The 57,671-nt window shown below is 40.8% G+C and carries 53 protein-coding genes and 1 tRNA gene (2 of these 54 running past the window's edge); 36 read left to right on the top strand and 18 right to left on the bottom strand.

The genetic code is table 11. From position 1 onward, the window contains the following. Nucleotides 1-1,017, top strand: the 3' portion of a protein-coding gene (locus EDD70_RS08400; RefSeq protein WP_092751107.1) for a cache domain-containing sensor histidine kinase. It extends 702 nt beyond the left edge of the window; only the last 1,017 of its 1,719 coding nucleotides appear in the window; its start codon lies off the left edge, out of view; the stop codon is at nt 1,015-1,017. Next, complete coding sequence (locus EDD70_RS08395; protein WP_092751109.1) at nt 1,011-1,775, top strand: response regulator transcription factor; 765 nt, start codon at nt 1,011-1,013, stop codon at nt 1,773-1,775. Before EDD70_RS08400 ends, EDD70_RS08395 begins: the two co-directional genes overlap by 7 nt. 85 nt (nt 1,776-1,860) lie before the next feature. On the opposite strand, the gene EDD70_RS08390 is transcribed toward EDD70_RS08395, so the two are convergent. Together EDD70_RS08390 and EDD70_RS08385 are read right to left on the bottom strand one after the other, a co-directional pair. Next, on the bottom strand, nt 1,861-2,208 hold the full coding sequence (locus tag EDD70_RS08390) for a hypothetical protein (RefSeq protein WP_092751111.1): 348 nt from the start codon (nt 2,206-2,208) through the stop codon (nt 1,861-1,863). Between the two features lie 23 nt (nt 2,209-2,231). Then, on the bottom strand, nt 2,232-3,458 hold the full coding sequence (locus EDD70_RS08385) for a cation:proton antiporter (RefSeq protein ID WP_092751113.1): 1,227 nt from the start codon (nt 3,456-3,458) through the stop codon (nt 2,232-2,234). Nucleotides 3,459-3,777: 319 nt separating this feature from the next. Here EDD70_RS08385 and EDD70_RS08380 point away from each other — a divergent pair, with 319 nt between their 5' ends. Beyond that, nucleotides 3,778-4,296 carry a hypothetical protein gene (locus EDD70_RS08380; RefSeq protein WP_092751115.1) on the top strand — a complete coding sequence of 173 codons (519 nt, stop codon included), beginning with the start codon at nt 3,778-3,780 and terminating at the stop codon, nt 4,294-4,296. A gap of 257 nt (nt 4,297-4,553) precedes the next feature. On the opposite strand, the gene EDD70_RS08375 is transcribed toward EDD70_RS08380, so the two are convergent. Beyond that, nucleotides 4,554-5,051, bottom strand: a complete 498-nt coding sequence (locus tag EDD70_RS08375; RefSeq protein WP_092751117.1) for a cupin domain-containing protein — start codon at nt 5,049-5,051, stop codon at nt 4,554-4,556. Nucleotides 5,052-5,219: 168 nt separating this feature from the next. Between EDD70_RS08375 and EDD70_RS08370 the strand changes: the two genes are divergently transcribed. The 4 genes from EDD70_RS08370 to EDD70_RS15345 all read left to right on the top strand — a co-directional run bounded on the left by EDD70_RS08370 (nt 5,220) and on the right by EDD70_RS15345 (nt 7,265). Next, a complete protein-coding gene (locus EDD70_RS08370) occupies nt 5,220-5,687 on the top strand; it encodes a VOC family protein (RefSeq protein WP_092751118.1) in 468 nt (155 codons plus the stop codon). 218 nt (nt 5,688-5,905) lie between these two features. Further along, nucleotides 5,906-6,391, top strand: a complete 486-nt coding sequence (locus EDD70_RS08365; protein ID WP_092751120.1) for an RNA polymerase sigma factor — start codon at nt 5,906-5,908, stop codon at nt 6,389-6,391. A 2-nt stretch (nt 6,392-6,393) separates the two neighbouring features. Continuing rightward, nucleotides 6,394-6,909 (top strand): zf-HC2 domain-containing protein, encoded by a 516-nt coding sequence (locus tag EDD70_RS08360; protein WP_242943065.1) that lies wholly within the window; start codon nt 6,394-6,396, stop codon nt 6,907-6,909. 113 nt (nt 6,910-7,022) lie between these two features. Continuing rightward, nucleotides 7,023-7,265 carry a DUF6514 family protein gene (locus EDD70_RS15345; RefSeq protein ID WP_423230111.1) on the top strand — a complete coding sequence of 81 codons (243 nt, stop codon included), beginning with the start codon at nt 7,023-7,025 and terminating at the stop codon, nt 7,263-7,265. A 91-nt stretch (nt 7,266-7,356) separates the two neighbouring features. Here the strand turns inward: EDD70_RS15345 and EDD70_RS08355 are convergent, their stop codons facing one another. Next, complete coding sequence (locus EDD70_RS08355) at nt 7,357-7,500, bottom strand: molecular chaperone GroEL (RefSeq protein ID WP_092751124.1); 144 nt, start codon at nt 7,498-7,500, stop codon at nt 7,357-7,359. 78 nt (nt 7,501-7,578) lie between these two features. After that, nucleotides 7,579-8,256, bottom strand: a complete 678-nt coding sequence (locus tag EDD70_RS08350) for a lipase family protein (RefSeq protein ID WP_092751125.1) — start codon at nt 8,254-8,256, stop codon at nt 7,579-7,581. A gap of 379 nt (nt 8,257-8,635) precedes the next feature. Here EDD70_RS08350 and EDD70_RS08345 point away from each other — a divergent pair, with 379 nt between their 5' ends. From EDD70_RS08345 to EDD70_RS08325, 5 genes are all read left to right on the top strand, one after another. Next, nucleotides 8,636-10,345 carry a sensor histidine kinase gene (locus EDD70_RS08345; RefSeq protein WP_092754419.1) on the top strand — a complete coding sequence of 570 codons (1,710 nt, stop codon included), beginning with the start codon at nt 8,636-8,638 and terminating at the stop codon, nt 10,343-10,345. Then, entirely contained in the window at nt 10,338-11,117 is a 780-nt protein-coding gene (locus EDD70_RS08340; RefSeq protein WP_092751127.1) for a response regulator transcription factor, read from the top strand. The genes EDD70_RS08345 and EDD70_RS08340 overlap by 8 nt, the downstream gene beginning before the upstream one ends. 137 nt (nt 11,118-11,254) lie before the next feature. Next, a complete protein-coding gene (locus EDD70_RS08335) occupies nt 11,255-12,325 on the top strand; it encodes an ABC transporter substrate-binding protein (RefSeq protein WP_092751129.1) in 1,071 nt (356 codons plus the stop codon). A 25-nt stretch (nt 12,326-12,350) separates the two neighbouring features. Next, nucleotides 12,351-13,439, top strand: coding sequence for an ABC transporter ATP-binding protein (locus EDD70_RS08330; RefSeq protein WP_092751131.1), 1,089 nt, complete (start codon nt 12,351-12,353; stop codon nt 13,437-13,439). Further along, nucleotides 13,426-15,081: an ABC transporter permease gene (locus tag EDD70_RS08325; RefSeq protein ID WP_092751133.1), complete on the top strand. Its 1,656-nt coding sequence runs from the start codon at nt 13,426-13,428 to the stop codon at nt 15,079-15,081. Before EDD70_RS08330 ends, EDD70_RS08325 begins: the two co-directional genes overlap by 14 nt. Nucleotides 15,082-15,204: 123 nt before the next feature. Here EDD70_RS08325 and EDD70_RS08320 read toward each other — a convergent pair whose 3' ends face one another. The 4 genes from EDD70_RS08320 to EDD70_RS08305 form a co-directional block, all read right to left on the bottom strand. After that, nucleotides 15,205-17,589 (bottom strand): glycoside hydrolase family 95 protein, encoded by a 2,385-nt coding sequence (locus EDD70_RS08320; RefSeq protein WP_092751135.1) that lies wholly within the window; start codon nt 17,587-17,589, stop codon nt 15,205-15,207. Between the two features lie 4 nt (nt 17,590-17,593). After that, on the bottom strand, nt 17,594-18,439 hold the full coding sequence (locus EDD70_RS08315) for a carbohydrate ABC transporter permease (RefSeq protein WP_092751138.1): 846 nt from the start codon (nt 18,437-18,439) through the stop codon (nt 17,594-17,596). Nucleotides 18,440-18,456: 17 nt separating this feature from the next. After that, nucleotides 18,457-19,380, bottom strand: a complete 924-nt coding sequence (locus EDD70_RS08310) for a carbohydrate ABC transporter permease (protein WP_092751140.1) — start codon at nt 19,378-19,380, stop codon at nt 18,457-18,459. A gap of 77 nt (nt 19,381-19,457) precedes the next feature. Then, nucleotides 19,458-20,783, bottom strand: a complete 1,326-nt coding sequence (locus EDD70_RS08305) for an ABC transporter substrate-binding protein (protein ID WP_092751142.1) — start codon at nt 20,781-20,783, stop codon at nt 19,458-19,460. Nucleotides 20,784-21,051: 268 nt separating this feature from the next. Between EDD70_RS08305 and EDD70_RS08300 the strand changes: the two genes are divergently transcribed. The 4 genes from EDD70_RS08300 to feoB all read left to right on the top strand — a co-directional run bounded on the left by EDD70_RS08300 (nt 21,052) and on the right by feoB (nt 25,400). Continuing rightward, nucleotides 21,052-22,062 (top strand): LacI family DNA-binding transcriptional regulator, encoded by a 1,011-nt coding sequence (locus EDD70_RS08300; protein WP_092751144.1) that lies wholly within the window; start codon nt 21,052-21,054, stop codon nt 22,060-22,062. A 343-nt stretch (nt 22,063-22,405) separates the two neighbouring features. Further along, entirely contained in the window at nt 22,406-22,627 is a 222-nt protein-coding gene (locus EDD70_RS08295) for a FeoA family protein (RefSeq protein WP_092751146.1), read from the top strand. A gap of 24 nt (nt 22,628-22,651) precedes the next feature. Next, nucleotides 22,652-22,879 (top strand): FeoA family protein, encoded by a 228-nt coding sequence (locus EDD70_RS08290; RefSeq protein ID WP_092751148.1) that lies wholly within the window; start codon nt 22,652-22,654, stop codon nt 22,877-22,879. Nucleotides 22,880-22,988: 109 nt separating this feature from the next. Next, a complete protein-coding gene (gene feoB, locus EDD70_RS08285; protein ID WP_092751150.1) occupies nt 22,989-25,400 on the top strand; it encodes a ferrous iron transport protein B in 2,412 nt (803 codons plus the stop codon). 65 nt (nt 25,401-25,465) lie between these two features. On the opposite strand, the gene EDD70_RS08280 is transcribed toward feoB, so the two are convergent. Beyond that, nucleotides 25,466-26,464: a mechanosensitive ion channel family protein gene (locus EDD70_RS08280; RefSeq protein WP_162840762.1), complete on the bottom strand. Its 999-nt coding sequence runs from the start codon at nt 26,462-26,464 to the stop codon at nt 25,466-25,468. A 22-nt stretch (nt 26,465-26,486) separates the two neighbouring features. Beyond that, complete coding sequence (locus EDD70_RS08275) at nt 26,487-27,020, bottom strand: hypothetical protein (protein WP_092751154.1); 534 nt, start codon at nt 27,018-27,020, stop codon at nt 26,487-26,489. A gap of 190 nt (nt 27,021-27,210) precedes the next feature. Here EDD70_RS08275 and EDD70_RS08270 point away from each other — a divergent pair, with 190 nt between their 5' ends. Further along, nucleotides 27,211-27,828 (top strand): GntR family transcriptional regulator, encoded by a 618-nt coding sequence (locus EDD70_RS08270; protein WP_162840763.1) that lies wholly within the window; start codon nt 27,211-27,213, stop codon nt 27,826-27,828. Nucleotides 27,829-27,918: 90 nt separating this feature from the next. Further along, nucleotides 27,919-28,110 (top strand): hypothetical protein, encoded by a 192-nt coding sequence (locus EDD70_RS08265; protein ID WP_092751158.1) that lies wholly within the window; start codon nt 27,919-27,921, stop codon nt 28,108-28,110. A gap of 47 nt (nt 28,111-28,157) precedes the next feature. On the opposite strand, the gene EDD70_RS08260 is transcribed toward EDD70_RS08265, so the two are convergent. The 3 genes from EDD70_RS08260 to EDD70_RS08250 all read right to left on the bottom strand — a co-directional run bounded on the left by EDD70_RS08260 (nt 28,158) and on the right by EDD70_RS08250 (nt 29,794). After that, complete coding sequence (locus tag EDD70_RS08260; protein ID WP_092751160.1) at nt 28,158-28,376, bottom strand: hypothetical protein; 219 nt, start codon at nt 28,374-28,376, stop codon at nt 28,158-28,160. A 219-nt stretch (nt 28,377-28,595) separates the two neighbouring features. After that, nucleotides 28,596-29,117 carry a GNAT family N-acetyltransferase gene (locus tag EDD70_RS08255; protein ID WP_092751162.1) on the bottom strand — a complete coding sequence of 174 codons (522 nt, stop codon included), beginning with the start codon at nt 29,115-29,117 and terminating at the stop codon, nt 28,596-28,598. A gap of 125 nt (nt 29,118-29,242) precedes the next feature. Beyond that, nucleotides 29,243-29,794, bottom strand: a complete 552-nt coding sequence (locus EDD70_RS08250) for a TIGR01440 family protein (RefSeq protein WP_092751164.1) — start codon at nt 29,792-29,794, stop codon at nt 29,243-29,245. 152 nt (nt 29,795-29,946) lie between these two features. Between EDD70_RS08250 and EDD70_RS08245 the strand changes: the two genes are divergently transcribed. The 4 genes from EDD70_RS08245 (at nt 29,947) to EDD70_RS08230 (ending at nt 33,590) form a co-directional block, all read left to right on the top strand. Continuing rightward, nucleotides 29,947-30,141, top strand: coding sequence for a hypothetical protein (locus tag EDD70_RS08245; RefSeq protein WP_092751166.1), 195 nt, complete (start codon nt 29,947-29,949; stop codon nt 30,139-30,141). Nucleotides 30,142-30,612: 471 nt separating this feature from the next. After that, on the top strand, nt 30,613-31,812 hold the full coding sequence (locus EDD70_RS08240; RefSeq protein ID WP_092751168.1) for an ROK family protein: 1,200 nt from the start codon (nt 30,613-30,615) through the stop codon (nt 31,810-31,812). Between the two features lie 111 nt (nt 31,813-31,923). Further along, entirely contained in the window at nt 31,924-32,313 is a 390-nt protein-coding gene (locus EDD70_RS08235; RefSeq protein WP_423230112.1) for a hypothetical protein, read from the top strand. Nucleotides 32,314-32,324: 11 nt separating this feature from the next. Further along, complete coding sequence (locus EDD70_RS08230) at nt 32,325-33,590, top strand: glucose-6-phosphate isomerase (RefSeq protein WP_092751170.1); 1,266 nt, start codon at nt 32,325-32,327, stop codon at nt 33,588-33,590. A 551-nt stretch (nt 33,591-34,141) separates the two neighbouring features. On the opposite strand, the gene EDD70_RS08225 is transcribed toward EDD70_RS08230, so the two are convergent. Then, nucleotides 34,142-34,747 carry a hypothetical protein gene (locus EDD70_RS08225; RefSeq protein ID WP_162840764.1) on the bottom strand — a complete coding sequence of 202 codons (606 nt, stop codon included), beginning with the start codon at nt 34,745-34,747 and terminating at the stop codon, nt 34,142-34,144. A gap of 107 nt (nt 34,748-34,854) precedes the next feature. Then, a tRNA-Pro gene (locus tag EDD70_RS08220) sits at nt 34,855-34,931 on the bottom strand. A gap of 566 nt (nt 34,932-35,497) precedes the next feature. Here EDD70_RS08220 and potA point away from each other — a divergent pair. From potA to EDD70_RS08195, 5 genes are all read left to right on the top strand, one after another. Beyond that, on the top strand, nt 35,498-36,547 hold the full coding sequence (potA, locus tag EDD70_RS08215) for a spermidine/putrescine ABC transporter ATP-binding protein (RefSeq protein ID WP_092751172.1): 1,050 nt from the start codon (nt 35,498-35,500) through the stop codon (nt 36,545-36,547). Continuing rightward, entirely contained in the window at nt 36,548-37,357 is an 810-nt protein-coding gene (locus EDD70_RS08210) for an ABC transporter permease (protein ID WP_092751174.1), read from the top strand. Continuing rightward, complete coding sequence (locus EDD70_RS08205) at nt 37,354-38,172, top strand: ABC transporter permease (RefSeq protein WP_092751176.1); 819 nt, start codon at nt 37,354-37,356, stop codon at nt 38,170-38,172. The genes EDD70_RS08210 and EDD70_RS08205 overlap by 4 nt, the downstream gene beginning before the upstream one ends. Beyond that, nucleotides 38,169-39,380: an ABC transporter substrate-binding protein gene (locus EDD70_RS08200; RefSeq protein WP_092751178.1), complete on the top strand. Its 1,212-nt coding sequence runs from the start codon at nt 38,169-38,171 to the stop codon at nt 39,378-39,380. Before EDD70_RS08205 ends, EDD70_RS08200 begins: the two co-directional genes overlap by 4 nt. A 291-nt stretch (nt 39,381-39,671) precedes the next feature. Beyond that, on the top strand, nt 39,672-40,094 hold the full coding sequence (locus tag EDD70_RS08195; RefSeq protein WP_092751180.1) for a hypothetical protein: 423 nt from the start codon (nt 39,672-39,674) through the stop codon (nt 40,092-40,094). Between the two features lie 62 nt (nt 40,095-40,156). Here EDD70_RS08195 and EDD70_RS08190 read toward each other — a convergent pair whose 3' ends face one another. Together EDD70_RS08190 and EDD70_RS08185 are read right to left on the bottom strand one after the other, a co-directional pair. Further along, nucleotides 40,157-41,536 (bottom strand): NAD(P)/FAD-dependent oxidoreductase, encoded by a 1,380-nt coding sequence (locus tag EDD70_RS08190; protein WP_423230113.1) that lies wholly within the window; start codon nt 41,534-41,536, stop codon nt 40,157-40,159. A 120-nt stretch (nt 41,537-41,656) separates the two neighbouring features. Beyond that, on the bottom strand, nt 41,657-42,895 hold the full coding sequence (locus EDD70_RS08185; RefSeq protein WP_092751182.1) for a glycosyltransferase: 1,239 nt from the start codon (nt 42,893-42,895) through the stop codon (nt 41,657-41,659). Between the two features lie 265 nt (nt 42,896-43,160). On the opposite strand from EDD70_RS08185, the gene hprK reads away from it, so the two are divergent. From hprK to EDD70_RS08140, 9 genes are all read left to right on the top strand, one after another. Then, nucleotides 43,161-44,123, top strand: a complete 963-nt coding sequence (hprK, locus tag EDD70_RS08180) for an HPr(Ser) kinase/phosphatase (RefSeq protein ID WP_092751184.1) — start codon at nt 43,161-43,163, stop codon at nt 44,121-44,123. Nucleotides 44,124-44,165: 42 nt separating this feature from the next. Then, the gene (locus EDD70_RS08175; protein ID WP_092751187.1) at nt 44,166-45,119 is read left to right on the top strand and encodes an ROK family protein; all 954 of its coding nucleotides are present in this window, start codon (nt 44,166-44,168) and stop codon (nt 45,117-45,119) included. 96 nt (nt 45,120-45,215) lie between these two features. Continuing rightward, nucleotides 45,216-46,127, top strand: coding sequence for a UDP-N-acetylmuramate dehydrogenase (gene murB, locus EDD70_RS08170; RefSeq protein ID WP_092751189.1), 912 nt, complete (start codon nt 45,216-45,218; stop codon nt 46,125-46,127). 92 nt (nt 46,128-46,219) lie between these two features. Beyond that, entirely contained in the window at nt 46,220-47,086 is an 867-nt protein-coding gene (gene rapZ / locus EDD70_RS08165) for an RNase adapter RapZ (RefSeq protein ID WP_092751191.1), read from the top strand. Between the two features lie 19 nt (nt 47,087-47,105). After that, nucleotides 47,106-48,041 (top strand): DNA-binding protein WhiA, encoded by a 936-nt coding sequence (whiA, locus tag EDD70_RS08160; protein WP_092751193.1) that lies wholly within the window; start codon nt 47,106-47,108, stop codon nt 48,039-48,041. 2 nt (nt 48,042-48,043) lie between these two features. Continuing rightward, nucleotides 48,044-51,562 (top strand): DNA polymerase III subunit alpha, encoded by a 3,519-nt coding sequence (locus tag EDD70_RS08155; RefSeq protein WP_092751195.1) that lies wholly within the window; start codon nt 48,044-48,046, stop codon nt 51,560-51,562. A gap of 143 nt (nt 51,563-51,705) precedes the next feature. Next, nucleotides 51,706-52,680, top strand: coding sequence for a 6-phosphofructokinase (gene pfkA / locus EDD70_RS08150; RefSeq protein ID WP_092751197.1), 975 nt, complete (start codon nt 51,706-51,708; stop codon nt 52,678-52,680). A gap of 335 nt (nt 52,681-53,015) precedes the next feature. Then, nucleotides 53,016-54,515 (top strand): glycoside hydrolase family 10-like protein, encoded by a 1,500-nt coding sequence (locus EDD70_RS08145; RefSeq protein ID WP_092751199.1) that lies wholly within the window; start codon nt 53,016-53,018, stop codon nt 54,513-54,515. A gap of 27 nt (nt 54,516-54,542) precedes the next feature. Continuing rightward, nucleotides 54,543-57,671, top strand: the 5' portion of a protein-coding gene (locus EDD70_RS08140) for an Ig-like domain-containing protein (RefSeq protein WP_092751201.1). 828 nt of this gene lie beyond the right edge of the window; the window shows 3,129 of its 3,957 coding nt (coding positions 1-3,129); the start codon lies at nt 54,543-54,545; its stop codon lies off the right edge, out of view.

Raw genomic sequence — 57,671 nt, 5'->3', positions numbered from 1 at the left:
ATTATACACTTGAATGAATTTTCTGAAGTGAATTCCACTGTTTTCTATTCTTCTGTTCCATATGCTAAAGATTGGATACTCTGTACGATGATTGACAATAACAAGATTCTTGAACAAACAAATCAGCTGATTAATCTTCTTTTGATTGTGTGCCTGCTTTTGTTTATTGTTTCCATCTTGTTATCCGTTTTTATTTCCTGCTCCATTACACGCCCTGTAGAGCGCCTCAAGTATCACATGCTTCAAGCTGCTTCCGGTAATCTGGATACTGTTTTTGAAAGCAAAAGTCATGATGAAATATCTGTTTTAGGCAAGGTTTTCAATCAAATGATTATTGCAATCAAAAATTTGATCAGCCAAATTTACAGTATACAAACTCAAAAGCGCCGTGCAGAATTAAGAGCATTGCAGGCACAGATTAATCCGCATTTTTTATACAATACGTTAGATACCATACAGTGGAAAGCATTAAGCCGCAATGCATGTGATGTTGCCGATATGATACAGCTTCTTTCGCAATTTTTTCGCATTTCGCTCAGCGGGGGAAAAGAATACATAACGGTGGAAGAAGAAATTGCCCATGTTACTTGTTATTTAAAAATACAAGAAATACGTTACAACGACAAATTAAAGTACGAAATTGATGTTGACGAAAGTGTAAAACAATATTTGATACCAAAACTTATTATTCAGCCCTTGGTAGAAAACGCGATTAATCACGGCTTGAAACCAAAATCCAATCGAGGAACCATTTCGATTTCCGTCAAAGAAAAAAACAATTCTCTTTGCATCTCGGTTTCGGATGACGGAGTTGGATTTGACGAACAAAAGCTAAAACAAATACGCCATAATATGAGCGCCTTTTTGGAATCTGACCATTACGGACTCTATAATATCAACGAAAGGCTTTCCATAGCCTTTGACGAAAAGTACAGTATTACCGTTTGTAACAGACCCGATTTTGGGGCACAAGTGCAAATAGAAATACCACATATATGCGAGGGATTTGAATGTTAAGGATATTGATTGCAGATGACGAAGAAATTATCCGAAATGGCTTAAAAAACCTGATTGAAAGCAGCGGACTGGAGGTTACTGTTGCAGCCCTTGCCGAAAACGGAGAGCAAGCGTTGGAGGCTGTTGAAAAATACAGCCCTGAGATTATTTTGATGGATATTAATATGCCATTTTTAAGCGGACTTTCGGCGATTGAAAAAATACGCGAGATTGATAAAGAATGCAAAATTATTATTATTTCGGGGTATGGTGAATTTGAATATGCGCAAAAGGCTTTGGATTTAGGGGTGTTTTCTTATCTTCTAAAACCGATAGACTATCGTAATTTTAAAAATATTTTAGCAAATGCAATCGACTCCTACTGTAACCGTATTTGGGAGATGAACCAAATCAAAGACGATAGCAATGCAACAGAAAGTTGCAAAGACATTGCACTATCTGCGCTAAATTATGTAAGAGACCATTTTACCGACAGTACAATTTCTCTTAATAAGGTTGCAGAAACATTCCACATCAGCCAGTCGTACTTAACCAAAATTTTTAAACAAAAAACAGGCTATACTTTTACCGATTATCTCAACAATCTGCGTATTTTAACGGCAGCTAACTTAATAACACAAGAAGAAAAAAGCTATACAATGAGCCAAATTTCAGAGATGGTAGGCTATAGCAGCCCGCACTACTTTAGCCGCGCGTTTAAAAATTACATCGGTGTATCGCCCAACAAATATCGCACCACCAATTTGAATAAAAACTAAAAGCCGTTTGTTTCAAAAAAATACCGAGGTGTGCACAATGCTGCATACCTCGGTTGTTTGTATAGTGTGTTTGTTAACTTTGAAATTACAAAGGGGAGAGAGGGTACATACCGCCGATTGGCACAGAAAACATCATGCCCATTCCTGGTTTTGCATCATCACCCAAAGTTTGCCGTACCGCTGTAACTGCTTTATCTAAAAGGTCATCACTTTCCAAAACAGTGAAAATAGTTTTATTAAAAGGTCTTGCACTGGTCAAAAAAGTCCTGAAGATGTTAACCATAGAATGGCTTATTTTGTCATTGTCTATCATAAAACCGGCCATGCCTTGGCTTTCTAAAATCGTTGCGCCCGTAACACCGGCTTGCATCAGCCCTGTTAAAATATCATCGAGATAGTCTACTTCGTTCAATACGATAAAAAGAACATGCATGGTATTGTCTCCTTACATTTTATTTAAAGAGATACTGCTTCTTGAGGGCATTCATTTTGAGAGAGTTCAGTCTTTTTATTCAATCCGTCCACTTCACCGGCCTTTTGTATGGCAATCTTCGCAAAAATGGGGCCTGTGGTTTCGTATACTAATACGCTGAACATGATTATGGTGGCGATAGCTTCAGCCTGCCCCGGGAACATCTGGCGTACAATTACAGTAAGTCCGATGGATATCCCCCCTTGAGGCAACAGAGCCAAACCTAAATATTTGCGAATAACATCCGGCGAAGAGGCGATTTTTGCCCCTGCCCAAGCGCCTGCCATTTTTCCACAGATACGAGCCAAGATATAGCCAACTCCAAGAAAGCCTACCGATGCTAATATGCGAAGATCTAAGCTGGCTCCTGCCAAAGTAAAAAACAGAAGATATAACGGTGGAGTAAAGCCGTTGAGTGAAGAAAACACTCGATTGGGGTTATGTTTTAAGTTTACTACCATTGTTCCTATCATAATACAAGCAAGCAGAGGTGAAAACCCCAGCCAGTTGGCAATACCTGTGGTGATGCCTATAACAGCCAATATCAGTCCCAATAGGCTTTCATTATCCGGTGCGAACTTACAAGCATAGGTGAGGATTAATCCAAAAACACTCCCTAAGAGCAAAGAGCCGGCAATTTCAATAAAAGGTTTTACAATCATAATAGCCAAAGGTTGTTCTGAAACACCGGTAACTATTTTTGCAACGGATACTGCCAGCCCAAAGATGATGATACCGAATACGTCATCCAGTGCTACAACAGGCAGTATGGTTTGTGTCAAGGGACCGCGGGCACGAAATTGGCGTATAACCATCAAGGTAGCAGCAGGGGCCGTAGCAGCGGACATTGAGGCAATGATTATGCTGAACACAAAGTTTTGCTGAAATAGATAATAAACCACAGAAAATACAACAACTACTGCTCCGATTACTTCAGCAAGTGTAATTATAAAAATTGCCTTGCCTAATTTCTTCATTTCTTTTACAATGAACTCACTGCCAATGCTAAAGGCAATTACCGCAAGGGCAAGTTCGCTTATAATTTCCAAAGCGGAAATATCTTGTTCAGATACCAGCCCTAAAAATGAACCACCTAGAAAAAGGCCTGCAAGTAGGTATCCCGTTACGTCTGGGAGCTTAAAGAATCGGGCAACTTTTCCTCCGACCAATCCGGCCAAAATTACAAGCCCAAGTTTTAACAGTATGTTCAATAGTTTACCTCCGTAAAGATTTTTATTTATCAATTAAACTAAACCACATATAAAAAACGTATCACCAAAATGGCATACGTTTTAACAATTGGCCCTTTAAGGGGCATATGTAATTGTACGTGGATGACAGTAAAGTGCACTTTTTACTGTCGAAAATGTAGATATATCTAAAAACATGATAGCATACCATTCATAAAAAGTCAAAAATGTGTATATTTGTTGAAAATATCTTATAAATATTTACTTATATGTATGGATAGAGTATAGTTGAATTAAGTATTGAACGAAGTAAACATTTAACATATTGGCGAGGTGTAAAATGAAAAAGAACAACATCAAACTATATAATTTAATCTTTCCCATATGGCTTTTATGGTTGTTCCCGATTACTTGGTTAGTGGTTTTGCCGGCAAATTTTCTTATAGATTTGATGGTTGTAGCTGTTACTTTAAAATATCTGAAAATACAAGAGATAAGGCAGAATATGAAGGCGGTTATTTTTAGTGTTTGGATGTTTGGATTTGCGGCAGATTTTATTGGTACTGCAGCAATGCTTTTGTCAAATATTATTAGTTTTAATTATGAAACGCAGTTAGGAAAATGGTGGTATACAAACATTACAAACGCTGTTAGTTACAACCCGTTTGAAAGTATATATGCTGTATTGTGGGTTTCCGGCTGTGTGATATTAACTGCTTTTTTAATCTATTTATTTAATTATAAATATTGCCTAAATAAAACTAATCTTGATAATACCCAAAAGAAAAAACTTGCCCTCTCGCTAGCTGTATTCACGGCACCTTACTTGTTTTATATCCCTACCGTTTGGTTTTTCTAATAGTATTTATATTTTTCTCAAGCGAAATTGAAATATATTTGATTATAAAAGGCGTATTTGCGGTAATCTTTTACTAAATATATGCTATTTATTAGTTGACGGCATGCAAACAGCCTTTGTACTTATTAGATACAAAGGCTGCTTGATAAAACGATAATATTATGTTTATGGCTTATTATCTTGTGAAAGTCTCAAATGGCTATAAAAACCTGAATAAGTTTAACAATTCAAAAAGAGATTTTTAATATAAGCTACGCTCAATGGTGGTCATGCTCTTCTGCTTGAGCAATTTCTTTTGTTTCTTGTACTGTACCGTGTGGATGTTGAGGCGGAGCGTATATTGTGTACAGTTTAAGAGGTTTATTACCGGTGTTAATTATATTGTGCCATGTGCCCGCAGGGACTAAAATTGCATAATCGTCTTTAACTTTTTGCTGAAAACGTAAATTTTGTTCGCTGTCTCCCATTTTAACCAATCCCTCGCCATCTTCGATGCGAATGAATTGGTCTACTTTGGGGTGAACTTCCAACCCGATATCTCCGCCGGGTGGGATGCTCATTAATGTAAGTTGTAAATGGTTACCTGTCCATAATGCAGTTCGATAATTATTGTTTTGCTTCGTTGCTTTATCTATATTCACTACAATTGGGTCAGGTCCGTAATCTTTTAATTTAATCATCTGTTGAGAAGCCATAACATTTATCGCTGGAGTTCTATCATAGTTATTATAAGGGTTACGCCTGCAATATTGCATATTACTCACTCCTTTCTATATTCTTATAAAATATCATATTCATTGTGTTTATAAAATGTGCGGTATCGGTAACCGCAATTTTACTATTGACGCAGGCTTTTAATTAAGCTATGGTTTGTATATTAAAAAAGAATCTGTTATGTACTTTAAAATAAGGAGACAGACAAAATGAAATATATCTCTACCTTGATTGCGGTAAAAGATTTAGAAAAGTCAAAACAGTTTTACCATGATGTTTTGGGGCTGGATGTAATTGCTGACTTTGGAGCAAATGTTACTTTAACAGGGGGCATTGCTTTGCAGACTTTGGATACATGGAAAGATTTTATTCATAAAGCAGATGCAGATATTGTTTTTGGCAACCATGCAGCAGAGTTGTATTTTGAAGAATGTGATATGGATGCTTTCGTTGATAAAATAACGGCATTAAACTTTATAGAGTATGTTCACCCATTGTTTGAACACACTTGGGGGCAGCGGGTTGTCCGCTTTTATGATTACGATAAACACGTTATTGAAGTTGGCGAAAATATAAATGCAGTAGTAAAAAGGTTTATTGAGAGCGGGCTTTCTGTAGAAGAAACAGCTGTACGTATGGACGTCCCTGTAGATTATATTCAATCGTGTTTAGAATAATAGTGAGAACATTTTAAAAATCCTGTGATGATGCAAATTTTGATTAAAGAATACAAGAAAAGAAGTTTTCTTACAATATAAAAAACCGTATAATCAAGCTGCTTGCTTAGATTATACGGTTTTTGTTTGCAAACTTCGATATTACCAATTATTAATCGTTTTGCTTGTAACGTTTTGGCATTTCGGTTACTCTAATAAAGTAAAAGGGGGGAGACACCATGCGTAAGAAAGACGAAATAGAAACGATTTATTATAGCTATTCGGATGATATTTACAAATATCTGCTTTCAATGTGTCGTAATTCTGCTGTGGCAGAAGACCTTTTGCAATCCACTTTTTTAAATGTGATAAAAGGAATTGCAGGTTTTCGAAATTCCAGTACCATTAAAACCTGGATATTTACAATTGCACGCCACGAATATTTTCGTTGGCTAAAGAAGAATACTCCCTCTTTGCCGTTGAACGAAGAAATTCCTGCAAATTGCAATATAGAAAATGATTTTGAGCGTTGTGACCAAACAAAAAAGATTTTAGAGTATCTTAATGCATTGGAAGAACCGAACCGCTCACTCATGATTTTACGTTTGACAGGTGACCTAACTTTTAAAGAAATCGGTACCATGCTTGGCAAAACCGAAGGGTGGGCAAGAGTAACCTTTATGCGCACAAAATATAAGCTGATACAAGATTTGAAGGAGGACTAATCATGGAAAAAATGAGCTGCAATGTAGTTCGAGATTTATTGCCGCTTTACGCCGAGGGGTTAACTTCAGAAGAAACGAATACTGTTGTACGGTCACATCTTGATGAATGTAAAGTTTGTACAGAGTATTATGCATGTTGCAACACAGATTTAGATTTGAGGATAGATAAACCCACTAAGTCCGACCGTAAAATTATCCGTTGGATGCGGTTGAAATTTTTATGGTATTTGTTTTGGCCTTTGTTTTACGGGGTGTCTTGGCAGTTTGGCTGGCAGAATCAAACTCTGAGGCTCATGATTGAGGCTTTAATCGTTGTTTTTACCCTTCCGTTTTATTCGAGCTTTGAAATTAATTTTGATCCTGAAAAAAGAAAAGAATACTACAGCAGAGAAGAAAAAAACATCAATTCAGGCAAGAGCTCATTGTTTTCGCAGGCAGTTTTTATGTCACTGCCAATACTTATACCGGTATTATTTGGAGTTATTCCGCTTATTATAAAAGAACTTATAAAGTCATAACCTTAAAGTATCAAAGTTTAATTTTAGGTGTAGTTTGTATGACTTTGCATTATAGTTTACAAAAATGAAAGGATAAGTTTTAATTACAAACAATTTACTTAATTACCCAATTAATGTATGATAGTAGTATTAAATTTAGTGAGGTGCATTACAAGGTGTATTGGGTAATTAAAGATGTTTATATGAATGAAGACAACTGCAAGTACGTGAGCTATGGTATTGCTACGGACGACTATTCTATTGGAGACGTTTCTACTGTTCAAGAGTATGTAGAAGAACTTGTACACCTGTGTAATAAATATAATCTTAGTAAAGAGCATTTAGCAGATGTAGTTGAAGATTCGATAATTGAATAAGGGCTGTTTTTATATCAAAATTAACTTGTGGTTAACTAAATTCTAACAAATAAAAGCGCTTTTGGCTTAAAAGCGCTTTTATTTGTGTAAGTTACTCGTCTTCTGCAATTTCTTCAAGACAATGTATTAAGTCTTGCATAGTGTAAAGTTTAACATTTTTTTCTAGGATGGTATTTTTTAGTTCTATTGGTAATGATTCGAATTTATCTGCAAGTTTTGGGTCAACATAAGACATAAAATCACCTCTGTATTAGGTTTCCCGCTTGTTGAGTAATTATTTATAGCAGCATAGAATTTAGGATATACATTTAAATCAAGGTGCCAAGCGTTTAAAAAAATGAGAGTAATAAGATTGCAGGCGATGCTGCTCAAAAGATACTAGTCCCAATAATCTCGGCTTACCAATGTGTAATTTAATACCGACGTGGCGATACCCCAAAGTGGCAAACGGGATTTTTGTAACAATATCATTTCCGTTTTCAATCCGCAATGTTTTAAACACTCTTTTGTTGTACGATTTTTTAAATGCATTGTTTCCCACACGAGGGCATCCGTATAAAAACACCTCATAATCTTTGGAGGGAAAGTTGTATTGTAAATCAACAGCACAAAGCACGGCTAGTGCGGCGCCGTAAGAATGGCCGGTAACTCGTATGTAATGAATATCCGATGGTATTAGTTTATGGATTTCATTCCGTATACCTGTACTTTTATAAGCATTTATAAAGCCTGTGTGAACTTTAATTTTCGAGTTGGTATTTCCATAAGGGATAATTTTTTTCCAAAATGTGAAATCAGTTAACCAATCTTTCTTGGAGTCGGTGCCTCTGAAAGAAATGGTTAAATGAGGCTTTTTTATATAAACATAGCACTGAATATCGGTTGCATGGTCATCGATAACCACGGTTTGTTGATTGGGTAATTCGGTATGTTCGCTGTTGTATGCAAGGGCAGATAATTCCATCATATTAATTATGTCTTTTTTTGTCATATACCTCACCCCTGTAAAAGTTCAGGTAAACATATAACCAATAAACATGTAGATTGGTGTAAAAGGTGTACTGCTGCAATATTATATGTATGCCATTAATTCTACGATATTCTTTAGACAAAGTCTAAATGTAAAAAGTGAGGTGTTTGCTTTTTTGCTTAGAGAGCAACTGCCTTTAAAATATGTGCTCCCCACCAATTTGAAAGTGCTTTTGGAAAATTATTTCTCTTCAAAATGTTTTTATTCTGGAAGGATCAACGCGCTATACTTGTCATTTTAGACAAAATGTGATTTAATATATAAAAAGAACTGTGATTTTTTGGATGATTCTTTGCTGCTTACGCATAAAGGGAAGAAAACACCAAAGTGCGGTGATAGAATGATAAACTCAAAAATAGGAAAAACGAAAAGTATATTTCAAAAGCAGTTGGAAAAACAAGCGCTGAAAAAAATAATATTATTAGTTATTGTGGGATGCCTGCTATTTTGCATCCCTATTTTTGGGCTGAATTGTTTAAACTTACATTTTAATGTAAATGAACACCTCAATTTTTTAAACCGAACCTTTGATAAAGCATATAACAATACGGCAGAATTTTTAAAAAGCCCCGAAAATGAGAAAGCTTTTGTACGCTGCATTACCACCGCATCTGACGGCAGAGAGGTGCAATATTCCCTTAGCAAGCATAACGTTGTCGGCCCGGTGAGAATCAATTTAATTTTGATGAATCGGAACAGAAATATTGTATATACCAGCTTCAGCGAAGATAATATGAACCTCCACAGAATAGAATTTAACAAAATTGTAGCGGATAATGTCTTGAAAAACCCCACGTCGATTTACAATACTGTTTACTATTTTCCCGGTGAACATTCGGAATATGTTTTTTCAAAACCATTGTATGCAGATGGAAATTTGATTGGTTTTATAGCGGTTTATTTAAACGGCAATGACTGGAGCAAGCTTTTTTCTGATTACCAGTATGACAGTATCATTACAAATCTAAACGGCGATATAATCTATTGCTCTAAAAACGGTTTTTTACCCGAACGCAATACCAATAAATTTAAAGAGGAAATAAACCGGCATGTCATTACAATCAATGGTATTCGATATTTATCGTCTGCACGTATTTTACAAGATAAAAAGGCAGTGCTCTATTCCTTTATTTATTCATCCGAAAATTCCCTTTATATTGTCACCGGGGTAGTTACTATCATATTCTTGGGGAGCATTGGGTTGGTGATGTTCTTAAAACTGTCGCAGATGATGGCGGCAAAAAATGCGGAATCGGTAGGAGCTTTGGTAGATGAAATGCGCATTATTCGCCACGGTAACAACCAACATGTTATTCAAATTAACTCAGGCGACGAATTTGAAGAAATTGCATTGCAGATTAATAAAATGCTCAAAAGTATTAATGATTTGAACACAAAAAATACTGACCTTATTAAACTAAACAGCCTGATTGAAATGCGTAATTTGCAAACACAAATTAACCCACATTTTATTTACAATACGCTGGATAATATTAAATACTTAATTCTATTGGATGGGAAAAAGGCAGCTCATCTGATTGAAAAATTTACGCACATTCTGCGATACAGCATTAACAATACAAAGCAGGATGTGTTTCTTTGGGAAGATATTTTGTACATACAAGATTACCTATATATTCAAAGAACAAGGTTTGGTGACCGGTTTTTGTGCAGCATAGAAATAGACCCATGCTGTAACGAATACAAAGTACCAAAGCTTCTGTTGCAGCCCTTAATAGAAAACAGCATAAAATATGGGTTTAAAAAAAAGATGAACCTCTCGGTTAGTATCAAGGGCTGGTGTGACGGCAAATATTTATGGCTTTCTGTAAAAGATGATGGTCCCGGTGTTTCGAACGATACATTGGAGACATTGCAGAAATTGATTGTTTCGGAGGAGATTAAAACCGAGCACAACGGGCTGCAAAATTTGTGCAGACGAATTATATTGGAACACGGAACAACCTGCGGGCTTTTTATTGACAGCACAGAAGGAGAATCGTTTACGGTTACAGCAAAGCTTTTACGCAAGGGGGAGAGCAATGTATAGCGTTTTGTTGGTGGAAGATGAAGACATTATACGTAAAGGCATTAAGCATTCGGTGCCGTGGGAAGAACATAATTGCATTGTAATAGGCGAGGCTCGAAACGGTATTGAGGGAAAAGACCTTATCCAAAAACTAAACCCGAATATTGTTATTACGGATATTAACATGCCGGTGATGGATGGACTGCAAATGATTGCGGAAACAAAATGCCAAAACGACTATGTTGCCATCATTCTCACAGGATATTCGGATTTTGAATACGCTAAAGAAGCCATCAAAAATGGTGTGTCCGATTACATACTGAAACCGTTGAATATGGAAGAAATAGCAGAAACATTGGAACGAGCTGCGTTGGAGTGCAAAAATATCAGCGTTTTAAGAAAGCAGAACGAAAGCGTTGGGGAGTTAAAAAATATTTCTTTATTCTGCAATACGGAACTAAAAGAAGCAAGTGATGACCCTGTGGTGGAGCAAATATTAAAAATAATAGCAGAAAACTACTCTAAAAAAATCACACTTACCGATTTATCGGATATACTGCATTATTCCGACCGATATATTAATCAAAAATTTCAAAAAGCGTTGGGCACAACGGTAATTGAATACTTGAATCGGTACCGCATTCAAAAGGCGCTTTCTTTTTTGCAGGAAGATCAGATTCCAATATCCGACATCGGCTGGGAATGCGGAATCGGAGATTACAAGTATTTTAATCACGTTTTTAAAAAATACATCGGATGTTCGCCCAAGGAATACAAAATTAAAATTCGATAAAAAAGATACCGAACAACATAGTACTATTGTTCGGTATCTTTTCCATTTGTTCGTTAATTTGGGTATTAATTTTATGCAATATTGCTATAAAATAGAGGTAAGAGGTTAAGTAACCAAAATATGAAGGAGGATTTCTAATGAAAAAAGCAATCGCAATGGTATTATCCTTGATTATGGCCATTTCTGTGGCAGGCTGTTCTTCTACTCCAAAAGCAACATCCGAGAAAGACAGCACCGCAGCGTCCGACTCACAGTCTGAGGCAAAACAAGGCGGCGGTAAGCTGGTTATCTATTCACCAAACTCCGAGGGTTTAATGAATGCAACCATTCCTCTGTTTGAAGAAAAATATGGGGTTGATGTAGAAATTATTCAAGCCGGTACGGGTGAATTAGTAAAGAGAATCCAATCTGAAAAAGAAGACCCTTACGCCGATGTTTTGTTTGGCGGGTCATGGTCTTTGGCATACGATAACAAAGACCTTTGGGAGCCGTATGTATCCTCGAACGATGCCAGTGTATGGGATGCATACAAAAACACCTGCGGCTTTATTACCGGCAACGTTCTGGACGGCAGCTGCCTGATAGTAAATACCGATTTAATCGGAGACATCAAGGTTGAAGGTTATGCCGACCTGCTCAATCCACAGCTGAAAGGCAAAATTGCAACTGCAAATCCTGCAAACTCGTCTTCTGCATTTGCACAGCTTACAAATATACTGCTGGCAATGGGCGGTTATGAAAACGATGCCGCATGGAAGTATGTGAACGATTTGTTTGCCAATATCGACGGTAAAATCTGCGAGAGTTCCTCAAGCGTTTACAAAGGTGTTGCAGATGGCGAATATGTTGTAGGTTTATCTTACGAGGACCCGTGTGCACAGCTTGTAAGAGACGGTGCTCCTGTAAAAGTAATCTACCCTAAAGAGGGTGCAGTTTATCTTCCCGCATCTGCAACCATCATCAAAGGCGCCAAAAACATGGATAATGCAAAACTTTTCATTGATTTTATCATCAGCGAAGAAGTGCAAAACATTTGGGGTACCACATTAACCAACAGACCCGTTCTTAAAAATGCAAAAACAAGCGATTTCATGACGCCGGTGTCTGACATAAAAGTTATTGAAGAAGATATCCCTTATGTAAGTTCGCATAAACAAGAAATTGTAGATAAGTTTACCGATATTTTTACAAGTCTTCAGAGCAAATAGCAATCATTGACTGCGGAGGGACAAAATGAGTAAAATTTTAGTACAAAACGCTGTAAAAAAATATGGAAACAATACGGTTATTTCGGATCTGAATGTAGAGATTAAAGGCGGTGAACTCTTTACTCTTCTTGGTCCTTCAGGCTGTGGAAAAACCACGCTGCTGCGGATGATTGCCGGTTTTAATTCTATTGAGGGCGGCGACATTTACTTTAACGATACGCGCATCAATGATATGGACCCCAGTAAAAGGAATATTGGCATGGTGTTTCAAAACTATGCCATATTCCCCAATATGACCGTGCGCGATAACGTTGCTTTCGGTTTAAAAAACAGAAAGATGGAAAAAGAAAAGATAAGGGAAGAAACCGAAAAATACCTAAAGTTGATGCAGATTGAACAATATGCAGACAGAATGCCCAATCAGCTTTCGGGCGGACAGCAGCAGCGCATTGCTTTGGCTCGTGCACTGGTGATTTCACCGGATGTTCTGCTTATGGATGAACCCCTCTCCAACTTGGATGCAAAACTGCGGCTAGAGATGCGCAGTGTTATCCGCCATACACAAAAAAATGTGGGCATTACTACCGTATATGTAACGCACGACCAAGAAGAGGCAATGGCAATCAGCGATACCATTGCTGTTATGAAAGACGGTGTAATCCAGCATGTGGGAACCCCAAAAGAAATTTATCAAAGACCTCGAAATGTTTTTGTGGCAACTTTTATTGGCAGAACCAATATTATACCCGCTAAAACAGAACAGGGCGTCGTAGTTTTTCCCGGGGGATATCGTGTAGAACTGGAGTGCCTAAAACAGCAACAAAACGAAGATGTTCTTTGCTCGATTCGTCCCGAGGAGTTTATTATCAGTGCTGCCGGCGGTGATGGGATAAAAGGTGTGGTGAAAGAATACACCTACCTTGGCCTTAATACGCATTATGCTGTGGAAACCGAAAGTGGCGCAGTGGTAGAGATTGTGGAAGAATCTTCAATAGAGGATGAATTAAAGCCCGGGCAGAACGTGCTGCTTCAAGTGAAAAAGCATAAGATCAATGTGTTTGACAAAGAAGGCAACCAGAACCTTGTAAGGAGCGAAACTTATGAAGGACAATAATAAATTTCGTTTAGACATTTGGGGGCTGATTACTCTTTGTACGATTGCGGTTTATGCACTGTTTTTACTCTACCCTATGGCTCATTTAATTCAGCAATCGGTTATTGACAGGGAAACCGGACAGTTTACGATGGTAAATTTCGTAAAATTTTTCTCAAAAAGCTATTATTTTGATACGTTGCTGAACAGCTTTAAGGTTTCAATCGCTGCAACCGTTTTATCTATCTCAATCGGAACTCCGTTGGCGTATTTGTTTTCTGTTTATAAAATCAAGGGCAAATCGGTGCTTAATATTTTAATTGTTGTGGCATCCATGTCTGCGCCGTTTATTGGTGCATACTCTTGGATTTTGCTTTTGGGAAGAAGCGGCGCAATTACAACATTTTTTAAAAAGTTTGGTATTGCCATTCCTGATATCTACGGATTTGGAGGAATTGTATTGGTAATGTCGCTGCAGCTTTTTCCGTTGGTGTTTCTGTATGCAAGAGGAGCATTAAAAAATATCGACAACTCGTTGATTGAGGCAGCAAATAATTTAGGCTGTTCGGGCATAAAATGCTTTTTTAAAGTAGTAATACCCCTTATCATGCCCACACTGCTTGCCGCATCATTGTTGGTGTTTATGCGCTCTTTTGCAGATTTTGGTACGCCGATGTTGATAGGTGAGGGTTACCGTACATTCCCGGTGGTGCTTTATACCGAATTTATCAATGAAGTTGGCGGAAACGACGGCTTTGCAGCGGCAATCGCAGTTATAGCAATTATTGTAACCACGATTGTTTTTCTGGCACAGAAATATGTGTCCAATAAAAATGCATTTGCACTAAATGCATTGCATCCAATTGAAGAAAAATCACCTAAAAAATCACAAAAAGTTTGGGTGTATCTGTTCAGCTATTTTGTTGTGGGCGTTGCCATTTTACCGCAGGTTTATATCACTTATACATCCTTTAAAAAAACCACAGGTAAGATATTTGTACAGGGTTACTCTCTCAAAAGTTACATATCTGCATTTGGTAAGTTGGGCAAAAGCATACAAAACACCATCATTATTCCGTTAATGTCGTTGGTTGTTATTGTACTGCTGGCTATTCTGATTGCTTACCTTGTTGTAAGACGTAAAAACGCACTTACCAACGCGGTAGATATTATTTCTATGGTTCCTTATATCATACCGGGTACGGTATTGGGTATTGCCCTGCTAAACGGATTTAATCAGCGCCCTATGTTGCTGAGCGGGACAATGCTGATTATGGTAGTTGCGCTGGTTATTCGCAGGCTGCCCTATACCATTCGTTCTTCTGTTGCAATTTTGCAGCAAATACCAATGAGCATAGAAGAAGCTGCAATTTCGCTTGGCGCTTCTAAAATGAAAGCCTTTTTTGGCGTCACTGTCCCTATGATGACAGCGGGCATTGTATCCGGTGCAATATTAAGCTGGGTTACAATGATAAGCGAATTATCTACAGCGATTATACTTTATACCGGTAAAACAAAAACATTAACAGTTGCGGTTTATACCGAGGTTGTTCGCGGCAATTACGGCATAGCAGCAGCACTTTCTACCATTCTCACAGTGCTAACTGTAATATCGTTACTGATGTTTAACAAGGTAAACGGGGGAAAAGAATTCAGTTTATAAATAAAAATATTTTATATCGTAAACTAAAAACCGCCAGAGTGATAAACTCTGGCGGTTTTGTCTATTTGGTGATTATTCGACAGTTATTTTAAGCTGATTTGTTTTCTTATTTAACACTTAAAGTTATTCTTTATAATCAAGTTTAACTTCATAACAAAACCCTGACTTGGCCTCAAAAATGAAAATATCATTGTTTTGTTTTACATCAACGCGGCTTCCATCTAATAATATATGGATATTTTCGTGATATTTTATTTTAACTTCACTGTCCTGCATACATTTAATGTTAGCGTAGGTCAAACGGTGTTTTTTCCAATATATATCTACTTCACAGCCACCCCGTGCACGTAATCCTTTTACATATCCTGTTTCCCACTCCTGTGGAAGGGCAGGGAGCAATTCCAGCATACCAAGATGGCTTTGAAGCAGCATTTCTGCAATTCCTGCGCAAGCACCAAAGTTTCCGTCTATCTGAAAAACCACTTGCTCATTTTCACGTTCACCTAATGGTGGGTGAAGACCAAACAGATTAGGATATACCGATTTTTTCAAAAAACAATTTACATAATTAGAACAAATTTCTGCCTTGCCTAAACGCGCACATAAATTAATGGCCCAAGCACAGCTCCATCCGAAAGTTCCGCTGCCATGAGAGAGCCTTCGTTCCAACAGCCGTTCAAATGCAAAGGCTATTTGTGGTTTTTCATAACGGTTAATCAAATGTGCAGGGTGCAGTGCATATAGGGGCGAGAAGTGCCGATGCCCCAAATCTTCTTCCTTATAATCTTTACCCCATTCCAGAACTTGCCCCTGCTGTCCTATCGAAAAATTAGGCAGTAAGGGGGCTGCTAAGTTTATGTCATCAACAATTTCGTCGCTTATTTTAAGGATTTTGCAGGCTTCAATCGTGTTAGCAAATAATTCCAGAAGAAGCCCCAAATCCATAGCTGAAGAATAAGTTACACTGCTAATTTCACCTGATGATGTATAATAAGTATTTTCAGGTGAGGTTGACGGGCAGGTGTAGAGTTTCCCGTTTGAACCTTCACAAAGCCAGTCTAAACAAAATTTTACTGCTTGCTTCATAATGGGTAAAGCTATTTGATGAAGAAAATTAGTATCCTGCGTAAAACGATAATGCTCGTAAAGGTTTGAACACAGCCATACTCCGCCCATAGGCCAATACGAATATTTGGCAAGCCCTTTTACAGGCGCTGTATTGCGCCATAAATCAACGTTATGGTTTACAACCCAACCACGGCAGTGGTATCCTTCTTGTGCGGTTTTCTTCCCCGCTACGCTCAGTTCTTGCAGCATACGAACAAGCGGTTCATCACATTCTAAAAGGTTGCATACGCCGCTGTGCCAGTAATTCATTTGAGTATTGATATTGGTTGTCCAGTTACTGCTCCATGCAGGGCGCATTTCTTCATTCCAAATGCCTTGCAGATTTGCAGGTTGTGAGCCATTTCTAGAGCTTGCAATTAGAAGATATCTTCCGTATTGAAACAAAAGTTCTATCATTCCAAGGTCTGTTTTTCCTTGCCTTATTTGTTCCAGCCTTACATCTGTAGGGAATTCATCGTGTGAGTTTTTTTCTAAGCACAATTCCACGCGGTTAAATAACGCAGTATGATTATTGATATGTATGTTTTTAAGGTCTTTGTACGGCTTTTGTGTAGCATGTTGTAAAATAGAACGGCAAATTTCATCCAGTGCATCGGCACACTTCTCGGTCGGTTTGTCGTACCCTTTAAAACCATCTGCGGCACAGAGGATAATATGCAGTGTACTTGCGGCGGTTACTCTTAAAAATCCGTTTTCTACTGAGAGAATGCCATCTGTTTTAACACGAAGTCGCACTTGAAATGCCATTCCCGATTCAGAAGCATCAAATATAATTGGGTTTTCACATTCGATGTAATTGGGTATTACGTGCGATGGTGCATTCCCACACATCACCACTTCATCATTTTGGGTATATGTTTTGTGCTGCAAAAGGCTGTCAAGGTGCAAAGATATGTCCAAAAATTTTGGCTTATCTGCGGTAATGTGAACCGATAGTATTTTGTCTGGATTAGAGCAAAATACTTCACTGCAAATTTTATTGCCGTTTGTAATAAATTCAGTTTTAGCTGTCCCGGTTTTTAAATCCAGTTCTCTGCGGTAACTGCAAACATCACCAATATTGTTGTAGATGTACCTTAGGTTACCAAGCGGCTGATAAGATTCATTCCATGTATCGCCAAGCATTTTGTTTTCTATCAGTTTTTGCGCGCTTAATGTATCACCTAAAAAAACAAGTCTTTGAACTTCTTTAATAAGGGATGCCGGTACTTTATATTCCGATTGCTTTGGTCCGCCTGACCAAAGCGTATCAAGGTTGAGGCTGATTCGTTCCTCGGGTACCCCCCCGTATACTATACCGCCCAAACTGCCATTTCCAACCGGCAGTGCACTTGCAAACGTATCGGCGCATTGCCGATACCATAACTTTAGATTGTGCATGATTTTACTCCTTCACCGCGCCCGAAGCAACGCCGTTTACAATATATTTTTGTGCAAATATAAAAATTAAAATAGATGGAATAGAAATGAGAACCAATGCGGCATTGTAACGCCCTAAATTCTGCCCGGTGAGACCATAAGCTCCTTTGAATGAGTTGACAGCTACAGTGGTAGTGTAGAATTTATCTTTTGTCAGGAACATTAACGGAAACAGAAAATCCTGAAAAGACCACATTATCTGCAGTACCCCAAGGTTAATCACAGCTGGTTTTGCCAGAGGAAAATAAATTTTAAAAAACACCTGCCCCATATTTGCACCGTCTATATTTGCAGATTCCATAAGCTCTTGAGGCAAACTATCAAAGTAGTTTTTCATCATAAGCAATCCAAACGGCAAGGTGATAGTAGCCTCGGCAAAAATTACTGCAAGGGGAGTATTGTAAATATGCATTGTTTTAAGTATGTAAAAAAACGGTACAATTAATATTGGGCCGGAAACTGCAAGGCACATAATGCACAAATTGTAGATAGTTTTTTTACCCGCAAAAGAAATTTTAGAAAAACTAAAACCTGCAAGCGCGCTGACACTTACTACAAGAAAACTGCTGCCTATTGCATTGATGACTGAATTTATGAAGTAACGCGAGAAAGGAACATCATTGACACGGTTATTCATAACAAATGTATAATTTGCAAATCCATTTACTTTAAGAGAATTTTTTATTAAAGAAAACACCGGCAATGCCCATAGCAATGTGAGTAATATTAAAAAGAAGATCATCAGTTTACGTTGGTTTTCATTTATTTTGAACAAGTCAGTTTGTAATTCGGTATGTTTTTTGTGTTGCATAGTTTGTCTCCTCTCTGCTATTGTAGTGCTGATGTTCGATTTGCCAGTTTCATTTGAATAAATGAAATAGCAAATGCAATTAAAAGCACAATGATAGCTGCTGCCGAAACAATGCCAAGGTTGGAACCCGCAGACCGTGTAGCGCGGTAGATGTAGGTACCAATTATCTCGGTAGACCCGCCGGGGCCTCCGTCTGTCATTAAATAAACACGTTCCATTTCGCGAAAACCGCCAAGCAGCATGGAAATAATGATGGTTTTATGAGTATTTTTTAGCATAGGGTATAATACCAAAAACAAAACTTGATGAAATTTTGCTCCGTCTATGGTTGCAGCTTCCATTACACTTGGGCTTATGGTTGTTAAATCGGCTGTATAGTACATAATGGGGATACCGATTAAAAAAACAGAAACAGACATTACAGACCAAATTGCCAGATTAGGGTCAGATAACCAACGCTGAGTCAAGCCACCCATACCTAAAAAACGTAGCAGTTGGTTGAATGTTCCTTCTTTATATTCCAGCATAGAACTGAAAACAGCTGCCATTAAAGCAATAGGCAGCATGGATGGTACAAAAAACAGCGCATGAAAAAAACGCTTCAGACGAAGTTTAAAATTAAGAAAAACAGCTACCACATACCCAAGAGTCAAACCCGCGAAGATATTGGCAAAGGAAATTAAAAAAGTATTGAGCATAGAACGATAGAAGGCAGCATCCTGCAGTACGGTTTTATAATTGTTTAGCCCAACAAATCTAGGATGTTTAAATGAAATAGTTACAAAGTGAAAACTGTTTTTAAACAAAAAATAAAAGCTATATAGCAAAAAGCAGGCAAAAACAATCAGCAGAGGTGCAATAAATAAATATCCGGCTTTATTGTTGTTTTTATGTAAGGCGCGGTAAGTCTTTTTTGTTGCCTTGCTTTGTGTAAGTTTCATGTCGTCACCTCTCCGTTACAAGTATAAATTTTTTGCGGGCGCTTTCTTCATTACAGAGGAAACGCCCGCTGCATATGTTACTGATATTTTCCGCTGGTCCATTCTGTTTGAAGTGCCTTAACTTCTTCTTCAGCAGTTGAGGTGTTGCCCACTACTTTTTGTACCGACGCTCCTTCGATATCCGAATATCCGGATACATTGTTGCGGTCTGCGGTTGCAGTGTTCATTAATTCTATAAGTTTATTCCAACCTGCTTTCGCATTTTCACTGGTTAGCATAGTTTCATCCATTGCAAAATCTTTTTTGCCAGGTGTGCCCATAAACTGTTTTGCAAGAGTATCTACACCTTTGCCAACTGTGCAGTAAGCAACAAATTTAGCAGCTGCCTCTTGCTTTTCTGAGTAGTTTACAATACCGATACCCGCATCAAGGTAAGAGCGTACAGCAGCGTTTCCGCCTTGTTTTACAACAGGTAGTGCCATTGCGCCAACGTCACCCAGCTTAATGCCTTTTTGCTCGCGCAGTTTGGATGACAAAATAGGAGCTTCCCAAGAGCCCATGTACCATACCAAAGCATCACCAGCTGCAAAAATCTCTGCGGCACGTCCGCCGTCAAGGTCAAGCAAATCTTGTGTAAAAATATCTTCGTCAAAAAATTGTTTAAAACCTTTAAACGCAGTAATAAATTCTGGGCTGTCTACACTTGCTTTTTCGTATCTCCATTTGTTATAATAATCCCCTTGCTGCCCTAAAACGGTAAGCATCATTTCATCCATAATCCAAGATTCTTTACCGCCAAAAACTCCTGCATATTTGTCAGGATATTTTGCTTTTAAAGCTTCTGCCACTTTTTTATACTCTTCAATGGTAGCAGGAACCTGCATATTAAGTTCTTTTAAAAGGTCGGCATTGTAGTAGCCAATCATAGAACCACTGTTTACCATAGCAAGAAATTTTAAATTACCCCCGGTTAAATTTTTGGATTTTTCAATGCAGCTTTCTGAATATACAGCTGCCCAGTCATCTCCTGCCTCTTTTTTTAGCAGAGGGTCGAGGTCGCTTAAGTAATCGGAAATTTCTGTTGCAAAAGCTGTTGGCTGAACCCCAATGATATCGATATTTTCTTCGGAAGCAAGTGCCAAAGGTACCTTTTCTTGAAAGTTCTTACTTTCCATCACCGTTAAATTAATTTTAATATTGGGGTTTTCCTTTTCAAAGTTAGCAATAGTTTCTTTGAATTGATCCGAACTTGGAAACCATGTCCAGTATTCCAGAGTTACCGGAGAATCGGATCCATCAGCCGGCTGTGGAGATGATGTGCTTGGTTTGACCTTTGAGCTGCACCCGGTAAAGCTGGACACAATCACTACACCTGCAAGAATCATGCTGAGTAACTTCTTCATAACGAACCTCCTATTATTTTAAATAAATTTGATTAAAAATGAAACGGTTCATTTATGCTGATTAAAAAAACAGCAATGATTCGCTGAAAAAATGAAACGGTTCATTTATTGCTATAACAATAACATATCATAAAGTATAAGTCAACATTTTTTTCACTAAAATGTTTATTTTTCTGTTTAATTTATCTCTTTTTTGTTTATCTTTACAATTGCAGTTACTTGTTGTATGATACCTTTAAGTGCAAAAACGAAGTTAGGGGGCAGGTGAATGGCTGCAACAATCCGAGATGTAGCACGGGTTTCCGGTTTATCTATCGGTACCGTATCCAAATTTATAAACGGCGGTAAAGTAAAAGAAAACAACCGGATATTAATTGAAAATGCAATAAAAGAGCTTGATTTTAGGCCTAACAGCCTTGCAAAGGGGCTTAAAAGTGCAAAGTCTTATACTGTGGGTGTGATAGTACCCTCACTTTTGTCTACCTATACGGCGGTTGTTGTTTCTGCAATTGAAAAGTATCTGCAAGAACTGGGGTATAGCTCCGTGATTTGTGCTTGCCAACTTGATGAAGAAGTGGAATTAAACAAAGCACAGTTTTTAATTGATAAAATGGTAGACGGAATTATTCTGCAACCCCATTCTGGCAGCGGAAGACAAATTGATTATATCAAGAGCTGCGGTATTCCTCTTGTTTGCTTCGATGCTTTAGTGGCAGGGCATGAAACCGACGGTGTAGTTGTAGATAACATTGAAGCAGCCTATATTCCTACCAAACGTTTAATTGAAATGGGCCATAGAAAAATTGCAATTGTATACGGTGACGATATGTATACCTGTTTTGGCCGTTTGGATGGATATAAAAAGGCTTTGGCAGAATATAAAGTCCGTTTAAACGACAATTATGTTTGTCGTCAGCCTTACACAATGCAGGGCGGGATTCGAGCAATTGATTGGTTGTTCGGGTTGCCTGACCCTCCTACTGCTGTTATTGTAACAAGCTACGATATGACATTGGGTGCTTTTGTCCAAATAAATGCGCATAACTTAAAAATTCCGGAAGATATTTCGATTATAGGATTTGATAATCTTCCGCTTGCAGAAGCAATCAGCCCTGAGTTGTCTTTGGTTGAACAGCCAATGGAAGAAATGGGAATCAGCGCTGCAAAGCTGCTTCTTAGACGAATGCTGGGCGACCACAAAAAATTCCCTGAAATTATTGTTCATAAAACAAAGCTGCATATTAAAGGCAGTGTTAAACACATAGTACAAAGTAAATAAATCATCAATTTTTATATCTTTTTGTAAAATTGATTTTTCTATTAGTTGGAACATTAATATGAAGAGTGCTTAAAATCTCTATTATTAAGCACTCTTTTCTTGTTTATCACAATCTTATTACATTCATCAAATATGCGGGGTTATTGGGATTGCACTTAAAAAATATGCTTGTGCACTTTACACTATAGGTTAGCCAATATTAAAAAATGATAGAGTTTATCGAAACTTCTATTGACACTTATTGAAAAACGCTGTATCATAATAGTTGGTTAGCAAAGGCTAACCTAATTTTAAACCTATAGGTTAGCGTTAGCTAACTTTCTGGAAGGTGGAAAGGACAATTATGATGCCTTTAACATTTGCAAAAGCAGGGGAGAAAAATTTGATAAAGAAAATTGGAGGTCGGGATGAAACCAAGCGACATCTGAATAATCTTGGCTTTGTGGAGGGTGGCGAAGTATCCGTTGTTTCCGAAATTGCCGGTAACTTGATTGTCAATGTCAAGGAATCTCGCATTGCTATTAGCAAGGAGATGGCAAACCGAATTGTTGTAGCTAATATCTAAAATAAATCGAGAGGAGAAAATGCTATGAATACCCTAACAGAAGTAAAAACAGGGCAAACCGTAAAGGTTGTCAAGCTCCACGGTGAAGGTGCGGTTAAGCGTAGAATTATGGATATGGGCATTACCAAAGGTGTAGAAGTAAACATTCGTAAGGTAGCTCCCCTTGGCGATCCGATTGAAGTAAACGTTCGTGGTTACGAGCTTTCTATTCGCAAGGCTGATGCGGCAATGATTGAAGTGGAAAACACTTGAAATGGAGATTGCGGGAATAGTCATAAATGACTTTTTAGGGGGCAACTCCGTTTTTGCAGGCTATTAGGTTAGTTAAGACTTACCAAATTTGATTCGAGGAGGAAAAAAGATGTCGATTACAATTGCACTTGCCGGGAACCCAAACAGCGGCAAGACTACATTATTTAATGCACTTACAGGTTCCAATCAGTTTGTGGGGAACTGGCCGGGTGTTACAGTTGAGAAAAAAGAAGGTAAGTACAAAGGCAACAAAGATGTTACCATTACAGACTTGCCCGGTATTTACTCCCTTTCACCGTATACTTTGGAAGAGGTCGTTGCGAGAAATTATCTAATTACCCAACGCCCCGACGCTATTCTCAATATCATCGATGGTACAAACCTTGAGAGAAATTTATATCTCACAACGCAGTTGGTTGAGCTTGGCATTCCCGTTGTTCTTGCTGTCAATATGATGGATGTTGTTGAGAAGAGCGGCGATAAAATCAATATTAAGCAATTATCCAAAGAACTTGGTTGTGAGGTAATCGAAATTTCTGCACTGAAAGGCACAGGTATTACACAGGCAGCGGAAGCCGCAATCAAAGTTGCAAAGGCAAAAGGTTATACCATTCCCCAGCACAGCTTTAACGGCAGTGTGGAACATGCGATTGCCCATATTGAGGAAGCTGTCGTACATAATTTGCCACAAGAACAACAACGCTGGTATGCAATCAAGCTGTTTGAGCGTGATAATAAAGTTCAGAAACAACTAAAACTTGATGAGAAAATAATCGCTCATATTGATAGCGATATTAAAAAGTGCGAAACAGAACTTGACGATGATGCAGAAAGTATTATTACAAACGAAAGATATACCTATATTGCTTCCATTATAGGCGGATGTTACACAAAAAAGAGCAAGGGTAAACTCACCACGACCGACAAAATCGACAAGGTTGTTACCAACCGTTGGGCAGCACTTCCAATCTTTGCAGTGGTTATGTTTATTGTATATTTTGTTTCGGTATCCACTGTTGGTACATGGGCAACAGACTGGGCAAATGACGGCGTGTTTGGCAACGGTTGGCACTTGTTTGGTATCGGTTCGTCTGCATATTCTCAAGCGGCGGATGAATACGCTGAGCCTGCCGCAATGGTTGATGCATTTGAAAGCGCTGCGAAAGAAGCAGGACTTGAGCTTGATGCGGCAATTGATTTGACCACAACGGCTTATATGTATGATGACGGCGGCAATGTGGAAAAAGAAATTCCCGTCACATATGCTTCTTATTCCGAAGCTGCTGCATTGAAAGAACCCGACCCTGCCAATTACGGTGTTTGGGTACCTGGTGTTCCGGTTCTAGTCGAGAACGGATTGGAAGCTATCAACTGTGCAGACTGGCTTCAAGGATTAATTCTTGACGGTATCATTGCAGGTGTCGGTGCAGTGCTTGGGTTTGTACCACAGATGCTTGTTCTATTCTTATTCCTTGCATTCCTTGAGTCCTGCGGATATATGGCGCGTATCGCATTTATTATGGACAGAATTTTCCGTAAATTTGGTCTTTCGGGTAAATCCTTCATCCCGATGCTTATCGGCACTGGCTGTGGCGTTCCTGGAATTATGGCAAGCCGAACCATTGAAAATGACCGTGACCGCAAGATGACGATTATGACTACAACCTTTATTCCCTGTGGTGCAAAGCTGCCAATCATAGCGCTTATTTCCGGTGCAATGTTCGGCGGCGCATGGTGGGTAGCACCAATCGCATATTTCATTGGCATTGGTGCAATTGTTGTTTCCGGTATCATCTTAAAGAAAACCAAGCTATTTGCAGGAGAGCCTGCTCCGTTTGTTATGGAGCTTCCTGCATATCATATGCCAACCGTTTCAAATGTTCTTCGTTCTATGTGGGAGCGTGGTTGGTCGTTTATAAAAAAAGCAGGAACCATTATCCTGCTGGCAACAATCTTTGTTTGGCTTGCATCCAACTTCGGTTGGGAGAATGGCTCGTTTGGTATGGTCGAAATGGACGCAAGCATTCTTGCTGCAATTGGTAACCTGATAGCCCCTATCTTTGCTCCGATTGGTTGGGGTAACTGGCAGGGTGCTGTGGCGGCAATTACCGGGCTTATTGCAAAAGAAAATGTTGTTGGCACCTTTGGCGTTCTCTTTGGTGGATTTGATGAAGTTGCAGAAAATGGCTGGCAGATTTGGACGAATATGCAAACGACATTTACATCTCTTTCCGCATTCTCGTTCCTTGTGTTCAATCTACTTTGCGCACCTTGCTTTGCAGCAATGGGTGCAATTAAGCGTGAAATGAACAACGGTAAGTGGACGGCATTCGCAATTACTTATCAATGTGTGTTTGCATATGCAGTATCGCTTATAATCTATCAGTTTGGTATGCTGTTTACAACAGGAGCATTTGGCATAGCAACCGTATTTGCGATAGCAGTCGTAATCTTTATGGCTTATATGCTGTTTAGACCGTACAAGGAAAGCAACAAACTCAAACTAGCCGTAAAAGTTTAGCAAGCAAAGGCACTATGGAAATCAATCCATAGTGCCTTTTAAAAAGAATAAGACCATAATCATTCCTATTCATCATCTTCAATATTAGCCCATTCCGGAATTTTATCTTTCTTTTCTTTGCCTTTCGGTATATCATCATTTGTTAGCTTCTTTTCTGGTGTATAATCCATTTTTACAATACGCTGATAGGGGAAAGCAACCCCGCTTTTATCGAACATTTCTTTTACCGCCAGTCTCATGCCACGCTCCACTTGCCATTGTTTCATTGAATGCACTTTGCACATAACACTGATTTGAACAGATGAGCTTTCAAATGCGGTAATACCTTGTACAACGGGCGGTTCTTTTATAACATCCATATTCTCGCTTGCATATTGTTTTACGGCTTGCTCAATCAGCTGCATAATCTTTTGGGTATCGGCTTCGTACGAGGTGGATACGGTAATAATTGCTACATTATCGCCGCGCGAGTAATTTACAACACGCGAAATTGTACCGTTGGGTATAATAACTTGTTCGCCTTTAAAGGTTCGCAGATAAGTAACCCGCATTGCGGTAGCCTCTACAGTACCCTCAAAGTTATCTGTTTTAATGTAATCTCCCACCGAAAACTGATTTTCAAACATCATAAAAAATCCGGTTACAACGTCTTTCACCAAGCTTTGTGCGCCAAAACCGATGGCAAAACTGCCCACGCCGGCAGTTACAATCAACCCTTTCATACTCTCGAATAGGTTGAATTGTTTCAATATCAGTAAAATAGCTATAAAATAAACTACATAACGTGCTGCACTTCGCAATAAGGTCATCATTGTGTCAATGCGTTTACCTTGTTTTTCACTACGGTGGTACATCTGCTTTTGCATAGCGGATTTGGTACCGCGAGAAATAAGGTATAATGCCAGCTTGGCTAAGATGAGGATCGCAGCTATCATCATCAGATTCCATAAGAGTTCGCCTGCATTATCTTTAAAATAATCGGCAACGTGATCTAATTTTTTTAAGATTTGCCCGCTGATGCTAGCCGGAGTTTCCAGCATGTCGTTTGTAATATTCGATGTCATCTGATTAAACCTCCCGCAATAGCTACAGTTCAATTTTAAGCTGCCCATAACCTTTACCGCTGTAATAATCGAGTAGTACGGTGGATTCATCTGACCATTCAATACGGTATTGACCATGTGAAAATGGTTGGTAACTGTCGTTGGTACCCACACGGTAATTCAATTTGCGTTTAAAAATGCCAAATTCAAGTTTATATACATCTGCCCAGCCCGAACTGACCAGTGCACTTTTTTCTCGAATAACCAGTGTATTGCTTTTTTGCGGAGAAGTAAAATAGTACTCTGCAGAGTCATTGTTAATCAGAAAAAATGCCGCATTGCATACAATCAGTAAGCCTGTAACGAAATATAGCAATACACGGCGTTTTTTTATTAAAAACAGAGCGGATATAAGTATAATAAAGTTAAGCAGTTGTAAAGTTACAGTACCTATCAGATAAATACCCGCAAACAGTTCCAACCCTAACAAAATTGTACGAATAATAAGGCTGCTCCAAAATACGAAAAAAGCAATTTTACGTGTTGTCGGGCGAGGTTTGTGTTCCATCAACTTCATTTTTACCACCTTATTTAAAGAGAACTGTTGGCTGTGCAATCAATTTGTTTCTTATACGAAAAAGTATACCGCATAAGTTATCTATCGTCAAATGAACTTTTGCATTCATCGAAACACAGCGCTACTGGTAATTATTATCTGTTTGTGATATGATATTAGTAATAAAATGAAAAAAGATGGTGTTTTAACTATGAGGAATAATCCAAAGCCACCTGTTTATTCACAGGTAGCCTTTGATATTGCTACAAAAATAGCATCAGGTGAACTTGAAGAAAACTCTAAATTTACCGGCCGTTCATTAATGTCTACCGAATATGGTGTCTCACAAGAAACAATCCGTCGCGCATTTAAACAGCTTGCCGATATGGAAATAATCAGCGTACAGCAAAATATTGGTGCTACGGTGATTTCTAAAGAAAAAGCAGTTGGTTATATTGAAAAATTTCAAACAGGTAAAGACATTCGTTCTCTTAAAGCTGAGTTGAGGGCATTACTGGATGAGCGCGATAAGGTTAATACACGAATTGTACAATTGGTAGATAAAATTACCGATCTCGGCGACCGCTTCAAAAGCAGTGACCCGCTGCGCAACTACGAGTTCGAAATTTTGCCCGGTTCAAAAATTATCGGTAAAAGCATACGAGAGCTGGAGTTTTGGCAAAATACAGAAGCAACCATTGTTGCTATTAAAAGCGGAGGAAAAATCAATCTATCACCCGGTCCCAACGCCGTTTTTGAACCCTATGATATTCTAGTTGTGGCAGGCAAACTCGATTCTGTAGATAGAGTTAAAAATTTAATCAAATAATCGAAAGTCTGCATTATAAAATGCGGACTTTCTTTTTTGGATAGGATGTTAAAGGAAGGAGATAATAAAAAGAAAAAGGAGTGAATAAATTTGTCTATTAAGCAGCAGATTATCAAAGAGTTAGACAGCAGAATAAGGCGCTTGGACGAACACAGAACCACAGCGACCGAACCTACCGAAAACCAATATGATGAACTAAATCAGGCATTATCCCGCGTTATAGGCGCATCCTTGTACCACGAGCTGGAAGATATAAAGGGTTTTGTCGAAAAGCTTTCATGAAAAAACGGATAAGACTGTATTCACACCGAATGCAGTCTTTTTATGTATTATAAAAACATACCTATTATAGATGATTCGTCGATACTTTCATAATCCTTATAGGCTCCGCATTTTGAAATACCTTCGAAATGCAAAAAAGAAGCGCTGATGGTGTTTTTGTCCACTTCTCCTTTTACAATGCGGAGTTCTACAAGATCCATACCGTCTTTTTCTATTTCCGCTATTTTTTCTTGCAATAAATTTAAACTAACAGTAATCCTTTTCAAATAATATACATCCTTTAAATAAATTTGTTACGTAACAATCGTTAGCTTAATGGATATTCGAAAAAATTGCAATAGCGAGAAATGACGAGAAATAATTTACTTTGACGAATCTATAATAATTGTATAATTTCACAAAAAATAAGATAGAAACCAGAAGAATCTATGAAATTTTTTGAGAAAATAAGCGTAAAATACAGGCACGAACATATTATATTTAGATCAAATTCTTTTTGTACGGCAATATATTAAGTGCGGGATATCTTTGCCGTTATAGTGTTTGAGGTATTCTCCTTCCATTTTCATCCCAAGTTTTTCGGCAACTTTACGAGACGGTAAATTATCTGGCCGGATTTGAGCGATAACTTTATCTGCCTTTAACTTATCAAACGAATAGTTAACGCAAGCTTTTGCGCCTTCATAGGCGTAACCTTTACCCCAAAAAGCTTTATTAAAAATGTATGCGATTTCAATGTAGGCAGTCCCATCAATATTTGCTTTTAACGGACCCACCACACCTATAAATTTATCGGTACTTTTTTCTATTACAGCAAAGTAACTAAAACCTTCGTTTGAATAGCGCGTCAGGTTTTTGTTAATCCAATCGTGCACTTCATCGTCCGAAAATGCATGCTCCCAAGCATACATAACTTCTGCATCCTGTAAGATTAAGCATAAGCTGTTAAAATCATCCTTGCTAATATTACGAAAACCTAATCGTTCCGATTCTAAAATCCATTGCATATTTTAGCCTCCTTAACAAAATTTATAAAATTAATATAAAAAAGTAAATCCATGAGTGAGTTGATAGGGCTCTTCACATGGATTTATTATTTTAATAGTATATCAAAATAAAGCGAAACAACTATTTAAAGCAAATTTTCATCATATGCAGCACGTATACCGCCTACAAATTTGGGTCTGGTTCTTGCACAGATAATATTTGCTTCTCCGATTTTGTTAATACTTAGCCTAACCGGCACAGCAACATTTTTCAAGTGCATTCCAATTAATGTTCCGCCGATATCAATTCCGGCATGAGCTTTTATTTTTTCAACCGAAACTGGTTCTGCAAAATTTTCATAAGCAATTGTTGCAAAGCTCCCGCCCGCTTTAGGCTGAGGAATAACATTTATTTGTTCTAAACCATATAATTTTAGCGCTTGCTTTTCAATGATAAGTGTACGGTTTAAATGCTCACAGCATTGTGCTGCCAAAAAAATGCCTTTTTCATTTAAAACAGGATAAATACCTGCAAAAATTGCATTTGCAATATCAACGCTGGAAAATGAACCAATATTATGTCCGGCAACCTCGCTGGTAGAGCAGCCAACCACAAAAATATCATTTGCAGTAAGCTTTGCTGCTTGCAAAAGTTCAACAACAATATCGTTTGATTGCTGTTTAATGATATCAAACATATCGACATCTCCTTTTAAATGAATAAATCAAATAATAATCTTCTCCTATTATATAACATTTTCGATCATAAAAACAGCGTGAACATTGCAAAGTCAAAGAGATTTTCTACGCCGGAACTTTGTCCACAGTAACCGTGCGAAACCTACGGCAAATGGGAAAGCGCAGAAAGGCTGAAAAATGTGGTAAGTTCTTAATCGGCACATCTATTTCTGAACGTCCCAAAGATGTCAAAGGCAGAGAAACCTTTGGGAACTGGGAGCTTGGCAGAGTGGCTTCCAGCCGTGGAGAAAGCAAAGGTTGTTTTGCTGTCTTTTTGGATTTGTGGCAGTTCAGCGAAAAGATATGACCTTCCAGTACTAAAGATACTAAAGTAGTAAGTAATCCAAAAACGGCAACCAAGTCCATTCTGTTTAAATTATATGACATATAATACATATTGACAGCATTGATGCGTATTGATGCTTGCATATCTGTTGGTAAAGGATGCCCTTGAAGGAAAGAAATCAGTTTTTTAAAATTGACAGAGATAAAGCTGAAAAGAAATTTTTGTATCATTTATCATGGAAATAAGTTTTTGACAAAAAGCGCAAAAGACTATATAGCCTTATCTGAACAAAAGATACTGCAGTTTCCCTTGCCTTTTACACATTATAGTCACAAGTCTTGGACGTGTTTGACTTTCATGGTGGTTTTGGCGTTTGACACAAAACTTAGAAAAATCAAAATAAATTTTGGCTATTTTGCGAATTGTTCTTTGGATGAATATGATATATTCTAGCAATAGATAATTAAAAGTTTTAAGTAAGCGGAGGATGCGATGAAAAACAGTGGCGGACTTCTGGAGCTGAAGCGCATGAATCGAGCCCACATTAAAAAGATGATTTATCAAAAGGCACCAATTACGCGTGCCGAGGTGGCCGAAAGTTTGAATCTGGCGCTACCCACTGTTACCACCAGTGTAGTGGATATGCTTGCGGAGGGCATTTTGTGTGAGCAGGAGTTGCCTGGATGGGAGGCAAGCCCGCAGGGCGGGCGAAAACCATTGGCGCTGGATTTTGTCCCGCAGGCTGCCTATGCGGTGGGTATTGAGCTGGGCCCTTACGGCACGACGGGCGTTGTTTCTGATGTGAGGGGGAACATTATCGCGCGGTCCAAATCAGCGCCGGCCTCCGATTGCTATGAAACAATGCTGTCGCAGGTGGGGGAGCAAATTCGCAGCTTGCTGGATGGCACCCCGCGAGAAAAAGTGGTTGGTATCGGAGTTGGGTTGCCGGGGTTTATAGAAACGCAGCAGGGTGTGATACGATTTTCGTTTCGTGAAGATTGGAACAAGCACATACTGGCGCAGGATCTTGCCGATGCATTGAGACTTCCAGTTGTGATAGATAATAACGTGCGGATGCGCGTAGTTGCGGAGGAAATGTTTTCGCACTTGTGGCGCCCAGATGTGTTTGCGTATTATTTTATCTCGCGTGGTATTGCGTGCCCTGTTATGATGAAAAACGGTGTGTGGTCCGGATACACGTCGGGCGCGGGCGAAATAGGACATACTATTGTGCAACCCGGTGGGCCAAAATGTTCTCGGTGCGGGCACCATGGCTGCTTGGACGCAGTGGCCGGCGAAAACGCCATCTTAAAAAAATGTGAGAAAGCGTGCGCGGTGGGGCAGACCCCTATTTTGCAAAGCCTTGCCCAAAAGCGCCCGTTGGATTTAACACTTGCAATGGAAGCGCAGGAGCTTGGCGACGAGATTGTGTGCTCCATTTTTGCCGAGGCCATCAAGTATTTGGGTATCTCTTTGGCAAACACGGCAAACTTGTTGAGCCCTGGTCTTGTGCTGGTGGATGGTTATATCATGCGGTCGACACAAAACCAAGAAATGCTGCGTGATATTGTATCAAACTATCTATATGGGCTGAACAGCGATGAAGTGCGCATCGAATTTTTGCCCTTTGACCAATACCGGGGCGCTAGGGGTGCTGCGGGTCGCATCATTAAAAAGTTTTGGATACAATAGACTGAATAAAAATTACACCCTTCAAGAGGGTGCAATTTTTACCATGATACTTAAAAGTTTTAATAAACAAATGAATTGAAAAAGAAGTGAGTGACATTCCAGCACGATTCCATGAACATTTTGCCAGATATGAACCACTACGGCGAATATTTTGTCACAAACGAACAGTACATCCGCAAATACCGCTATGCAAACGCGTTTCATCCGTTCCACGGCTTTAGCATGATGAGTTGTGGGCATCATCTGGCGGAGGAGCACACCAGCGCCATTTACATTGTGGGCACGCACGAACCAGGCGTCGTGCGCGGTATGGGCCTGAAAATTCGCTCCACATTTGAGGAAGCGCTGGCTGACGCGAAAAAGAAGCTTGTGGGCGAAAGCCCAAACATCCTTGCGCTGCCACAAACCTTTACTACGGCGGCAGTGCATCTGTGCATGAAAAACCCGCTGGAAAACAGCCATGCGCGCGACAGCGCACCGGCTCATCCTTGCGGAGGTTGAGGAGGATTTTTATGTTAACCCTGAATGTACTAGATCAAAACGAGATAGCACCCGAATCTCTTGTGCGGCAATCGCTGGAGCAGCATGCCGCGCTATTGGAGCGCTGTAAGCAGGGGCAGGCACGTTACGAGGACAGCCTTGGCTGGCTGTGTGTGGACGAATGGGCAGGGGAAAAACAACTAGCAAAAGCAGAACAACTTGCAGCGTCCATTCGTAAAACGGCAGAGGTGTTTGTCATCATCGGCGTGGGTGGCTCTAACAACGCAGCGCGGGCTGTGATAGAAGCTATTCGACCTGCAAATGGTGTGGAGATTGTATATGCGGGAAATACGCTTTCGGCGTATGCGCTGAACGATATGCTCAAAACGTTGGATGGAAAGGAGGTTTACATTAACTGTATTGCTAAAAACTTTGAAACACTAGAACCAGGCACCTCGTTTCGCGTTTTGCGCCAGTACCTAGTGCGGCGTTATGGCAAGGAAAAAGCTGCTAAACGGATTTTATGCACCGGAACACAGGGCAGCTCGCTGGAAAGGCTGTGCGTGCGAGAGGGATATGCGTTTATCCAGTTTCCGGGCAACATCGGGGGGAGGTTCACTGCGTTAAGCTATGTGCATCTTGTGCCCATGGCGGTAGCGGGAATTGATATTGGCGCGTTAACCAAGGGTGCGTTGGAAATGGAGCGAACGCTAAAGGCGCAGCCCGCACAGGACAATCTTGCGCTGCGCTATGCGGTTTTGCGCAATTTATATTTTCAAAAAGGATACAAGGTGGAACTTCTCAGTGCCTTTGAGCCACGCCTTGCATGGTTTTTCAAGTGGTGGGAGCAACTGTTTGCCGAAAGCGAGGGCAAGGATGCACAGGGGTTGTTGCCTATCACGGGGGAATACACCGAACAGCTACATAGCTTGGGGCAATTTGTGCAAGACGGCACACATCTGATGTTCGAAACCTTTTTGGATGTGAAGGAGCGCGGCGAAAACGATAGCCTTATTTTGGGCGGCACAGATGTGGATGATGGATTCGACTATTTAGACGGAAAAGATTTTTGGGAGATCAATAAGGCAAGCTTTGACGCAACGCGCGAGGCACACAGCCAAGTTATGCCTTGCCTTACGCTGGAGGTGGGGGCGCTGGATGCCTATCATTATGGACAGTTGTTTTATTTCTTTGCCTTTGCGTGCTATTTGTCAGGTGAGATATTAGGGGTTAACCCCTTTGATCAGCCAGGCGTGGAAGCCTATAAAAACCGGTTGTTTGCTGCGCTGGGAAAATAACTTTGGACCCAAGCTCTGCGGCGTTTATCAATGATTGAAAACGAAAAAGGAGTTTAGCATGGAACAAAAAATTGTGACCAAAACAGCGCGTCCCTTTGGAATTAGAGATAAAGTAGGTTACGCATTCGGTGGCACTGCCAATGACTTTACTTTATTTTGTCGTAATGGCTGAGCAGAAATTCAACAAAAAAAGAGAGACGAAATGTCCCCCAAATTAATTGGTAAATCCTTTAAATATTGGTTTTGTAATGATATAATATATTATAGGAAATAAAATAACACCCTCACAGCGCACTATCTGCTGCAAACAGACGATGCGCTTTGCGCCTTAAAGATGGAACAACATCTTACAAGACTTATGAGAGCGTATTTATGCTGTGATTCTGTCACAGTTTTGAACAGATTTTAAGAGCTTTTTAGATGCTAGCCTTTCCGTCGGTAGGCATCTGGGGGCTCTTTTGTGTTATAATATTTTGCAAGCTCCGCCGTATTAAGATATCATCCAATTTTTAGTTGGGATTTGAACTATTGCGCACCATAGATTATGCTCATTAGGCGGGTGTGCTCTTGAAGTGCAAATAAGATAGAAAACCTATGGGGGTGAAATAAATGCACCAAAACTCAAGGACAAGAATCCCAATCCATTCACTGCCTTGCATCTCCGCTGAGAACAGCCCGAGCATAGGCATAATAAGACAAGAAACAAAAAATATTCCATGAACTACAAGCAACCACTTTAGCACCTTATCGGAATTATTTTGGGGTTGGATAGTTAAGCCTGCAAAAAAGGTTGACAGTGCCATAATTCCATAGCCCAACAAGTCATAACTAAAAAACAGACCAAATTTGCTATAATCAATAATTTGCATTGCTTGTTGGTTCAATCCGTCAAGTCTTACAGCAGTTACTTGTGCGAAATACACAATAAGAATAATTACCGCATACACTCCAGCAAAAATCATGGCAGAGTATCCTGCTGTTTTTCTGGCTACGTCACATTCATTGCAAAATGCACTTATCATAGGTACAAAACTAAAAGCTATAAACATGCAAATAAGGTAGCTGCCGAAATCAAATTTAGTGAGCATACACAGAGCAAATAACAGCACGGAAACTAAGTTTATTATGGAGCTGACCATTCCAATTTTTCTGTTCAAAAAATCACTTCCTGATCATTATATAAATAATCTTCATCTACTTAATCTTATTATATAGAACGAAAAAAGTCATGTATAAGTTCAAATCCTCATACATGACTTTAATTTGGTCTGAGTAGCGGGATTTGAACCCACGGCCTCTACCACCCCAAGGTAGCGCGCTACCAATCTGCGCTATACCCAGACATTTCTAAAAGTTTGTTTAAAACTCCTGCTCAAATATACTACCATATTCGCGACCAAATTGCAACCCCTGATTTTTAAAAGTTTTATCAAATAAAATCATTTTTTGAATTTAAAACAAGAAATCAAGAGATATCAAGAGAAAAACAAAGCATTTTAAAGTAATATTATCTTTGAATATAAAAAGATGCTGAATTTTTCTTTAAATCAAGAGAAAAATGCAGAAATTTATAGAAAAATCATTGACAATTTTAATATTTGTGATATATTTTAAGTCGTTGTTTTATACAACAGACATAGTTAAAACTTTGTTACAATTGTAAAATAAAAGCAAGGTTTTATGCATCTATGAAAAAACAAAACACACGTTGCGTATGTATCGCCTAAAACGAACCATATTGGTCACGATTAGAGTTAAGCCTTTTGCGGGAAGCGATATCAAAAGCACGTGTGGGTCCACAGTGGTTTGGCACAGACGAGCAAAACATCTGTGCAGCGGTTAAGGCTGTATTGCCTTAATGCTAATTTACGTGCGTGACTTAAAATCCGCAAAGGGGGATGCAAAGCATGGGAGATAACATTATTATTTGTCTGAAAGACATTGTTGTCGAGTATGACGGAGAGCGTGTATTAGAGGGGTTGAACCTGAATATACACGACAAAGAATTTGTCACCTTTCTTGGTCCGTCGGGTTGTGGAAAAACTACAACTCTTCGTATCATCGGCGGTTTCGTAGATCCGCTGAAGGGTGACGTTTATTTTGAAGGGAAGCGCATCAACGATCTTCCGCCCTACAAAAGGCCGGTGAACACGGTGTTTCAGCGCTACGCATTGTTCCCACATCTGAATGTATTTGAGAATGTGGCGTTCGGTCTGCGTTTGCAAAAAATGGAAGAAAAGATTATTAAAGAACGTGTGCAGGAGATGCTTGCACTCGTAAACCTCAAAGGTTACGAGAAAAGGGGAGTCAACCAACTTTCCGGTGGTCAGCAGCAGCGCGTTGCTATTGCACGTGCATTGGTTAATCATCCGAAAGTGCTGTTGCTCGATGAACCTTTGGGCGCACTCGACCTAAAATTAAGAAAAGATATGCAGATAGAGCTGAAACGTATTCAGCAAAGTTTGGGTATTACTTTTATTTATGTAACACACGATCAGGAGGAAGCCCTTACGATGTCTGATACTGTCGTAGTTATGAAAGACGGCGATATTCAGCAGATAGGTACTCCGGTCGATATCTATAACGAGCCTAACAATGCCTTCGTTGCCGATTTCATCGGCGAAAGCAATATTTTGGACGGCGTTATGTGCAAAGACTTCTTAGTGGAATTTGCAGGACGTGAATTTGTTTGTGTAGACAAAGGTTTCAAGCCCAAAGAACGCATCGACGTTGTGGTACGCCCCGAAGATATTAAAGTTGTTCCTCCGATTCAAGGGCATATTTCAGGTATTGTTGAATCCATTATCTTTAAAGGTGTACATTACGAAATGATTGTACGTGCCTGCGGGTATGATTGGATGATCCACTCCACAGTTGCGGAGAAACCCGGAGATACCATTGGGATGGTAATTAATCCGGAGGACATTCATATTATGAAGAAAATGGAGGAATCATAGATGAAATCCAAAGCTCCTTCCGTGCCGTACATTTTATGGATGGCGATATTTACGGTTATACCACTGGGCTTGGTGGTATATTTTGCACTCACTACGAAAGATGGTAAATTTACCATTGACAATATCTCACGGGTTGGCGAGTATTCGGGTGTGCTGGTGCATTCTGTTTGGCTGGCGGCCATTGCAACGGTACTTTGCCTCATCATTGCGTATCCTTTGTCCTATATCATTTCACGGCGCCCTGCCAACAAGCAGCGTACTATGCTTATGCTGTGCATTATCCCAATGTGGATGAATTTTTTGCTTCGCACCTATGCATGGATGACACTGCTTGAGAAGAACGGACTGATTAACAAATTTTTCGGTTTGTTCGGCATGGGTCCTTTTCATATGATCAATACTCAAGGGGCAGTGGTGCTCGGCATGGTATATAATTATCTGCCGTTTATGATTCTGCCGCTTTACAGTATCATGACTAAAATTGACGGACGCATTATAGAAGCAGCGCAAGATTTGGGCGCAAATACCTATGAAGTATTTTCCAGAGTTGTTCTGCCTCTTTCATTACCGGGTATCCGCTCGGGTATTACCATGGTTTTTGTGCCTGCAATCTCTACCTTTATCATTTCAAGAATGTTAGGCGGAGGCGGCAACATCATGATTGGTGACCTGATTGACCTTCAGTTCCTCGGTAATGCATATAATCCTAACCTCGGCGCGGCAATTTCGCTGGTGCTGATGGTCTTAATCCTCCTTAGTATGAGCATCACCAACCAGTTTGATGAGGAAATGGAGGATATGATGATATGAAAAAGCTTTCAAGAGTTTATTTTTGGTTCGTTATGGCTTTTTTATATATGCCAATCGGTGTTCTTATTTTCTTTTCCTTTAACCAATCAAAAAGCCGCAGCGTGTTTACGGGCTTTACCTTAGATTGGTACCGTAAGCTGTTTTCGAATAACGTTATACTCAATTCTTTGCGCACTACACTCATCATCGCCGTGATATCCACTATTTTTGCGGTTATCATCGGTACAGCGGCAGCAATCGGTATCAATTCGATGAACAAATGGATGCGCGGAATGATTATGAACGTAACTTATCTGCCCATCATTAACCCCGAGATTGTAACGGGTGTGTCACTGATGCTGCTGTTTGTATTTATGAAGAACAAAATCGGTATTCCTATCCAATTTGGATACCCAACGCTGATTTTGGCGCACATCACATTCAATATTCCGTACGTGATATTAAATGTACTGCCTAAACTTCGCCAGATGGATAGGTTTGTGTATGAAGCTGCACTGGATTTAGGATGCACACCATTTCAGGCGTTTTGGAAAGTGGTTCTGCCTGAGATATCGCCGGGTGTGGTTTCGGGCTTTTTAATGGCTTTTACCTATTCTTTGGATGACTTTATCATATCCTACTTTAACAGCGGTGCAACTTCGCAAACACTGCCAATTACCATTTACTCCATGACAAGGCGCAAAGTCAGCCCCGAAATTAATGCATTATCTACTATTATTTTTGCGGTTGTTATTGCTGTACTGGTCATATATAACATTATGGATGCCCGCAAGGAAAAGCATACCAAGAGAAAGGCAGGTGCCGAATCTCTATGAAAAAGCTTTTGATTGCAGCATTGGCAGTTATCATGTCGCTTCCGTTGGTTACTGTAAAAGCGTTTGCACAAGTAAAAGTTGAAGACCAAGCCTATTACCAAAAGTTTAAAGGGCAGAATGTGTCCATCAATGTTCACAATTGGGGAGAATACATCAGCAACGATGCACAAGAATCCATTGATGTAAATGCCGAGTTTGAGGCTCTTACCGGTATTAAGGTGAACTATACTACCTTTGCCTCCAATGAGGAATTGTATGCTCGGTTAAAAAGCGGAGGAGCAAGCTATGACATTGTCATTCCATCCGACTATATGATTGCAAAATTTATACGCGAAGATATGTTAGAGCAGCTCAATCTCAATAACATTCCCAACTCTAAATATACCAACCCTCAGTTTACAGGCATGGAATACGACCCTGAAGATAAATATTCCATTCCATACACTTGGGGCACCGTCGGTATCATTTACAATACAACGATGGTTGATACCGAGATTAACAGCTGGGATGCCCTGTGGGATGCCCGTTACCTCGGTGATATATTAATGTTTTCCAACCCACGTGACGCATTTGCTTTGGCACAAAAACGGTTGGGGTATTCGCTGAATACCCACGACCCGGACGAAATTCGAAAATCTGCAGAGGAACTGAAAGTGCAAAAGCCTTTGGTTCAGGCGTACGTGATGGATGAAATCTTTGATAAAATGCAAGGCGGAGAAGCTGCTTTGGCACCGTACTATGCAGGTGATGCACTTACGATGATGGCAGAAAACGAGGATTTAGCCTTTGTTGTTCCCAACGAAGGCACCAATAAATTTGTCGATTCTATCTGCATCCCCAAAGGCAGCAAAAACAAAGAAGCTGCCGAAATGTATATCAATTTTTTATGTGAGCCCGAAGTAGCGGCTGCAAACATCGAATATATCGGTTATTCCACCCCGAACACTGCAGCGTATGAATTGCTGGACGAAGAAACCAAAAACAGTCCAATATCTTATCCTCCTGAAGAGATCATGGCAAAGGCAGAGTTCTTCTACGATCTCCCCAAAGATGCCAGTGCAGAAATGGATGAACTATGGGTAGAAGTAATTTCTGCAGAAGTAGGGTATAGCAAATGGATGATTCCGATGCTGATGATAGGCTGTATTCTGTTTTCGGTGGGGATTAACGTTGTGCGCTCCATCAAAAAGAAACGCGATATTTACTAATTTCTTTACTGTATTGTTCTAAACCGCCTCCGAGGTTCGTTTTGGAGGCGGTATTTTTTATGCACAAACTACACTTAATAGGTGTAATTTGTGCATTTTTTTAGACAAAACATTCACAATCCTTGACAAAAACAACTCTATCTATTATTATAGGTTGTGCCGTAAAAATACAAAAATTGGTTGCCTTTGTTTACTGTAACTTCACAATAACAACACAATAATCAAATATAGTAAATGAATGGGCAGCAAAGTAAGCATTATGCTTACGTAATATGGATATGGAGGGATTCTTTGAAGCAAGTTATATATTATTATTTATGCTTAAAAGTTTTGATTAAGGCCTTTGCTGGCGGGTATCTTTTTATAACAGATTCTACCGGTTTACCGCCGATAGTATTCGGTGTTTGTGCTGTTTTGGTTTTAGCAGGGGGAACGGTTGCTTTTCGCAGTTTTAAAAACAAAACAAAACCCAATGAAATAGCGCTTTTCTTTATTGCTGAAATTGTTGCAACGGTATTCAATTTAATCTTTGTAAGCCAAGGCACTCTGATAGAATCCGGCATATGGGATATGTTTGTTACCGGCAGTTTATTCGACATTATTTTAGCAGCAACTATCATTTTCTTTACGGTTAAACGTAAATCTGCCTACATCAATATGGGTAAGCAAAGCTTTGCGCCTCAGTCGCATGAGGTAACCGGCAAAATACGCTGAGAATTTAACATAATGATAAAAGCGAGGATACAAACTTGTATCCTCGCTTTTTGTATATATGTTTATTTTGTTAACAAATCGGCAACGTACAAGCCGTTTGCTGCAGCTTGCGACAACGAACGGGTAAAGCCCGCACCGTCACCAATTGCGTAAATGTTTTTGCATCCCTTAATTTTAAAATTTTCAGATTCGGGGCGTGCAGAGTAGTATTTACATTCAATGCCATAAAGCAAAGTATCATAGTTTGCAGTGCCGGGGGCGATTTTGTCCAATGCTTCCAACGTTTCCATAATATTATCCAGCTGGCGCTTCGGCATACACAGGCTCAAATCGCCGGGAACTGCTGCTAGGGTGGGGCGCACGGTAGATTGTTTTAATCGTTTTTCATCGGTACGTCTGCCAAGCTTCAAGTCGCCTAAACGCTGAACAAGTACACTGCCACCGCTGATAAGATTGGCAAGGCTTGCTACGTGCCGGGCATATTCAATGGGGTTGTTAAACGGCTGAGTAAATCGCATGGTAGCAAGCAGCGCAAAGTTCGAATTTTCTGTTTTGCGGCACTCGTCACGGTAGCTGTGTCCGTTTACAGTCAGTACTCCGTCTGTGTTTTCGGTAACAACCTGCCCACGCTCGTTAAAGCAGAACATTCTGGTTGTATCACCGTAGCCTTTGCTGCGGTACCAAATTTTTGGTTCGTAGATTTTTTTCGAGAAATCCTCCCAAACCAAAGCGGGCAGTTCCACACGTACACCAACGTCGACCTGGTTGTTTTCAAGCGCAATTTTATTTTTTTGACACCATTTTACAAAGAAACGGCTGCCTACACGTCCTACGGCAAAAATAACATCATCTGCGGTTACGGTATGTTCGCCATTTTTATCTGCAACGGTAATTCTATTGGTGTTTTTGTCTACGTCCAGTACTTCGGTATTTGTTAATATGTCGCAGCGAGTGCTTAAATCTTCAATCAGCTTGCGCATCGTCTCAAAGTTCGAATCGGTACCAAGATGTTTAAGCTGTGCTTGGTTCATATGCAGGTCGTGCTGTGTGCAGAGCTTTTTTAGGTCATTGTTGGGCATAAAACGCTCTGTGGTAGCACCAAACTGTACCAAGATTTTATCTGCCTGTTCAATATAGTCTATAACGGTTCCGGCAGGTAAAAATTCTGTAAGCCAACCGCCGTATTCAGTAGAGATTACATATTTGCCGTCAGAAAATGCACCGGCACCTGCCATTCCTTCCATAATTGCGCAGGACTTGCACTTAATGCAGTGATCTACTTTTTTTGTAACAATCGGGCAAGACCTACCTGTAAGTGCATTGCCTTTTTCAAAAATGCAGACCGAAAGTGCGGGATTGGCAGTAACAAGACGGTATGCAGCCATAATGCCGCCGATTCCTCCGCCTACAATAGCAACGTCGTAGTGTTTTTTCATTGACATAGCAGTTTCTCCTTCAAAACAAGGGTGTATATTCGAGCGTCGTGCAATAATATGCTGATTTATGCACAAACCAACATATTATAAAGGGAATTACACCTCTTGTCAAGAGATGTGGTGAATTTAACGCTCTTTCATACGTTTTAACAGCTCGCTAGGTCTCACAAAATGTATGCTTTTCCCTGTTTTTGATGTATTATCTTCATTATAAAGGTTGTGATATACAGTAAGCATGTAGTTGGCTAAATCCTCTGCGCCGCTTCGTTTTACAGATGCAATAACCGAACGTTTGAGGATGTCCAGTTCTTCGGGGCTTTTGTTTTTTACTTCTCTGAGTTTTTCAGCCATGCTGACGGCATCATCAAATACAAAACCATTTACTCCCTCACGCACTTGGTCGGCATTCAGTGGGTCAAGCCGCTGCAGTACGGGCAAGCCGGTTGCCATACCCTCCAGCATAGAAATCGAGTTGGTATCCGAAAGAGATGCGGTAATGTAAACATCACAAGATGCAAGGTAGGGGGGCAGTTCATCGTGTTGTACCGCACCGGTAAATGTCACCATCTCCGCAATGCCCAGTTTTTTCGCCTGCTCTTCGAGCTCTTCTTTGCAAGGCCCGTCACCAATTATAATCAGATGAATCTTGTCCTCTTTTGTAATAGACTGTGCCCAATAATCCAAAATAACGTCTACGCTTTTTTCTCTGCCCAGTCTGCCTACAAAGCAGGCAATCATTTGGTCGTCATCTATGTTATATTGTTTGCGAAATGCCTCTTTTTTTTCTGCACTAATGTTGGCAGGGCTAAACGATTCCAGTTCTACAGAGTTTGGTATCACGTTAACATCTTTTTTTACACCAGCATTTTTAAAATATTCGGCACACTTCTTGGACGGACCTGTCAGCGCAGAGGCTGATTTTGCCAGCATTTTTGTGTAACGATGGCTGAACTTTGTCATAACACTAACCAACATGGGCGGTGCTACGTAATAAATATATTCATCGTACATTGTATGAAGTGTATAAACCAATGGCTTTTTGAGTATTTTTGCCGCCATTACTCCAGATAGACCAACGCCAAACTCGTTATGAATATGAATAATATCCGGATTAAAATCACGAATAAGGCGAAGCCTGCGCTCACTGATGGGAGCAGCGACTCCGAAGTTGTAAAAACGTCTCATACGTTTTGCAGGGCAGTGAAGCACCCCGTCTTTGATGTAATGTTTATGGGTATTATAGTCAGCGGTAACAACCAGAACTTGATGTCCCAGCTTTTCAAGACCCTCTTTTAAAATTTTAACATGAGTTACAACACCGTTAATATGCGGAAGGTAAGTTTCAGTAAACAGAGCAACTCTCATAATGTCCTCCAAGAATTTTATTTTTCGGTTATACCGCAATGTATCAACTGTTTCATTTAACAGTATATCACAAATTATTATGCTTTCAAATATTTAAACGAAATAGAACAGAAGAAATCTTCGTAAAATAAACTATTTGTCGAATTTATTTTATTCTGCGGCTATCTTCTTTACATTTGCTTGAATCTGCATTTATTGTAGGGTATAATATTTATTAGTTGTGCACATTATTTGGAGCGTATTATTCTAGAAAAGGACTGATGAAATGAGCAATAACTTTTCAGTTAGTTTTGAAAAAATTGCAAAGGAACTCTCCCTTGAAACCATCTATGCGCCTTGTGAGCTTTCGCAAATATCGGTTACCTGTGCAGATTTAAACCGTCCCGGTATTCAGCTTGCGGGCTTTTATGATTTTTTTGACCAAGACCGTATTCAAATTCTCGGTAAAGCTGAAATTGGTTATCTGGAACTGTTTAAGCAGGAAAAACTTGCAAAGCGTTTGGATAAATTCTTTTCACTCAAACCTCCTGCTGTTATTATTGCCCGCGAATTAGATGTACTTCCACAAATGATAGAATGTGCCGTCAAGTATGGTGTGCCTCTTTTGCGTACCGCAGATGCAACCACAAGTTTCTCGTCTGCACTTGCTGCAATGCTTAATATAGAGCTTGCGCCTCGCATTACACGTCATGGTGTGCTTGTGGAGGTATATGGTGAGGGTATTCTACTGCTAGGCGAAAGCGGCGTTGGTAAAAGCGAAACTGCCATTGAACTTGTTAAGCGCGGTCATCGGCTTATAGCAGATGATGCGGTAGAAATCCGCCGTGTTTCCAGCCGCTCACTGGTGGGCACATCGCCCGAGAATATCCGTCATTTTGTTGAATTGCGCGGTGTCGGAATTATCAATGCGCGCCGTATTTTTGGTATGGGCGCTGTAAAAGTAACCGAAAAAATCGATATGGTGATACAGCTTGAGCCGTGGGATACCAATAAAGTGTATGACCGAATGGGTATGGAAAACGAACATACAGAAATTCTCGGCAACAAAGTGCCGTCGCTTACCATTCCTGTAAAACCGGGGCGAAATCTTGCTGTTATTATTGAAGTAGCGGCAATGAACAACCGCCAAAAAAAGATGGGCTACAATGCCGCACAGGAGCTTCTGCATAAACTTGGTATGATTGAAGATGCAAAATCGGTCGAATCATCTGAATGGGATGCATTTTAAGTGAGTATTTGAAAGCATGCGATTTGTGAAAGGACATAGATTATGAAGTATTATGTTGGTATCGATCTCGGGGGCACCAATATTGCAGTTGGTGTGGTGGATGAAAACTGTCACATCATTGCGCGCAGCAAGCTGAAAACCAATGCCATCCGCCCTGCCAATCTTATTTGTGATGATATGGCTGAAGGTGTCAGACAAGCTGTTCATAACGCAAACCTCACATTGCAGGATATCGAGTGGGTAGGGGTGGGAACTCCCGGCACGGTCAACCACACTACCGGTGTCATCGGTTATGCAAACAATCTCGATTTTCACAATGTCCCCATCAAAGCGATGATGGAGGAGCGGCTGGGAATGAAAGTTTATGTTGAAAATGATGCCAACGCGGCAGCCTACGGAGAAACGGTTGCAGGTGCTGCAAAAGGCGTACAAAACGTGCTTGCCATCACATTGGGTACAGGCGTAGGCGGGGGTATCATCATCGACGGCAAAATTTACTCCGGTACGGGCGGTGCAGGTGGCGAGTTAGGGCATATGGGCATTGTAAAGGGTGGCCGCCATTGCACATGCGGAAGAAACGGCTGTATCGAGGCTTATGCTTCGGCTACAGGGCTTATAAACCTTACAAAAGAGGCTATGGAAGCCCATAAAGACAGCAAAATGTGGGATTATGCCAATAGTCTTGAACAAGTAAGCGGCAGAACAGCTTTCGACGCAATGCATGCGGGAGATGCCTACGGCAATGAGGTAGTAAACGAATATGTGGAATATTTGGCGTACGGTCTCGTAAACTATATTAATATCTTTGCGCCTGAACTGATTGTGATTGGCGGAGGTATCAGCAAAGAGGGCGAGCCGTTCCTTGCTAAAGTGCGTGAAAAAATATCCGAACAAATTTACGGTAGTTCCACGGTTACCAAACTTGCTTTAGCTCAGCTTGGCAACGATGCGGGCATTATCGGTGCGGCATTTTTAGGCAATTTGGCAGATAACTAACAATTTACGTATTGCTTAACTGCAGTATCTGAATTTGTTTTACATAGAATGGCTCGTTCTGTGAAAATCTGTACTATAAAAATTCCGAGGTGTATTATGGAAGCAAACGAGCAGCTTGTAAATTTTTGCAAAGAACATCAAATCATTTGCCTTACCAACCAATCGATGAAGGACTATACCTCATTCGAGATTGGGGGCAATGCAAAGGTAATGGTAAAGCCGTCTTCGATAGAGCAAATACAGCAAGTCATGCGTTTCTGCCAATCGGCAGATTTAAATCCGTTAATTATCGGCAACGGCTCCGATTTGCTGGTGTGCGATGAGGGTATTTTTCGCCCCATTGTACAAATCGGCAGCCTATTCAGCAATATTCGCATAGAAAACGGTAATCAGCTCGTCTGCGAAGCAGGCGTTTCGCTTGCAAAGGCTTGTACTTTTGCTTGGCAGCATTCTCTTACCGGTATGGAGTTTGCCTATGGTATCCCCGGCAATGTCGGCGGCGCTGTTTACATGAATGCCGGGGCATACGGCGGTGAGATGAAAGATATCGTTTCGTGCGTAAAGCATGTCACGTTATCGGGTGAGATAGAAACACTTTGCGGTGATGCCTGTGATTTTGGCTACCGCCACAGTGCCTACACAGATAATGGCTATTGTATTGCGGAGGTGCGCTTTCAACTTTCAGAAGGAGACTCTGATAAAATCAGAGCAAAGATGGACGAATTGATGAACCGCCGTAAAAGCAAACAGCCGTTGGAATATCCCAGCGCCGGAAGTACCTTTAAACGCCCGGTGGGAGATTACGCATCTGCACTGATTGACCGTTGCGGATTAAAAGGCAGATGTGTGGGCGGTGCAATGGTGAGCGAAAAACATGCGGGCTTTCTCATCAACTACAATCAAGCTACCTGTGCGGATGTATTGGCACTTGTTAAGATAGTGCAGGATGAAGTAAAAGAAAAAACAGGCTATGCTTTAGAATGTGAAATCAAACATATTACCGATTAAGCAAAACTTAAAGGAGAATAAAGCCCGAAAGATTACCCTCAGCCTATACGGCGTGCGGTAATTCAATCAGGGCGGGGGTTGGAGAGAAAATAATGGAATTTCTTATTGTAACAGGCATGAGCGGCGCAGGCAAATCGGGCGCCGCCAATGTTTTGGAGGATATGGGGTATTATTGCGTCGACAATATGCCGCCTGCGCTGATTGTTCGGTTTTCTGAGGTGTGCATGCAGTCGGGCGGAAAAATTAACAAAGTTGCCATAGTGGTAGATTCCCGCGGGGGTGACCTCTTCAGCGGCTTGTTTGAGAGCCTCGAAAAGTTAAAGCAGAACAACAATAATTACCGCATTTTATTTTTGGATTGTGATGATGACGTGCTTATCACACGATACAAAGAAACGCGCCGTAAACATCCGCTTTGTGAAAGCGGTGCGTCTTCCATAGAACAGGCTATCCATCTTGAGCGTGAGCTTCTACAGCCCGCGAAGATGAAAGCCAGCTATGTTATCGACACCACATTGCTCACTGCTGCACAGCTGCGCGATAAAATCTATGATATTTTTGAATATGGTGTCAATACGCGTTTGCTCATCAACTGTATGTCGTTTGGGTTTAAATATGGGCTCCCCAGTGAGGCGGATTTGGTGTTTGATGTACGATGCCTTCCAAACCCATTTTACATTGAAGAGCTGAAACAACAAACGGGTAAAGACAAACCGGTAGAAGATTACGTCTTAGAATTTGAGCAATCCCGTACTTTGCTTGCAAAACTGAATGATTTACTGGAATACCTTATTCCGCTGTACGTTGAGGAAGGTAAAAGCCAGCTGATGATTGCCATAGGCTGTACCGGAGGAAAGCACCGTTCGGTGGTATTTACCGAAAAGATTGGTTCATTTTTATCCGACAAAGGCTATCGTGTGGTAAAGAACCACCGCGATATATTAAAAGTTAAAAGATAAACGAAGGGGGAACCCCTCTATGTCCTTTGCACAGCAACTCAAACAAGAGATTTATGAAGCAAGACCAATGGAGCGCGAAGAGCAAATTGCGCAGGCCTATGGTCTTTTGCTTTTTTCAAAAAACTTTTCAAAGCAGGCACTATCTATACAAACTGAGCACGAACAGACAGCCCGCTTATTTTGTGATTATATTATTGACCTCATCGGTATTAAAACCAGCATACTGTATTCCGAATTCGAGAAAAAGAACGGCAGTGTGATCTATACTGCCGTTGTAGAGGCAGATGAGGACAGGATTAATATCCTGCATTTTTTTGGTCATTCGCCCGACGAGGTGAACCTGCGCATCAATATGCAGAATATCCGGTCAGAAAAAAGCCTGAAAGCTTTTATTTCTGGGGCTTATTTGGTATGCGGAAATATTACCGACCCACGAAAAAACTATCATCTCGAATTTGTAACACCGCATATGCACCTATGCAAAGACCTTATTACGCTTATTTCCAGTGTACTTGATACGCCGAAACTTACTCAGCGCCGTTCGGCTTATATTGCCTACATCAAAGAAAGCGAAGCAATAGAGGATATTATGACCTATATGGGTGCTACAAATTGTTCGTTACAGCTTATGAACGTTAAAATTTATAAAGATGTGCGGAACAAGGTCAACCGCGTGACAAACTGTGAAACTGCCAACATTGAAAAGACGGTGGCAGCTGCAGCAGCACAGTTAGAGGATATTAACTATATTTTTGATACAAGAGGAATTGATTTTCTGTCCGACGATTTGCGGGAGCTTGCAGAACTGCGTGCCGACAATCCTGAAATGAGCCTGCGTGAACTGGGAGAGGCGCTTTCAACACCGCTAACCCGCTCCGGTGTAAACCACCGCTTAAAACGTTTATCGAAAATTGCGGATGAACTAAGGCAGAAGAAATCGGAAAAAAGGAGATAACTATGGAAAACTTCGTGCACCTGCACGTACATACCGAATACAGCCTGCTTGATGGCGCCTGCCGTATCAATAGGCTTGTCGAACGTGTAAAAGAACTTGGTCAGCCTGCTTGTGCCATTACCGACCATGGCGTTATGTTTGGGGTGATTGATTTTTATAAAGAGTGCAAAAAGCAGGGTGTAAAACCGATTGTCGGCTGTGAGGTGTACGTTGCACCCCGTACCCGCTTTGACAAGGTGTATAAAATGGATACCGGTCCCTATCATCTTGTGCTGTTGTGCAAGAACGAAACAGGCTACAAAAATTTGATTAAAATGGTTTCTCAGGGCTTTACCGAAGGCTTTTACTCAAAACCGCGTGTGGATTTAGAATTGCTCAAGGCACATTCTGAGGGATTAATTGCGCTTTCTGCTTGTTTAGCAGGTGAAATACCCCGCAAACTGTTGCAGAGCGATTATGCCGGTGCGAAAGAAACCGCTTTGGAATATCAGCGTATCTTCGGAGAGGACAACTATTATATCGAAATACAAGACCATGGTATCCGAGAACAAAAAGTGATTTTGCCCAGCCTCGTAAAAATTTCCGAGGAAACAGGCATCGGGCTTGTTGCTACCAATGATGCGCACTACATCCGTAAGCAAGATAATAAAATGCAGAATGTGCTCGTTTGCATTCAAACCAACCGAACGGTCGATGATCCGTCCGATATGGAGTTTGCCACAGATGAGTTTTACATAAAAAGCAGAAGCGAAATGCTTGAGACGTTTCCGCAACTAGAGCAAGCGTTGGATAATACCGTAAAGATTTCTGAAATGTGCAACCTTGAGTTTGAGTTCGGCGTTACCAAGCTGCCTTTTTATACCGCCCCAAATGGGCAGGATAACTACGAATATTTTAAAAAGTTATGTTATCAAGGGCTTTATAAGCATTACGGCGATAGCCCCGAAAAGGTAATACAGCAAAGGCTTGATTATGAACTCAATGTGATTCAAAAAATGGGGTATGTGGATTACTTTTTAATCGTATTCGATTTTGTAAATTACGCCCGCAGTCATGATATCCCCGTCGGCCCGGGCAGAGGTTCGGGGGCGGGGAGTATCGCCGCATATTGCATCGGCATTACGGGCATTGACCCTATCCGTTATAATCTCTTGTTCGAGCGTTTCCTAAATCCCGAGCGCGTCAGCATGCCTGACTTTGACATTGACTTCTGCTATGAAAAACGCCAAATGGTAATCGATTATGTTGTATCAAAATACGGCTCTGACCATGTTGCTCAAATCATCACCTTTGGTACGATGGCAGCAAGGGGTGCACTGCGCGATGTGGGACGAGCACTCGCTATTCCATATCAAACAGTGGATGCAGTTGCAAAATCGGTACCCATGGAACTGCACATGACGCTTGATAAAGCACTTACCGTTTCTGCAGAGTTCAAAGGGTATTATGAATCGGATGAAAAACTCAAAGAATTAATCGATACGGCACGCAGCCTGGAAGGAATGCCACGCCATTCATCTACGCACGCAGCGGGTGTAGTAATTACACGCGATTCGGTAGATACTTATGTACCACTTGCGAAAAACGACGAATCGATTGTAACGCAGTTTACAATGACAACTCTCGAAGAACTTGGTCTGCTCAAAATGGATTTTTTGGGTTTGCGCACACTGACGGTTATCAGCTACGCACAAAAAATGATTCGCGAGAATTACTCTGACTTCGATATTGATAAAATTCCTCAAGATGATAAACAGGTATTCGAAATGCTCACCCGCGGAGAAACCGAGGGCGTGTTTCAGTTTGAGTCCGCGGGCATGTGCCGCACTTTGAGCGGTCTTGGTCCAGAGTCCATCGAGGATATGATCGCGGTCATATCGCTTTACCGCCCGGGCCCGATGGAATCTATCCCGCGTTACATTAAAAACCGTCATAATCCCGAACTTGTCACTTACAAGCATCCGCTGCTAAAACCGATTTTAGATGTTACTTACGGCTGTATCGTGTACCAAGAGCAGGTTATGCAAATTTGCCGCCAGCTTGCGGGTTACTCGTACGGGCGGGCTGACCTTGTTCGCCGCGCCATGAGTAAAAAGAAAGCAGATGTGATGGAAAAAGAACGCCGTAACTTCATCTACGGCATCCAACGGGAAGACGGCACATGGGAGTGCGAGGGTGCCATCCGCCATGGCGTACCCGAACAGGTAGCAAATCAAATCTTCGATGAAATGAATTCGTTTGCCGCTTATGCATTCAATAAATCCCACGCGGCGGCATATGCCACAGTCGCCTATCAAACAGCGTATCTGAAATGCCATTACCCAAAAGAGTTTATGGCAGCGCTGATGACCAGTGTATTGGATAATACCGATAAGGTAATTGAGTACATCGATGAGTGTTCACGTCTGCACATCAAGGTGCTTCCGCCCGATGTAAATTTCAGTAACGAAGGGTTCACTGTTGTGGGCGAAGATATTCGCTTCGGGTTGCTTGCGGTAAAAAACTTGGGTAAGGGTTTCATCGGAGATTTGATTGCAGAGCGGGCGAACGGATATTTCAAAGGATTCACCGATTTTTGCCAACGCCTGCATGGTAAAGACCTCAACAAACGGTCGATGGAAAGCCTAATTAAATGCGGTGCATTGGATAGTTTCAGTGCCAACCGCCGTCAAATGCTTTTGGGATACGAAGCAGTTCTTGCAAATCTTGACGAAATTAAAAATAAAAATGTTGCAGGGCAGGTAAGCTTTTTTGATACTGTACAAACTGAAGTAAAAAAAGAAGAATACCAATTGCCAAATGTGGATGACTTTTCTTTAATGGAACGTTTAGAAATGGAAAAAGATACAACAGGGCTGTTTTTATCGGGGCACCCTGTCGGGGAGTATCAAAATGTTATCCTTAAAATAGGGGCGCATAAAATTTTAGAGGTAACCAGTGAGCATTACGATAATGTTCCAGTGGATATAGTCGCTATCATTATCGGTAAATCAGTAAAAACTACCCGTAAAAACGATACTATGGCATTTCTTACTATTGAGGATACCACAGGTTCGATGGAGGTTGTCGTGTTCCCGAAGGTGCTTGTTGATTACAACAAGTTGCTGCAAAAAGGTACCATTGCGGTGTTTTCGGGCAGAATAAGCATAAGGGAAGACGAACCCGCCAAACTTATCTGTGACAAGGTGTGCAGCGTAGAGGACAAGCTTTCAGCCAAAGACAGTGTAAAATATCAAAACAGCCAACAGCAAAAGCAAACAGCTAACAGCGGTATTGTATATGGCAATGGCAGACGTCGTCAGCTTTTTGTAAAAACGCCGTCTGCTGTGTCTGAAGAATTTGAGAGAGCAAAAAATCTGCTTGAAATCTTTGAAGGTAACACACCGGTTTATGTTATGTTTGCCGATACAGGCAAATTAACCATTGCGCCCAAAAACCTCTGGGTGGATGTAAACAACGTGCTAATCAGAGAATTAATTGCCGTGTTGGGTGAAGAGAACGTAAAAATTGTAGAAAAGTGAATAAACATGAGACATTTCTCACTTGTCATTTAACTTAAAATACTTTATAATTCTTTAGGTTGCAATATTTTTTCGTATATACTGCAAACTAATATCAATTACATTTTTTTAAGAATGATTTTTATACGATTGGAGAGTTCATTATGGAGAAGAAACAGAAAACGATTGCGATTCTTACCAGCGGCGGTGATGCCCCCGGTATGAATGCTGCAATCCGTGCAGTTGTAAGAACTGCTTTGCACAGAGGGATACGTGTACTGGGCGTAAGAAGAGGTTACAATGGTTTGATTAACGGTGATATGGTTGAGATGAATTTCCTTTCGGTATCCGATATTATGCACAGAGGCGGAACAGTTCTCTATACAGCGCGCTGCCCCGAGTTCCGCGAGGACGCTGGTGTTGAAAAAGCAAAAGAAACTTGTATTAAAATGGGGATAGACGGGCTGGTTGTAATCGGTGGCGACGGTTCTTACCGCGGTGCGCGCGATCTCTCTCTAAAGGGCATTCCATGTGTTGGCGTACCCGGTACGATTGATAACGATATTTCTTCTACCGAATATACGATTGGATATGATACCGCGATGAACACCGTTTGTGAAATGGTGGACAGATTACGTGATACATCTCAATCTCACGACCGTTGCTCGGTGGTTGAGGTTATGGGCAGAAAAGCAGGGTACATTGCTTTAAACACCGGTATTGGCTGCGGAGCATCTGTAATTTTGATGCCTGAGGTTGAATGCGATATCGAAAAAGACGTTATTGATAAAATAAAAAGCTCGCATAAAACCGGTAAACAGCACTTTATTGTAATGGTAGCAGAAGGTATTGGCGGTGTAGAAGATATTGCCAAAAAAATTGAAGCAGCTACAGGTATTGAGTCCCGTGCATGCGTGCTGGGGCACGTGCAGCGCGGCGGTGCACCAACAGTAACAGACCGTGTTGCGGCTACAAAAATGGGCTACCATGCTGTTGAACTGCTTGAGCAGGGCATTGGTAACCGCGTTGTAGGTATGCAGTGCGGTGAGGTTGTTGATTATGACATTCTCGAAGGCCTCAAGATGGTGAAAACCATTGATATGAATACAGTAAAAATTGCAGAAGAAGTTGCTCTGTAAATTAGTTCGTATAAACAGATAAGTAAACAAGCCTGTATGCATTATGCATACAGGCTTGTTTTGTTGTTTGTAGTTATATTGGCACAAGCATTTTCATACATGTAACTAATTGTATCGTAAACCGTAAAAATTAGGTAAAATAACAGATTAACAAAATTTGCTATCGAAAAAAATACCGAATTTTGCAATAAAAAGTAGAAGAATAAGCACTAAACTATTGATAAATATTTACTTTAAGTATATCATGAAATTAGAATAAAAAATGGAGAACTATGGTCTATCCTAAATGACAACTTGTTTTGCGACTTATTATATTAATTTTTGTGGGGGTCAACATGAAACGATTTATTGCACTCATTCTTGCTGCAACATTAGCTTTTACCACTGCAGGCTGTACTGGTAAACCCAGTGCGCCGCAAGATCTTGTCAGTACCGAAGATACCATCTTGTCTCGTGAAGAAGATGAGGAGATGATTTCAGAAGATGAATTTCCTGATGCAAATAATATCAGTGCTATAGAAGAACCTTCAGAGAGTTCTTCTGCTCCATCGTCATCTTCTGTTCCATCATCATCGGCAAGTTCCTCGGTTTCTTCTGCTGCTCCCCAAAAATCATCCAGCAGCTCAACTGCTTCTTCAAGCCAATCATCAAAAAGCAGCAGTTCTTCCAGTTCACAAAGTTCATCTGAAAGCTCAGAAGAATCGGAAGATGAGGACGACGATGAGCCAAAATCAGTTTCATCTGTTTCGGGTGAAGTTCGCGCTGTTTGGATATCTTACTTGGATCTTTCTCCTATGATTAAGGGCAAAACAAGGTCCACATTCCGCAGTAACATCGGTGCAGCGTTCGACAATGTAGCCGACCTTGGGCTCAACACGGTTATTGTGCAGGTCCGCCCTTTTGGCGATGCACTCTACCGCTCCAGCTATTTCCCATGGTCTTACCTTATCAGTAACAGTAATATCGAGGGGAAAGACCCCGGCTACGACCCGCTTGAGATTATGGTTTCTGAGGCACATTCTCGCGGACTAAAATTTGAAGCATGGCTAAACCCGTATCGTATTCGTTCCAAAGGCAGTAAAGTGGATTTGGCTTCCAACAATATCGCATCAGAATGGTTGGAAGACGAATCGGATTATGTGATTGAATACGGCGGCGGTATTTATTATAATCCTGCAAGGAAAGAAGTGCAGGACTTGATTGTAAATGGTGTTAAAGAAATTGTAGCAGACTACGATGTCGACGGCATCCATTTTGATGATTATTTTTACCCGGCACCCGATAAAAGTTTTGATGAAGATGCTTATGCCGAATACAAGTCGGGCGGCGGCAATCTCAGCCTTGCAAGTTGGCGCAGAAGTAACGTAGATACATTGGTAAAACGTGTTTACAGCACCATAAAATCTACCAACAAGTCATGCAAATTCGGTATCAGCCCGCAAGGCAACCGCAGCAACAACTACAATTTACAGTACATAGATGTTGAGAAATGGACGTCCAACGCAGGTTATATTGACTATATCTGCCCGCAGATTTACTGGGGCTACAACAACAGCAGTGCACCGTATCAAGATGTCTTGGAGGATTGGGAAAGCCTGATAAATACTTCGCGCGTTAAGTTGTATGTAGGCCTTGCAGCATACAAAATCGGTGGTTCTGAAAAAGATTTTATCAACAGTACCAACATTATGAAGCGACAGGTTTTGTCCGCTCGTGAGCAAGATCACTACAAAGGATTTGCTCTTTACCGATATGATTCGCTGTTTAATCCCGATTCTAGCCTAAAGTCTCAAATCAATAGAGAAGTTAATAATCTGAAGTCAATCCTCGACTAGATTGGTGTCAGCGGAGGTTTAAAATCTGTGTCTAAAAATAACATATTTAAAAACAATAAAATGCTAGCAATCATCCTTGCATCCATCTTTCTCGTCATTACATTGGCTACAGGTGTGCTCGCTGCTTATAACGCGGGCAAGCTTCCTGATAAATCGTCAAAGGATGACAGCTCTGCAAGCGACGAAGTGACAACCGATAGCGAAGGCGAAGCTTCTTCTGATTCTACGGATTCGGCATCTGAAGAGACCGTATTAAACAGCGATTCTTTGCAATTTGACCGCCCAAGTGAACTGCGAGCCGTATTTTTGGTTCCCGGCTCCGATATTTTGGCAGGCGAACTCAGTGAATCTGCAGTGAAAGCAGAAGTAGATAAGGCAATATCCGACGCAGTAAACTTTACCGCAAATGCTGTAGTGGTAGATACTATGTTTAAAGATCAGGTAATCTACGGTACTTCGGGTGCAGTAGGCGGCTTTGATGTACTCGACTACATAAAAACCAAAGCAACCGAAAACAAGCTACTTACATATGCTACACTGCCTGTACTTGGCTCTGCTGTACAGGTCGACAACGCTGTAATCGATAAAATAGCACAAAGTACAAAAGCATTTGCCCAACAGTATAAGCTTAACGGTATTTATCTTGATGACTTCTACCTTGACAGCGCAAGTGGCGGATTTGCTGCCTATCAGGCAAATGGTTCTGGTATGGGGTACGAAAACTATATGCGCTCTATGTCCACTGCTGCGTTTAAAGCGGCATCCGATGCAATCCGCAAGAACTCGCCTGCTACGCAAGTAGGGCTTTATACCACAGCGGTATGGGCAAATAAGGCAACCAATGAAAAAGGCTCTAATACCAATGCAGCTTACCAAGCACTGGTTAACGGCAATGCAGATACTAAACAATGGGTAGAAGACGGTTTGGTGGATTTTATCGCCGTCAAAGCAAACGGAAGTATGACCGACGGCGCAATCCCGTTTGAAGCAGTTGTATCTTGGTGGGGCGCGGTTGCCAGCAACGCCGACGTACCTTTGCATCCGGTACATTCTTCCAGTAAAGCGGTTTCGGGCGAAAAAGGGTGGACAAGCCCTACCGAATTGGTAGAGCAATATATTACAGCCAAAAAAGTGAATGGCTACGAGGGCAGTGTATTCGATTCGCTCAAGGCGCTTACGGCAGACCCTCAAAAAAGCACAACCACTCTTCTTGCTACATTTCAATCAAAAGTAAATCTTGCAAACGTGCTTACAAAATTGGCGCTTACAAAGCCGAATAAACCTAACATTACTACTGCCGAACCAACCTATACTCTCATGGGTGCATCTGCCCCCGATTTTGAGCTGACAATGAACGGCAATAAAGTGGAGCGAGATGCAAACGGCTATTTCAGCATCACCGCAGAACTGAAAGAAGGGCCGAACGTATTTAAGTTCGAGCATAAAGGCGATGTGCAAACTTATACCATAACGCGCCAAACACAGGTACTGAAGGAAATTTCCCCCACAGGTAACCTTACCGTTGAGGGAGGAATGACCATTTCCATTACTGCAATGGCTTATCCCGATGCAACCGTATCTGCAACCATCAACGGTGCAACCATATCTATGTCTAAATCAACCACCGAAGATGATAATATCGATAAAAACCAATCTTACGTTAAGTTTGTGGGTAACTATAAAACACCTGCAACCAGTGCGGATAAAAGTATCGGTAATATTGTAGTAACTGCAACTTCAAACGGAATGAGCAAATCACTTACCGGTGCTGCGGTTACTATTACGCCCAAAGTGCCGATTGGTGATGGTCAGCTGGTAGAAGTCAAGGCACCGGCTGCCGAAACTTTTCCCGATGATACATTGGACGATCTTTCCAACGGCAGTTACTTCCCAATCGGTATTGGTGCACGTGACTATACCGTAAGTGATGAGTTGGAATACAACGACGGAAATAAAACGCATTATTATTATCTGCTAAAATCGGGCAGACGTGTTTACTCCAAAGATATCAGTGTGGTCAAAGGTGCCGACCTCAACGGGAATAAAGTCAGCAGTATGAGTGTATCCAGCGGCAGCGGTACTACCAAAGTATCGTTTAAAACCGATAAACAGGTATCTTACACCTTAAAGCATTCCGGCTCCAAAATATCCATTCAATTCCACTACACCACCTCTACCCCAGGCAGCTCTAAGGTGGGCAGCAATCCTCAATTTTCATCAGCGTCATGGTCAGGTTCAACCGTTACTTTAAGTCTTAAAAACTCCAGAAGTTTTATTGGTTATACAGCCGAGTATTCCGGAGGAGATTTGATTTTCCGCTTTAAAAATTCACCCGGCGGGCTAAGCGGTGCCAAAGTATACATTGATGTCGGACATTCTGCCGACAGCCGCGGAGCAAGCGGTTATATTTCACCCAGTGACGGAGGTATGACAGAGTACGATATAAACCTTGCCGTATCTAAAAAGCTAAAAGGTATTTTGGAGAGTAATGGGGCATCGGTAAGCATGCCGAGTACTTCAAGCTATGTTGAACTCGAAGATCGAATGGCTAGGGCAGCAAGCTATGACCCGCATGTGTTGATAAGCGTACATGCAAACTCCAGTACAAGCTCCAGCGCAAGCGGCTCGGAGGCATTTTATTTCTATAATTTTGCGTCCGGTCTTGCTTCCAATGTTTCTTACAATATGGCAAATGCGCTTAATATCAATAATCGTAAAGCAAAAAATGCACGATATTATATGACACGTACTTCTCAGTTTTCGGCAATCCTTTCCGAAAGTGCTTTTGTATCCAACTCGGATGAATACGCGATTCTGACGGACAGCGACTACCAGTACGACCTTGCCAAAGGGATTGCTCAAGGCATTAACAGCTTTTTGGCATCTGCTGCGGGCAGCTCGGGAGGAAGTGTTGAAGACGGCGAAATTGCGGAAGAAGAGGAAGAATCCAGCAGCGAAGGTGATGTAAAAGTAACGGGTGTTTCCCTTAATAAATCTTCTATGCGTCTTGCTGTCGGCGATTCCCAAACTTTAGAGGCTACGGTTAAACCCAGCAATGCCGCAAACGATAGAGTTGCCTGGAGCTCCAGCAACGAATCGGTAGCTGTTGTTGATTCCGATGGTGAGGTAACAGCCAAAAAAGCGGGTACGGCTACG

Origin of the sequence: Hydrogenoanaerobacterium saccharovorans (genome assembly GCF_003814745.1) — a bacterium.
GTDB classification, from domain to species: Bacteria; Bacillota; Clostridia; order Oscillospirales; family Ruminococcaceae; genus Hydrogenoanaerobacterium; species Hydrogenoanaerobacterium saccharovorans.
The sequence above is the reverse complement of the archived record's forward strand: the minus strand, read 5'-3'. Positions and strand labels throughout refer to the sequence as shown.

What these genes read in the sequence shown, in the direction of transcription:
- EDD70_RS08395 (WP_092751109.1), top strand. Translation starts at nt 1,011, where the DNA reads ATGTTAAGGATATTGATTGCAGATGACGAAGAAATTATCCGAAATGGC.
- EDD70_RS08390 (WP_092751111.1), bottom strand. Translation starts at nt 2,208, where the DNA reads ATGCATGTTCTTTTTATCGTATTGAACGAAGTAGACTATCTCGATGAT.
- EDD70_RS08380 (WP_092751115.1), top strand. Translation starts at nt 3,778, where the DNA reads ATGAAAAAGAACAACATCAAACTATATAATTTAATCTTTCCCATATGG.
- EDD70_RS08375 (WP_092751117.1), bottom strand. Translation starts at nt 5,051, where the DNA reads ATGCAATATTGCAGGCGTAACCCTTATAATAACTATGATAGAACTCCA.
- EDD70_RS08370 (WP_092751118.1), top strand. Translation starts at nt 5,220, where the DNA reads ATGAAATATATCTCTACCTTGATTGCGGTAAAAGATTTAGAAAAGTCA.
- EDD70_RS08365 (WP_092751120.1), top strand. Translation starts at nt 5,906, where the DNA reads ATGCGTAAGAAAGACGAAATAGAAACGATTTATTATAGCTATTCGGAT.
- EDD70_RS08360 (WP_242943065.1), top strand. Translation starts at nt 6,394, where the DNA reads ATGGAAAAAATGAGCTGCAATGTAGTTCGAGATTTATTGCCGCTTTAC.
- EDD70_RS15345 (WP_423230111.1), top strand. Translation starts at nt 7,023, where the DNA reads ATGTATGATAGTAGTATTAAATTTAGTGAGGTGCATTACAAGGTGTAT.
- EDD70_RS08355 (WP_092751124.1), bottom strand. Translation starts at nt 7,500, where the DNA reads ATGTCTTATGTTGACCCAAAACTTGCAGATAAATTCGAATCATTACCA.
- EDD70_RS08350 (WP_092751125.1), bottom strand. Translation starts at nt 8,256, where the DNA reads ATGACAAAAAAAGACATAATTAATATGATGGAATTATCTGCCCTTGCA.
- EDD70_RS08345 (WP_092754419.1), top strand. Translation starts at nt 8,636, where the DNA reads ATGATAAACTCAAAAATAGGAAAAACGAAAAGTATATTTCAAAAGCAG.
- EDD70_RS08340 (WP_092751127.1), top strand. Translation starts at nt 10,338, where the DNA reads ATGTATAGCGTTTTGTTGGTGGAAGATGAAGACATTATACGTAAAGGC.
- EDD70_RS08335 (WP_092751129.1), top strand. Translation starts at nt 11,255, where the DNA reads ATGAAAAAAGCAATCGCAATGGTATTATCCTTGATTATGGCCATTTCT.
- EDD70_RS08330 (WP_092751131.1), top strand. Translation starts at nt 12,351, where the DNA reads ATGAGTAAAATTTTAGTACAAAACGCTGTAAAAAAATATGGAAACAAT.
- EDD70_RS08325 (WP_092751133.1), top strand. Translation starts at nt 13,426, where the DNA reads ATGAAGGACAATAATAAATTTCGTTTAGACATTTGGGGGCTGATTACT.
- EDD70_RS08320 (WP_092751135.1), bottom strand. Translation starts at nt 17,589, where the DNA reads ATGCACAATCTAAAGTTATGGTATCGGCAATGCGCCGATACGTTTGCA.
- EDD70_RS08315 (WP_092751138.1), bottom strand. Translation starts at nt 18,439, where the DNA reads ATGCAACACAAAAAACATACCGAATTACAAACTGACTTGTTCAAAATA.
- EDD70_RS08310 (WP_092751140.1), bottom strand. Translation starts at nt 19,380, where the DNA reads ATGAAACTTACACAAAGCAAGGCAACAAAAAAGACTTACCGCGCCTTA.
- EDD70_RS08305 (WP_092751142.1), bottom strand. Translation starts at nt 20,783, where the DNA reads ATGAAGAAGTTACTCAGCATGATTCTTGCAGGTGTAGTGATTGTGTCC.
- EDD70_RS08300 (WP_092751144.1), top strand. Translation starts at nt 21,052, where the DNA reads ATGGCTGCAACAATCCGAGATGTAGCACGGGTTTCCGGTTTATCTATC.
- EDD70_RS08295 (WP_092751146.1), top strand. Translation starts at nt 22,406, where the DNA reads ATGATGCCTTTAACATTTGCAAAAGCAGGGGAGAAAAATTTGATAAAG.
- EDD70_RS08290 (WP_092751148.1), top strand. Translation starts at nt 22,652, where the DNA reads ATGAATACCCTAACAGAAGTAAAAACAGGGCAAACCGTAAAGGTTGTC.
- feoB (WP_092751150.1), top strand. Translation starts at nt 22,989, where the DNA reads ATGTCGATTACAATTGCACTTGCCGGGAACCCAAACAGCGGCAAGACT.
- EDD70_RS08280 (WP_162840762.1), bottom strand. Translation starts at nt 26,464, where the DNA reads ATGACATCGAATATTACAAACGACATGCTGGAAACTCCGGCTAGCATC.
- EDD70_RS08275 (WP_092751154.1), bottom strand. Translation starts at nt 27,020, where the DNA reads ATGAAGTTGATGGAACACAAACCTCGCCCGACAACACGTAAAATTGCT.
- EDD70_RS08270 (WP_162840763.1), top strand. Translation starts at nt 27,211, where the DNA reads ATGAGGAATAATCCAAAGCCACCTGTTTATTCACAGGTAGCCTTTGAT.
- EDD70_RS08255 (WP_092751162.1), bottom strand. Translation starts at nt 29,117, where the DNA reads ATGCAATGGATTTTAGAATCGGAACGATTAGGTTTTCGTAATATTAGC.
- EDD70_RS08250 (WP_092751164.1), bottom strand. Translation starts at nt 29,794, where the DNA reads ATGTTTGATATCATTAAACAGCAATCAAACGATATTGTTGTTGAACTT.
- EDD70_RS08245 (WP_092751166.1), top strand. Translation starts at nt 29,947, where the DNA reads ATGGGAAAGCGCAGAAAGGCTGAAAAATGTGGTAAGTTCTTAATCGGC.
- EDD70_RS08240 (WP_092751168.1), top strand. Translation starts at nt 30,613, where the DNA reads ATGAAAAACAGTGGCGGACTTCTGGAGCTGAAGCGCATGAATCGAGCC.
- EDD70_RS08235 (WP_423230112.1), top strand. Translation starts at nt 31,924, where the DNA reads ATGAACATTTTGCCAGATATGAACCACTACGGCGAATATTTTGTCACA.
- EDD70_RS08230 (WP_092751170.1), top strand. Translation starts at nt 32,325, where the DNA reads ATGTTAACCCTGAATGTACTAGATCAAAACGAGATAGCACCCGAATCT.
- potA (WP_092751172.1), top strand. Translation starts at nt 35,498, where the DNA reads ATGGGAGATAACATTATTATTTGTCTGAAAGACATTGTTGTCGAGTAT.
- EDD70_RS08210 (WP_092751174.1), top strand. Translation starts at nt 36,548, where the DNA reads ATGAAATCCAAAGCTCCTTCCGTGCCGTACATTTTATGGATGGCGATA.
- EDD70_RS08205 (WP_092751176.1), top strand. Translation starts at nt 37,354, where the DNA reads ATGAAAAAGCTTTCAAGAGTTTATTTTTGGTTCGTTATGGCTTTTTTA.
- EDD70_RS08200 (WP_092751178.1), top strand. Translation starts at nt 38,169, where the DNA reads ATGAAAAAGCTTTTGATTGCAGCATTGGCAGTTATCATGTCGCTTCCG.
- EDD70_RS08190 (WP_423230113.1), bottom strand. Translation starts at nt 41,536, where the DNA reads ATGTCAATGAAAAAACACTACGACGTTGCTATTGTAGGCGGAGGAATC.
- EDD70_RS08185 (WP_092751182.1), bottom strand. Translation starts at nt 42,895, where the DNA reads ATGAGAGTTGCTCTGTTTACTGAAACTTACCTTCCGCATATTAACGGT.
- hprK (WP_092751184.1), top strand. Translation starts at nt 43,161, where the DNA reads ATGAGCAATAACTTTTCAGTTAGTTTTGAAAAAATTGCAAAGGAACTC.
- EDD70_RS08175 (WP_092751187.1), top strand. Translation starts at nt 44,166, where the DNA reads ATGAAGTATTATGTTGGTATCGATCTCGGGGGCACCAATATTGCAGTT.
- murB (WP_092751189.1), top strand. Translation starts at nt 45,216, where the DNA reads ATGGAAGCAAACGAGCAGCTTGTAAATTTTTGCAAAGAACATCAAATC.
- rapZ (WP_092751191.1), top strand. Translation starts at nt 46,220, where the DNA reads ATGGAATTTCTTATTGTAACAGGCATGAGCGGCGCAGGCAAATCGGGC.
- whiA (WP_092751193.1), top strand. Translation starts at nt 47,106, where the DNA reads ATGTCCTTTGCACAGCAACTCAAACAAGAGATTTATGAAGCAAGACCA.
- EDD70_RS08155 (WP_092751195.1), top strand. Translation starts at nt 48,044, where the DNA reads ATGGAAAACTTCGTGCACCTGCACGTACATACCGAATACAGCCTGCTT.
- pfkA (WP_092751197.1), top strand. Translation starts at nt 51,706, where the DNA reads ATGGAGAAGAAACAGAAAACGATTGCGATTCTTACCAGCGGCGGTGAT.
- EDD70_RS08145 (WP_092751199.1), top strand. Translation starts at nt 53,016, where the DNA reads ATGAAACGATTTATTGCACTCATTCTTGCTGCAACATTAGCTTTTACC.